Source organism: Solirubrobacter soli DSM 22325, from assembly GCF_000423665.1.
Lineage (GTDB): Bacteria > Actinomycetota > Thermoleophilia > Solirubrobacterales > Solirubrobacteraceae > Solirubrobacter > Solirubrobacter soli.
The window spans coordinates 171,067-227,832 of the sequence record NZ_AUIK01000021.1 but is presented as its reverse complement, the minus strand read 5'-3'; the positions used below and the strand labels follow the sequence as shown (position 1 = coordinate 227,832).

General features: G+C 72.2%; 49 protein-coding genes, 2 pseudogenes and 1 riboswitch (1 of these 52 only partly in view). Of the genes and pseudogenes, 27 read left to right on the top strand and 24 right to left on the bottom strand.

The window, feature by feature from the left end:
• Both G569_RS0116285 and G569_RS0116280 read left to right on the top strand, forming a co-directional pair.
• On the top strand, window positions 1-1,691 hold the 3' portion of the coding sequence (locus G569_RS0116285) for an ATP-binding protein (RefSeq protein ID WP_028064181.1). 958 nt of this gene lie to the left of the window's left edge; only the last 1,691 of its 2,649 coding nucleotides appear in the window; the start codon falls outside the window, past its left edge; it ends in the stop codon at window positions 1,689-1,691.
• 99 nt (window positions 1,692-1,790) lie between these two features.
• A complete protein-coding gene (locus tag G569_RS0116280) occupies window positions 1,791-5,243 on the top strand; it encodes a glycosyl hydrolase (RefSeq protein WP_157592087.1) in 3,453 nt (1,150 codons plus the stop codon).
• 46 nt (window positions 5,244-5,289) lie between these two features.
• On the opposite strand, the gene G569_RS0116275 is transcribed toward G569_RS0116280, so the two are convergent.
• Together G569_RS0116275 and G569_RS62660 are read right to left on the bottom strand one after the other, a co-directional pair.
• Window positions 5,290-5,505 (bottom strand): hypothetical protein, encoded by a 216-nt coding sequence (locus tag G569_RS0116275; protein ID WP_028064179.1) that lies wholly within the window; start codon window positions 5,503-5,505, stop codon window positions 5,290-5,292.
• Window positions 5,502-5,840 carry a hypothetical protein gene (locus G569_RS62660; RefSeq protein WP_157592086.1) on the bottom strand — a complete coding sequence of 113 codons (339 nt, stop codon included), beginning with the start codon at window positions 5,838-5,840 and terminating at the stop codon, window positions 5,502-5,504. The genes G569_RS0116275 and G569_RS62660 overlap by 4 nt, the downstream gene beginning before the upstream one ends.
• 35 nt (window positions 5,841-5,875) lie before the next feature.
• Between G569_RS62660 and G569_RS0116265 the strand changes: the two genes are divergently transcribed.
• The 4 genes from G569_RS0116265 (at window position 5,876) to G569_RS0116250 (ending at window position 10,256) form a co-directional block, all read left to right on the top strand.
• A complete protein-coding gene (locus tag G569_RS0116265) occupies window positions 5,876-7,216 on the top strand; it encodes a twin-arginine translocation signal domain-containing protein (RefSeq protein ID WP_157592085.1) in 1,341 nt (446 codons plus the stop codon).
• Complete coding sequence (locus tag G569_RS0116260; protein WP_028064176.1) at window positions 7,217-7,864, top strand: hypothetical protein; 648 nt, start codon at window positions 7,217-7,219, stop codon at window positions 7,862-7,864. It abuts the gene before it with no gap.
• Window positions 7,865-7,874: 10 nt separating this feature from the next.
• Window positions 7,875-9,128: a glycosyltransferase family 39 protein gene (locus tag G569_RS0116255; protein ID WP_028064175.1), complete on the top strand. Its 1,254-nt coding sequence runs from the start codon at window positions 7,875-7,877 to the stop codon at window positions 9,126-9,128.
• Window positions 9,129-9,260: 132 nt separating this feature from the next.
• Window positions 9,261-10,256 (top strand): TIGR03118 family protein, encoded by a 996-nt coding sequence (locus G569_RS0116250; RefSeq protein ID WP_211233007.1) that lies wholly within the window; start codon window positions 9,261-9,263, stop codon window positions 10,254-10,256.
• A gap of 29 nt (window positions 10,257-10,285) precedes the next feature.
• Here the strand turns inward: G569_RS0116250 and G569_RS66385 are convergent, their stop codons facing one another.
• The 3 genes and pseudogenes from G569_RS66385 to G569_RS63805 all read right to left on the bottom strand — a co-directional run bounded on the left by G569_RS66385 (window position 10,286) and on the right by G569_RS63805 (window position 12,944).
• On the bottom strand, window positions 10,286-10,648 hold the full coding sequence (locus G569_RS66385) for a VOC family protein (RefSeq protein WP_028064196.1): 363 nt from the start codon (window positions 10,646-10,648) through the stop codon (window positions 10,286-10,288).
• A gap of 54 nt (window positions 10,649-10,702) precedes the next feature.
• Window positions 10,703-11,119, bottom strand: a pseudogene (locus tag G569_RS66380) (VOC family protein); the annotation flags it as partial.
• Window positions 11,037-12,944, bottom strand: coding sequence for a hypothetical protein (locus G569_RS63805; RefSeq protein WP_169542158.1), 1,908 nt, complete (start codon window positions 12,942-12,944; stop codon window positions 11,037-11,039). The gene G569_RS63805 and the pseudogene G569_RS66380, both read right to left, overlap by 83 nt.
• Before the next feature lie 127 nt (window positions 12,945-13,071).
• On the opposite strand from G569_RS63805, the gene G569_RS0116230 reads away from it, so the two are divergent.
• Entirely contained in the window at window positions 13,072-14,070 is a 999-nt protein-coding gene (locus G569_RS0116230) for an ABC transporter substrate-binding protein (RefSeq protein WP_053226467.1), read from the top strand.
• Window positions 14,071-14,102: 32 nt separating this feature from the next.
• The gene (locus G569_RS0116225) at window positions 14,103-14,402 is read left to right on the top strand and encodes a hypothetical protein (protein ID WP_028064171.1); all 300 of its coding nucleotides are present in this window, start codon (window positions 14,103-14,105) and stop codon (window positions 14,400-14,402) included.
• A 6-nt stretch (window positions 14,403-14,408) separates the two neighbouring features.
• Here G569_RS0116225 and G569_RS0116220 read toward each other — a convergent pair whose 3' ends face one another.
• Window positions 14,409-15,488: a baeRF11 domain-containing protein gene (locus tag G569_RS0116220; protein WP_037496969.1), complete on the bottom strand. Its 1,080-nt coding sequence runs from the start codon at window positions 15,486-15,488 to the stop codon at window positions 14,409-14,411.
• 131 nt (window positions 15,489-15,619) lie between these two features.
• On the opposite strand from G569_RS0116220, the gene G569_RS0116215 reads away from it, so the two are divergent.
• Together G569_RS0116215 and G569_RS0116210 are read left to right on the top strand one after the other, a co-directional pair.
• The gene (locus G569_RS0116215) at window positions 15,620-16,390 is read left to right on the top strand and encodes an ABC transporter ATP-binding protein (RefSeq protein ID WP_028064169.1); all 771 of its coding nucleotides are present in this window, start codon (window positions 15,620-15,622) and stop codon (window positions 16,388-16,390) included.
• Complete coding sequence (locus G569_RS0116210; protein WP_028064168.1) at window positions 16,387-18,987, top strand: ABC transporter permease; 2,601 nt, start codon at window positions 16,387-16,389, stop codon at window positions 18,985-18,987. The genes G569_RS0116215 and G569_RS0116210 overlap by 4 nt, the downstream gene beginning before the upstream one ends.
• On the opposite strand, the gene G569_RS0116205 is transcribed toward G569_RS0116210, so the two are convergent.
• Genes G569_RS0116205 through G569_RS62655 form a run of 4 tightly spaced genes read right to left on the bottom strand, consistent with a single transcriptional unit; the run spans window position 18,978 to window position 23,598 of the window.
• Window positions 18,978-19,946 carry a zinc-dependent alcohol dehydrogenase family protein gene (locus G569_RS0116205; protein WP_028064167.1) on the bottom strand — a complete coding sequence of 323 codons (969 nt, stop codon included), beginning with the start codon at window positions 19,944-19,946 and terminating at the stop codon, window positions 18,978-18,980. The two genes, G569_RS0116210 and G569_RS0116205, sit on opposite strands and share 10 nt — an antisense overlap.
• Entirely contained in the window at window positions 19,946-22,318 is a 2,373-nt protein-coding gene (locus tag G569_RS0116200) for a phosphoketolase family protein (protein WP_028064166.1), read from the bottom strand. The genes G569_RS0116205 and G569_RS0116200 overlap by 1 nt, the downstream gene beginning before the upstream one ends.
• A gap of 9 nt (window positions 22,319-22,327) precedes the next feature.
• The gene (locus tag G569_RS0116195; protein WP_037496966.1) at window positions 22,328-23,272 is read right to left on the bottom strand and encodes a universal stress protein; all 945 of its coding nucleotides are present in this window, start codon (window positions 23,270-23,272) and stop codon (window positions 22,328-22,330) included.
• Window positions 23,269-23,598, bottom strand: a complete 330-nt coding sequence (locus G569_RS62655; RefSeq protein ID WP_028064164.1) for a response regulator transcription factor — start codon at window positions 23,596-23,598, stop codon at window positions 23,269-23,271. The genes G569_RS0116195 and G569_RS62655 overlap by 4 nt, the downstream gene beginning before the upstream one ends.
• A gap of 178 nt (window positions 23,599-23,776) precedes the next feature.
• On the opposite strand from G569_RS62655, the gene G569_RS49025 reads away from it, so the two are divergent.
• From G569_RS49025 to G569_RS0116180, 3 genes are all read left to right on the top strand, one after another.
• Window positions 23,777-25,537, top strand: coding sequence for a heavy metal translocating P-type ATPase (locus G569_RS49025; RefSeq protein ID WP_053226466.1), 1,761 nt, complete (start codon window positions 23,777-23,779; stop codon window positions 25,535-25,537).
• A gap of 66 nt (window positions 25,538-25,603) precedes the next feature.
• The gene (locus G569_RS49020) at window positions 25,604-26,971 is read left to right on the top strand and encodes an FAD-dependent oxidoreductase (protein ID WP_037496963.1); all 1,368 of its coding nucleotides are present in this window, start codon (window positions 25,604-25,606) and stop codon (window positions 26,969-26,971) included.
• Between the two features lie 67 nt (window positions 26,972-27,038).
• Complete coding sequence (locus G569_RS0116180; RefSeq protein ID WP_028064163.1) at window positions 27,039-28,682, top strand: GAF domain-containing sensor histidine kinase; 1,644 nt, start codon at window positions 27,039-27,041, stop codon at window positions 28,680-28,682.
• A 17-nt stretch (window positions 28,683-28,699) separates the two neighbouring features.
• Here G569_RS0116180 and G569_RS0116175 read toward each other — a convergent pair whose 3' ends face one another.
• The 3 genes from G569_RS0116175 to G569_RS0116165 are packed head-to-tail and all read right to left on the bottom strand — an operon-like array spanning window position 28,700 to window position 31,405.
• A complete protein-coding gene (locus G569_RS0116175; protein ID WP_028064162.1) occupies window positions 28,700-29,077 on the bottom strand; it encodes a VOC family protein in 378 nt (125 codons plus the stop codon).
• 25 nt (window positions 29,078-29,102) lie between these two features.
• The gene (locus G569_RS0116170) at window positions 29,103-30,281 is read right to left on the bottom strand and encodes an FAD-dependent oxidoreductase (protein ID WP_084285034.1); all 1,179 of its coding nucleotides are present in this window, start codon (window positions 30,279-30,281) and stop codon (window positions 29,103-29,105) included.
• A gap of 11 nt (window positions 30,282-30,292) precedes the next feature.
• Complete coding sequence (locus tag G569_RS0116165; protein WP_028064160.1) at window positions 30,293-31,405, bottom strand: NAD(P)/FAD-dependent oxidoreductase; 1,113 nt, start codon at window positions 31,403-31,405, stop codon at window positions 30,293-30,295.
• A gap of 357 nt (window positions 31,406-31,762) precedes the next feature.
• Here G569_RS0116165 and G569_RS0116160 point away from each other — a divergent pair, with 357 nt between their 5' ends.
• From G569_RS0116160 to G569_RS0116135, 6 genes and pseudogenes are all read left to right on the top strand, one after another.
• Window positions 31,763-32,488, top strand: coding sequence for a DUF2231 domain-containing protein (locus G569_RS0116160; protein WP_028064159.1), 726 nt, complete (start codon window positions 31,763-31,765; stop codon window positions 32,486-32,488).
• 230 nt (window positions 32,489-32,718) lie between these two features.
• Window positions 32,719-33,909: a CE1758 family FMN-dependent luciferase-like monooxygenase gene (locus G569_RS0116155; protein WP_028064158.1), complete on the top strand. Its 1,191-nt coding sequence runs from the start codon at window positions 32,719-32,721 to the stop codon at window positions 33,907-33,909.
• 3 nt (window positions 33,910-33,912) lie between these two features.
• A complete protein-coding gene (locus G569_RS0116150) occupies window positions 33,913-34,353 on the top strand; it encodes a MarR family winged helix-turn-helix transcriptional regulator (RefSeq protein ID WP_028064157.1) in 441 nt (146 codons plus the stop codon).
• On the top strand, window positions 34,350-35,012 hold the full coding sequence (locus G569_RS0116145; protein WP_028064156.1) for a CE1759 family FMN reductase: 663 nt from the start codon (window positions 34,350-34,352) through the stop codon (window positions 35,010-35,012). Before G569_RS0116150 ends, G569_RS0116145 begins: the two co-directional genes overlap by 4 nt.
• 8 nt (window positions 35,013-35,020) lie before the next feature.
• Window positions 35,021-35,199, top strand: a riboswitch (cobalamin riboswitch).
• Between the two features lie 65 nt (window positions 35,200-35,264).
• Window positions 35,265-37,258, top strand: a pseudogene (locus G569_RS66675) (5-methyltetrahydropteroyltriglutamate--homocysteine S-methyltransferase).
• On the top strand, window positions 37,255-38,082 hold the full coding sequence (locus G569_RS0116135; RefSeq protein ID WP_028064155.1) for a uroporphyrinogen decarboxylase/cobalamine-independent methonine synthase family protein: 828 nt from the start codon (window positions 37,255-37,257) through the stop codon (window positions 38,080-38,082). Before G569_RS66675 ends, G569_RS0116135 begins: the two are co-directional and overlap by 4 nt.
• On the opposite strand, the gene G569_RS0116130 is transcribed toward G569_RS0116135, so the two are convergent.
• From G569_RS0116130 to G569_RS0116120, 3 genes are all read right to left on the bottom strand, one after another.
• On the bottom strand, window positions 38,076-41,141 hold the full coding sequence (locus G569_RS0116130) for a ribonucleoside-diphosphate reductase subunit alpha (RefSeq protein WP_028064154.1): 3,066 nt from the start codon (window positions 41,139-41,141) through the stop codon (window positions 38,076-38,078). The two genes, G569_RS0116135 and G569_RS0116130, sit on opposite strands and share 7 nt — an antisense overlap.
• A 3-nt stretch (window positions 41,142-41,144) precedes the next feature.
• On the bottom strand, window positions 41,145-42,227 hold the full coding sequence (locus G569_RS0116125; protein WP_028064153.1) for a ribonucleotide-diphosphate reductase subunit beta: 1,083 nt from the start codon (window positions 42,225-42,227) through the stop codon (window positions 41,145-41,147).
• Window positions 42,228-42,564: 337 nt separating this feature from the next.
• Window positions 42,565-43,563 (bottom strand): hypothetical protein, encoded by a 999-nt coding sequence (locus G569_RS0116120; protein WP_028064152.1) that lies wholly within the window; start codon window positions 43,561-43,563, stop codon window positions 42,565-42,567.
• A gap of 35 nt (window positions 43,564-43,598) precedes the next feature.
• On the opposite strand from G569_RS0116120, the gene G569_RS0116115 reads away from it, so the two are divergent.
• Window positions 43,599-44,954, top strand: a complete 1,356-nt coding sequence (locus G569_RS0116115) for a hypothetical protein (protein ID WP_028064151.1) — start codon at window positions 43,599-43,601, stop codon at window positions 44,952-44,954.
• Window positions 44,955-45,115: 161 nt separating this feature from the next.
• On the opposite strand, the gene G569_RS58155 is transcribed toward G569_RS0116115, so the two are convergent.
• Both G569_RS58155 and G569_RS58150 read right to left on the bottom strand, forming a co-directional pair.
• Complete coding sequence (locus G569_RS58155; RefSeq protein WP_028064150.1) at window positions 45,116-45,967, bottom strand: M56 family metallopeptidase; 852 nt, start codon at window positions 45,965-45,967, stop codon at window positions 45,116-45,118.
• Window positions 45,960-46,340 (bottom strand): BlaI/MecI/CopY family transcriptional regulator, encoded by a 381-nt coding sequence (locus tag G569_RS58150; RefSeq protein WP_157592083.1) that lies wholly within the window; start codon window positions 46,338-46,340, stop codon window positions 45,960-45,962. The genes G569_RS58155 and G569_RS58150 overlap by 8 nt, the downstream gene beginning before the upstream one ends.
• A gap of 84 nt (window positions 46,341-46,424) precedes the next feature.
• Here G569_RS58150 and G569_RS0116100 point away from each other — a divergent pair, with 84 nt between their 5' ends.
• The 5 genes from G569_RS0116100 (at window position 46,425) to G569_RS0116080 (ending at window position 50,208) form a co-directional block, all read left to right on the top strand.
• Window positions 46,425-46,784: an ArsR/SmtB family transcription factor gene (locus tag G569_RS0116100; protein ID WP_028064149.1), complete on the top strand. Its 360-nt coding sequence runs from the start codon at window positions 46,425-46,427 to the stop codon at window positions 46,782-46,784.
• The gene (locus G569_RS0116095; RefSeq protein ID WP_053226464.1) at window positions 46,781-48,892 is read left to right on the top strand and encodes a heavy metal translocating P-type ATPase; all 2,112 of its coding nucleotides are present in this window, start codon (window positions 46,781-46,783) and stop codon (window positions 48,890-48,892) included. Before G569_RS0116100 ends, G569_RS0116095 begins: the two co-directional genes overlap by 4 nt.
• Window positions 48,893-48,901: 9 nt before the next feature.
• Complete coding sequence (locus tag G569_RS0116090; RefSeq protein WP_028064147.1) at window positions 48,902-49,309, top strand: DUF3224 domain-containing protein; 408 nt, start codon at window positions 48,902-48,904, stop codon at window positions 49,307-49,309.
• A 74-nt stretch (window positions 49,310-49,383) separates the two neighbouring features.
• The gene (locus G569_RS0116085) at window positions 49,384-49,686 is read left to right on the top strand and encodes a hypothetical protein (protein WP_028064146.1); all 303 of its coding nucleotides are present in this window, start codon (window positions 49,384-49,386) and stop codon (window positions 49,684-49,686) included.
• A 39-nt stretch (window positions 49,687-49,725) separates the two neighbouring features.
• Window positions 49,726-50,208: a hypothetical protein gene (locus G569_RS0116080; protein WP_028064145.1), complete on the top strand. Its 483-nt coding sequence runs from the start codon at window positions 49,726-49,728 to the stop codon at window positions 50,206-50,208.
• Here G569_RS0116080 and G569_RS0116075 read toward each other — a convergent pair.
• The 4 genes from G569_RS0116075 to G569_RS48995 form a co-directional block, all read right to left on the bottom strand.
• Window positions 50,205-50,792, bottom strand: a complete 588-nt coding sequence (locus tag G569_RS0116075; protein ID WP_028064144.1) for a hypothetical protein — start codon at window positions 50,790-50,792, stop codon at window positions 50,205-50,207. The two genes, G569_RS0116080 and G569_RS0116075, sit on opposite strands and share 4 nt — an antisense overlap.
• Before the next feature lie 54 nt (window positions 50,793-50,846).
• Window positions 50,847-51,695: a class I SAM-dependent DNA methyltransferase gene (locus tag G569_RS58145; RefSeq protein ID WP_053226463.1), complete on the bottom strand. Its 849-nt coding sequence runs from the start codon at window positions 51,693-51,695 to the stop codon at window positions 50,847-50,849.
• A 68-nt stretch (window positions 51,696-51,763) separates the two neighbouring features.
• Window positions 51,764-52,423, bottom strand: coding sequence for a hypothetical protein (locus G569_RS0116065; RefSeq protein WP_028064143.1), 660 nt, complete (start codon window positions 52,421-52,423; stop codon window positions 51,764-51,766).
• Window positions 52,420-53,025, bottom strand: coding sequence for an RNA polymerase sigma factor (locus G569_RS48995; protein ID WP_084285032.1), 606 nt, complete (start codon window positions 53,023-53,025; stop codon window positions 52,420-52,422). The genes G569_RS0116065 and G569_RS48995 overlap by 4 nt, the downstream gene beginning before the upstream one ends.
• 198 nt (window positions 53,026-53,223) lie before the next feature.
• Between G569_RS48995 and G569_RS0116055 the strand changes: the two genes are divergently transcribed.
• A complete protein-coding gene (locus G569_RS0116055; protein WP_157592082.1) occupies window positions 53,224-53,577 on the top strand; it encodes a hypothetical protein in 354 nt (117 codons plus the stop codon).
• Window positions 53,574-54,119 (top strand): hypothetical protein, encoded by a 546-nt coding sequence (locus tag G569_RS48990; RefSeq protein ID WP_037496959.1) that lies wholly within the window; start codon window positions 53,574-53,576, stop codon window positions 54,117-54,119. Before G569_RS0116055 ends, G569_RS48990 begins: the two co-directional genes overlap by 4 nt.
• A 49-nt stretch (window positions 54,120-54,168) precedes the next feature.
• On the opposite strand, the gene G569_RS48985 is transcribed toward G569_RS48990, so the two are convergent.
• Together G569_RS48985 and aroB are read right to left on the bottom strand one after the other, a co-directional pair.
• Window positions 54,169-55,470, bottom strand: a complete 1,302-nt coding sequence (locus tag G569_RS48985) for an aspartate aminotransferase family protein (RefSeq protein ID WP_037496956.1) — start codon at window positions 55,468-55,470, stop codon at window positions 54,169-54,171.
• A 39-nt stretch (window positions 55,471-55,509) separates the two neighbouring features.
• Window positions 55,510-56,673, bottom strand: coding sequence for a 3-dehydroquinate synthase (gene aroB, locus G569_RS0116040; protein WP_053226461.1), 1,164 nt, complete (start codon window positions 56,671-56,673; stop codon window positions 55,510-55,512).
• Between the last annotated feature and the right edge of the window lie 93 nt (window positions 56,674-56,766).

The window sequence follows — 56,766 nt, the reverse complement described above, 5'->3', positions numbered from 1 at the left end:
CCGCACTGCACCTGCGCGCCGCCGCCCTCACGGAGGACACCGCCACGGCGCTCAACCACCGGTTCGCCGCCGCCGCGGTCCCGGACGCCGACCTCGCACGCGAGCTGGCGGCCTTCGCGGCGCACAGCAGCGAGCGCCAGCGGTGGTCGACGGCGGCGTGGGCGTTCGAGCTCGCCGGCGAGGTCAGCCCCGACCGTGCAGGGCGCGAGGAGCGGCACCTCGCCGCCACCGAGGCGGCGATGTTCGCCGGCGACAGCCCCCGCGCGCGGCGGCTCGCGAGTGTCGCCCGCGCGTTCGAGCCCAGCCCGCGCTTGGACGCCGTGCTCGCGTACGTGGCGATCGGCACCGGCCAACGCGCGGAGGCCGAGGAGCGGCTGCGGCGGGCGTGGGTGGCCGGCGGTGAGGACGCGCGCGTGGCCGAGCGGCTCGCGTTCCTCGGCGTGCTCCGGCTGCGCGCGGACGAGGCCGTCGAGTGGGCGCTCGAAGCTCGCTCGCTGACCACGCTCGACGACCCCGTGATCGCGCCCACGGCGGCCTGGCTGGCGACCGGCCTGCACTGGCTCGGCCGCTCCGAGGAGGCGTACGCGGTCCTCGACGAGCAGCGAACGCGGTTCGGCCGGGGGAGCGGCGCGATCCGCGGGACGCTCCTGCTCGCGGACGGCCGCGCGGGCGAGGCCGCGGCCGACCTGGCGCGTGAGGAGGCGAGCGTCCTGCCTTCCGGGTCGCTGATCGTGGCCGGGCGGTTGCTGGCCAAGCACGCGCAGGCGCGGTTCGCCCTGGGGGAGTGGGACGACGCGGTCACGTTGGCCCACCGCGCACAGGCGTACGCGCTCGAGTCCGACGACGTCTCGGCGCAGGCGATCGCGGGGGCGGCGGCGGCGCTCGTCCCCGCCGCGCGCGGCGACCACGAGACCTGCGAACGACTGCGGCTGGAGCTCGAGGCCCTGCCCGCGGTCTTCGAGGCGCACGTCGCCGAGCGCGATGTCGGCCTCGCGACGCTCGCCGCCGCCCGCGGCGATCACGCCGCCGTGCTGCGGATACTGGCGCCGCTCGCCGCGCTCGACGCCCCATTCCACTACCCCTGGGCGCACCTCTATGGGGAGGCGCTCGTCCGCCTCGGGCGGCCGGAGGCGGACGAGTTCCTGGACGACCAACAGGCGCGAGGGCGCGACGATGCCACACGCGCCCGCCTCGCCCGCGTGCGCGGCGAGCTCGAGCTCCTGCGCGACGACCACGACGCGGCGCTCACCGCCTTCGCCCGCGCCGGCGACCTCGTCGCCGCCGATGCCCCCTACGAGCGGGCGCTGATCGACTTCGGGCACGGTCGCGCCCTGCGCCGGGCGCGGCGGCGGCGCGTGGCGGCGGATCGGCTCGCCCGAGCCCGTGACACCTTCGCCGCCCTCGGCGCGCTCAGGGAGCTGGGACCGTGCGAGCGCGAGCTCAGCGCCTGCGGCCTGACGCCGGCCAAGCGCGGGCCCGACGTCGACCGCTCGCGGCTGACACCGCAGGAGCGGTCCGTCGCGCAGATCGCCGCGACGGGGAAGAGCAACCGGGAGATCGCGGCCGAGCTCTTGATCAGCGTCAAGTCGGTCGAGCGCTACCTGACGCAGGTCTACCGCAAGCTCGGGGTCACGTCGCGCGCCGGGTTGACCCACGTACGAAGCGGCGAGGACCCACATGCGAGCGAGTGAAAGTCGAGGGTCGGCTCCGTAGCGAACGCCGCGCTCCGAATGGTCTTGTGTGGTCGCTTGTGGTCGAGAAGACCTACATCACCGTCGGAGGAGAGAACCTTGCACCATTGGAAACGAGGAGTCGCCCTGTGCGTCCTCGCGGCAGGGGCGGCCACGCCGGCCCTCGCGGCGCCCGGCGGGGTGCCCCCGTCGACCGCCACGTTCGCGGCCCTGAACCCGGTCACGCCGCTCAACGCGGCCACGTTCGCCGATCCCCCGCAGAACGACATGCCGTGGGCGCGCTGGAACTTCCCGCCCGCGAGCGCGACGATCGCCGGGCTCCAGGACGACATCCAGGACGCGTATGACCACAACGTCGCCGGGCTCGAGATCGGCCAGGGCGGCGTGCCGACGACCGACCAGCTGGTCGCGATCTACAACAAGGCGACCCCGCTCGGGATCACCATCAGCCTGAAGGTCGCCGGCGCGCTTCCCGGCACGACGTACGCGAGCACCGACCCGTACGCCCGCCGGACGCTCGAGGCGTCCAAGACCACGGTGGACGGCGGCGCCTCGTTCAGCGGCCCGGTCACCGGCACGGCGACCGGGACGATCGTCGCCGTTCAGGCCTTCCGGTGCACGGCCACGCCGTGCCCGGCGACCGGTGTCACCGACCTCGACCGCGCGTCGGGCATCGACCTGACATCGACGCTCACAGGGACGAACACGAGCGGCTACCAGGGCGCCTCGACCGCGGGCACGCTGAACTGGACCGCGCCCGCCGGCGGCCAGTGGGTCGTGATCGCGAGCCGCGCGATCGGGTTCGGCACGACACCCGAGCCGCTCAGCCCGCAGGGCACCAAGGAGCTCACCGACGCGTACGACGCGTACTTCTCCGGCCCGCTCGGACCGTTGGTGAAGGCCAACAAGGGCGACTTCTTCGTCGACTCCCACGCGAGCGACCCGTGGGGCGCGCCCGAGGAGCTGTGGAGCTCGAACATGCGCGCGGAGTTCCAGGCGCGCGCGGGCTACGACATCCTGCCGCTCCTCCCGGCGCTGTACGCGTCGACGATGAAGACCGGCACCGGGCCGTTCTTCAGCTTCGGCGATGGCAGCGCGGACCGCATCCGCTCGGACTTCAACCGCGTCCGCTCAGACCTCTACACCGAGAACCGCCTCGTGCCGTTCCAGAACTGGGCGCGGACCTACAACATGAAGCTGCGCCTGCAGCAGGAGGACGGTCCCGCGACCTCGATCGGCGACCAGCTGCAGACCTCCGCGGTGCTCGACCGCTCGGAGTACGAGTCGCTGACCGGCTCCGACCAGACTGACATCTACCGGCCGATGGGCTCGGCCAACCACATGACGGGCAACACCTGGTACTCGACCGAGTGCTGCGCGGACCTCAACGAGAGCTACGTGCAGACCGTGCAGGACGCGATCATCCGGATGAACCACGAGTTCGCCGGCGGTGTCAACCGGCCCGTCTACCACGTGCGTCCCTACATCGACTCGCCCGCGTCCTCGTGGCCGGGCCTCGGGTTCAACGTCAACAAGGTGTCGTTCTCGAACGCGTGGAACCGGTCGGAGCCGTATTGGGGCGACCAGGTCGCCACCAACGACTACTTCGCCCGCAACCACATGGTGCTCACGCAGGGCGCGGCCAAGACCGACGTCGCCGTCTACCAGCGCAACTACTCCGCGCCCGCCGCCTTCCAGATCGCCGACCCGAACACCCGCCACTGGAACGACCCCGGCCTGCAGCGCGCCGGGTACTCGTCGGACTACCTCGACGAGCCCCTGTTCAACCTGCCCAACGCGGTGGTGACCAACAAGCGCCTGGCGGAGGACGGGCCGGCGTTCAAGGCGTTGATCTTCGACCAGTTCCTGTACCCGTCGACCAACACCGCCCGCGGGGGCCTGACGCTGGCCGCCGCGCGCAAGATCCTCGGCTACGCGCAGGCCGGGCTCCCGGTGATCTTCGTCGGCTCGCCCACGGGCACGGCCGGGATGCCGGCCTCCGACGACACCACGCTGAGCGCGCTGGTCGCGCAGATCCTCGCGCTGCCGTCGGTGTCACAGGTGGCGAGCGAGGCCGACGTGCCGGCGAAGCTGGCGTCGCTCGGCATCGAGCCGGCGGCCAAGCCGGCCGCGCCGACATCGCTTCTCAACCAGCGCCGTTACGACCCCGTGACGAACACGAACTACTACTGGCTGTGGAACGTGGGCGTCGACGCCTACCCCGGCAACAACGGCGCCAACGGCTTCGGCAACAACCCGTCCAACGTCTACGAGGAGCCGTCGGCGTGCCGCTTCACCGGCACGGTCGGCATCAACCCCTGCATGGCGACCGGCGCCGCCGTCGACACGCAGGTGACGCTCGAGGGCGACGGCACCCCGTACACGCTCGACACGTTCACGGGCAGGGTCACGCCGATCGCCCAGTACACGCGCACCGGCGACAAGGTCACGGTCCGCGTCAAGCTCGGTCGCGATGCCACAACGGTCATCGCGCTCAGCGACGCCCCGCAGCGCTTCGGGTTCGATCGCCCGAACCGCTATGTGAAGAGCACGACCGCCGACGGCGCCACGCAGTCCGGGGCGACGATCGCGGTGCGCGACAGCGACGCCGGCACCTACACCACGACCCTCGACAACGACCAGACCGTCACGTCGACGCTCCCGGCGGCGCCGGCCGCACTCGACCTGACGGCCGCGACGTGGCACATCGACGCCGAGGACTGGCAGCCGCAGAACCCGTACGGCACGCTCGGCTCGGCGGGCACGGCCACCACCAAGGTGCCGGTCTCGCTCGACATCACCGGCCTGAAGGCGTGGCCGGACATCCCGCAGCTCGCCAACGCCTCCGGCATCGGCACCTACACCACCACCGTCACCCTCCCGGCGGCGTGGGACTCGAGCCACGGCGCGACGCTGAGCCTCGGCCAGGTCACCGACACGTTCACGTTGACCGTCAACGGGAAGGCGGTGGGCGTCGACGGGATCGACCCGGTCGTCGACCTCGGGCCGTACCTGCACGCCGGCGCGAACACGATCGCCGTCCGCGTGGCGACGACGTTCAACAACCGCCTGTTCGCGCTCGACACCGCGGTCCGCAACCGCGGCGTCACCCAGAACTACGGGCTCGTCGGACCGGTCGTGCTCACGCCCTACCGGCAGGCGGCCGTGTACAGCTCGGCCGGCGCCGGTGGCACCGTCGGCGGGAACGTGCCGGCGACGCTCGCGCTGACGCTCGGCGGGGTGGGCGGGCCGGTTTTCTTCGGGGCGTTCACGCCCGGCGTGGACCGCACGTATGACGCGTCGACGACCGCGAACGTCACCTCGACCGCGGGCGACGCGAGCCTCACGGTCGACGGCGGGCGGTTGACCAACGGCGCGTTCACCCTGAGCGAGCCGGTGCAGGTCGCCTTCTCCAAGGCGGCCTGGACCGCCCCCGTCTCCAACGACCTGGTGACGGTGGGCTTCAAGCAGCACATCGGCGCGTCCGAGCCGCTCCGGACCGGCGCCTACAGCAAGACGCTCACGTTCACGCTGTCGACCACGACGCCGTAGGACCTCGCTCGGCCGGCCGGGTTCGCCCGGCCGGCCGCAGCCGGGGTCAGCCGATGGCCGTGGCCGTGGTGCAGATCGCGATGACGGTGAAGTTGGTGCCACCGCCGGAGCCGGTCGCGATGTGCGCCGTCCACGCGGTGCCGCCGGCTTCGGGGTAGCTGTCATCGACGACCGCCACGGCGGGATTGTCGATGCGGACGCCACCGCCGATGACGTGCTGGCTCGCGTCGCACACGGCGGTCGCGGCGGTGCTGTCGCTCATGGCGGGCGCCGTCGCCGACGCGCTGCGGTAGTTGATCTTGTCCAGCGCGGCGGCGGAACCGGCGTGCGTCGCGTTGTCACAGTCACCGAGAGCGGGACCTTCTCGAGCGAGGACTCCTTGATGTCCTCGCCCGTCAGCGAGTTGTCGAGCACCTTCGAAGCATCGACGGCGTTGTCCTTGATCTTCGCGCGCTCGACGGCGCTCTTCTTGATCGCCGCGGTCCGACGCTGGCGCCCCAGGCACCCGATATTCGGTGCCTGTCTCACCCGGTTGACTGATTTTTGACCGCGACCGAGCAGAGCAGTACGCTCGCCGCGGCCGAAGGGTTCTGACATCTGAAGGGTTCGGCCGGAGAGGGCGAGGAGGAGGAATGAGCGGGAAACTGACCCGGCGCCAATTCATCGGTGCCAGCGCCGGCATGGCCGCGGCGGCTTCGCTGGGTGGTGCCAGTGCCACCTGGGGCGTGCCCGGCAACGGGGGCAGGCCGACGATTCCGCCGGGTCTGCTCGGGCTTCAGCAGTTCTCGGTGCGCGATGCCACCGCACGGCTGAGCATCGCCTCGAGCAACCGCCTCGGCATCCCCCCGGCGATGGGCTACCTCGGGGGCAAGAACTACCCGCGCGACCCGACCGACCTGGGGCCGCTCGTGCCGCTCCCGGGCGGGTACGCGGAGGTGTTCGAGTTCCTCGCCTCGACCGGCATCAGGGGCTTCGAGTTCTTCCAGTCCACGCAGGACGTGCGCGAGCTGGGACGCCAACCGACGGCCGACGAGATCCGGTCCTACCTCGACGCGGCGGGCTTGAAGGCGCTCGGGACGCATCAGTTCGGGCTCGGCAACTTCGACCCGGCGACGGGGAACCTGACGGCGGCCGGCGAGACGCTCTACACGTTCCTGGCCACGCTCGGGATGGACACGATGGGCTTCTCCGGCAACCTGTCGCAGATCCCGAACAACAGCCCGGATCCGGCGGATCCGACCAAGACGCTCCCGGCGTCGTCCGGTTGGGTCGAGGACTACGTCAACCCGGTCACCGGCGTCCGCACGTTCGGCTTCAAGAGCCGGTCCGACCACGCCAACCAGCTCGGCGAGATCCTGCAGGGGCGGGGCGTGAAGTACTTCTTCCACCCGGAGCAGGACAACTACCGCTACCTCAACGATCCCGCGCACCCGGACCTCGACGGCACGCACCGCATCCAATACGTGATGCAGAACACCGCGCCGCAGCTGTTCGGCTGGGAGATCGACATCCTGCACAACTGGTCGGGGCGCGTGCGCTTCCTGAACGCGACGACGCACCAGCCTGACATCAGCGTGTGGGGGCTCGCGCAGACCGAGGCCCGCCGCGTGCTCGGCTGGCACATCAAGGACGGGTTCCGCAACACCGCCCAACGCGGAACGTGGGTGGGCGGCCCGCCGGAGAGCGGTGGCGCGCCGTACAACCAGACGTTCAACCGCACGGCGTCGTTCGTCGACGCGATCATCTCGGGCGAGGGCGACCTGGGGGCGGGCCCCGGGCAGGCGCACCCGAACGCCGACCCGGACTGCCCCGGGTTCAAGACCATGTTCGAGGACCTGGGCGGCCACCAGCGGCTGTACATCATCGAGTCCGACAGCGGGCCCGGCCCGGCCACCGGCCCGGTCGCCGATCCCGGCCGCTCGCTCCGTCACGCCAAGGCGTCCGCCGCGGCGCTGCTCGCGTTGAGGCGGTAAATGCTCCGACGGCTGCTCGCCGTGGCGCTCGCGGGCTTGCTCGCGGCGCCGGCGAGCGCCGTCGCCCACGGCGACCCGACGGCGCACTACCTCGAGACGGACGCGCTGCTGACGTCGTACGCGGCGCCGCCCGACATACCGGTCGAGCTCCAGCTGCGCGGCGTGCTCGACGCGGCCGCGGCCCGCGGCTATCCGATCAAGGTCGCGCTCTTCGCCAACGAGAACGACACGGGCGGCGAGCCCGAGCCGTTCGAGGACCCGCAGACCTACGTCCAGACGATCGTCAAGCAGCTGAGCGAGACGCGTCCGCTGCGCGCGCCGGTGCTGATCGTGACCCCGGAGCGCTACGGCATCGGCGGACGGCAGCCGCAGGTCACGGACCTCGCCTTGCCGCAGGAAGCGAACGGCAACGCGCTGGCCCGCGCGGCGATGGCCGCCGTCCGGCGCCTCTCGTCCGCCGCCGGGCACCCGCTGCCGGAGGACATCCCACCGGCCAAGAACGACCTCAACGGCATCCTCGCCGACCAGAGCGCCCACGACAACGGCGGTCCGGTGCTGATCGCGGCGGTCGTCGCGGCGAGCGCGCTGCTCGTCGCTCTTCTCATCGTCCTGTACCGGCGCACGCTGCGCGAGCCCACCAGCACCTAGCCTTGTCGGCGTGCGCGGCTCCTGGTACGGCGTGGCTGTCGTCGCCGTCCTGCTGGCGGCGCTCGGCTGTCGGGTGGCCTACGTGGCGGCCACGCCGGGCTACACGATCGTCGACGACGCGCGCGACTACGACATGCACGCGAGCTCGATCGCGAGCGGCGACGGGTTCTCGAAGCGGCTGACCGGCAAGCCGACCGCATTCCGCCCGCCCGGGTACCCGTACCTGCTGGGTGGCGTCTACCGCGTCTTCGGCGTCGAGCAGGCGGCCGATGCCGAGCGGATCCGCGTGGCGCGCGCACTCGGCGTGGTGCTCGGGGTGATCGGGGTGGCACTGATCGGGGTGCTCGCCACCCAGCTGCTGACGCGCACGGCGGGGCTGGTGGCGATGGCGCTCGCCGCGCTCTACGTGCCGTCGATCCTCGTGGCGGCGGCGATCATGTCCGAGCAGCTGTTCGTCGTGCTGATGCTCGCCGCGCTGGTCACCGCGATCCACCAGCGCCGCTCGGAGCATCGCTACGCGTTCGCGGCCCTCGCGGGGCTGCTCGCCGGCCTCGCGGTGCTGACGCGCGCGAACGGGCTGATCCTGCTGGTGCCACTGGTCATCGCCGTGTGGAGGACGCCGCGGGCGGTCGGTCCCGCCGTCCTGTTGGTGGCCGTGGCGCTGGCGACCGTCGCGCCGTGGACGATCCGCAACGCGGTCGAGCTGCACGCCTTCGTCCCCGTCACCACGCAGCTCGGCTGGGCGCTGGCCGGCACCTACAACAGCGAGGCGCGCGACGACCATGTCAATCCGGGGTCGTGGCGCTCACTGCGGCGGGTGGACGAGTACAAGCCGCTGGTGGCGAACTTCCCGACGACGCCGGAGATCGTGATGGAGCGCCGGCTCAGCCACGCCGGGCGCGAGTTCATCCGCCGCCACCCCGGCTACCTCGTCACCGTCGCGTACTGGAACACCCGCCGGCTGCTCGATCTCGCATCGCTGCGGTGGTCGCGCCACACCGCCTCGACGATCAGCGTCGGCCCCGGATGGGCGGTCGCGGGCGTCGTCTGCTTCTGGGTCTTCGCGGCGCTCGCGCTGTTCGGCGCGACCCGCCGCGCGGCTCGGCAGGTGCCGTGGTTCGTCTGGGTCCTGCCACTGGCGATGTACCTCAGCGTCGTCTTCCTCGCCGCCGAGACGCCGCGCTACCGCGCGCCTTTGGACCCCTTCGTCATCCTGCTGGCGGCGATCGCCGTGACGTCCGTGCGGATGAGACGCCACTCATGAACGGCCGAACCGCACGGCGGTGCGGTTCGTATGCCGGTCCAACACCGGCTGTAGACCGGTTCCGATCGGCCGAAGGAGGAGCCGATGCACCTACGTGCCCGTTTGTTGCTCACCACGGCAACCCTATTCCTGGTGGCCGCCGCACCTGCTGCGGCGTCGCCGTCGAAGGGCGGCTATGACCAGCACAACCTCGTGTCCAACCAACCGGGGGTCGCCGACAACACCGACGCGCACCTCGTCAACGCCTGGGGCCTCTCCGCCGGTCCCACGAGCCCGTGGTGGGTGTCCGACAACGGCGCCGACGTCTCGACGCTGTACAACGCGGTGGGAACGCCGCTGCCGCTCGTGGTCAGCGTCCCCGGCGCGCCGACGGGCACCGTGTTCAACGGCACGGCCGGAGCCTTCCCCGTCGCCGGCAAGGCGTCGACGTTCCTGTTCGACACCGAGGGCGGGACGATCCTCGGCTGGAACGGCGGGACCGCCGCGACCGTCGAGGTCGACCGGTCGCCGCAGGGCGCGGTCTACAAGGGACTCGCGATCGCGTCCACGCCGTCGGGACCGAGGATCTACGCGACCGACTTCCACAACGGCGCGGTCGACGTGTTCGACTCGGCGTGGCAGCAGGTGCGACACCCGGGGTTCGTGGATCGGTTCCTGCCGCGACACTTCGCGCCCTTCGGGATCCAGGCGATCGGCGACCGGATCTACGTGACCTACGCCAAGCAAGAGGCGGGCAGCGACGACGAGGCACACGGCCAGGGCCTCGGCATCGTCGACGCCTTCGACACGTCCGGGCACCTCGTCGCGCGCGTGGCGCAGCACGGACGGCTGAACGCTCCGTGGGGGCTGGCCTGGGCGCCTTCGAACTTCGGCCGCTTCTCCGGCGACCTGCTCGTGGGCAACTTCGGCGACGGCCGCATCACCGCGTACCACCAGTTCCACCGCCTGTTCCTGCCCGCTGGGCAGTTGCGCATGGCGGACGGCCGCCCGCTGGCGATCGACGGCCTGTGGGCGCTCGAGTTCGGCATGGGCGCCGCCAACAACGGCCCGACCGACTCGCTGTTCTTCACCGCGGGGCCGGACGACGAGTCCAACGGCCTCTTCGGGACGATCCGCGCGCACGGTTGAGTGATCGGGGCGCCTTCGGGCGCCCCGATTCAACCCTTGTTGTGGTTGACGACCTCGATGTTGTGCCCGTCGGGGTCGAGCACGAAGGCGCCGTAGTAGCCGGGGTGGTAGTGCGCGCGTTCGCCCGGTGCGCCGTGGTCGGTGTAGCCGGCGGCGAGCGCGGCTCCGTGGAACGCGCGCACGGTCTCGTCCTCGTGGGTGGAGAAGGCGAGGTGCACGTGCTCGGTGAGCGGTCGCCCGTCGCGGACGAGCGAGAAGCTGTAGTCGTCGCCGGCCAGTGTCACGCGGCCGGCGTCGTCGTGCGTCACGCGCAGGCCGGCGTGCGGGGCGATCGTGGTGTAGAAGCGCTTCGAGGCCTGCGGGTCGCGGACACGGATCCACAGGTGGTCGATGCGGCCGACGGGCGTCGCGTATGCGTGGTCGCGATGGACCGCCTCGACGCTGTTGCCGTCGGGGTCGAGCAGGAAGCCGCCGTAGTACGTGTCGCTGTACTGCGTGCGCGGCCCGGGCGCGCCGTCGTCCTGGTAGCCCGCGTCGATACCCGCTTGCCAGAACGCGTCGACCTGGGCGCGGTCGCGGGCGCGGAAGCCGACGTGGAGCCCGCGGGTGACCGGGTGCTCGCCGTCGGTGAGAAGCGTGTCCCAGTCGCCCCATTCGACGATCTGGTCGCCCGCGTGGATGGGCTCGACGCCGAGGGCGCTCAGGACGGTGCGGTAGAAGCGCTCGGAGGCTTTGAGGTCCGAGACGGCGATGAGGACGTGGTCGAACACCCGGCCGAGGCTACACGCGGACCGTGACCGTGCGCCTGCGCTCGCCGATGAGCGCCAGGACCTCGACGTGGACCCAGCGCTTGTCGGCGGCATCCTCGAGCACCAGGCGGTAGTTGCGGCGGCGCTCGCCCCACAGGGCATCGACTTTGGGGTCGTCGTCCCGGCTCTCGGCGCGGTTGCGCGTGCCGGTCACGGCGACGAGCGTGTCGCGGGCGTCGGAGCTCATGCGCCAGCGGACCTCGACCCGGCCGCCGGCGAGGCGACGCGCGTGGACCGCCTCGATGCGCGGGAACGGGAGCGCGGGCAGCCGCCGCAGGCGCGGGGTGGCGATCGTGCGGGTGACCGTCCGCGCGCCCGGGGCGCTCGAGCGGATCGCGACCCGCACCGGGCCGGGGCGGACCGGGGCGATGGCGCGGTCCGGCGGTGGGAGTTCGACGTCGACGGTTCCGGCGCGGGTTCGCGAGCCCTGGATCGCCTGCCCGTGATAGCCCGCGAGGGAGACGTTGAGATCGCACGCGGCGCTGCAATGGATCGGAAGCGTGAGCGTCTGGGCCGGGCGTAGGGCACTCTGCCGCGGCCGTCGGACCGTCACCTGCGGCGCGTTGAGCTCGGGTGCGGCCGGGGCGCCCTCCAGGGCGAGGTGCACGCGAGCGGGCGCGTGCTCGTCGAAGCGGTCCCGGTTGGTCCACGCGAGCGCTCTCCGGCCGTCGGGCAGGGCGAGCAGCGAGAGGCCTTCGGGGTCGCGCAGCCGGCTGCCGAGCCGGAGGCGTTCGACCACCGCGTTCCCGGACAGCGTCGCGATGCGGGCGTCGCCGTCCGTCCATGCCACCGTGACGCGGCCGTCCGGCGCGACCGCGCTCTGCAGCGGCGCCAGTGGGCGGACGACGGGCGGGCCGGAGCCGAAGCTCCCACCGGTCAGCTGCTTCGGCACGGGAACGATCTCGACACGCGGGCTGAAGCCTGTGGCGCCGGCCTCGCGGATCGCCGCGCCCGTCGTTCCTTGGTCGTCGTCATGCCACGCGATGACGGTGCGCCCGTCGGCGCCGAACGCGAGCGCCATCTGGTCCGGGTTGACCGTTTCCAGCGGGTCCGTGAGCCGCTGCGGCGCGCTCAAGGTGCCGCCGCGCGGGCGCTCGAGCGCGTACACGGAGCCGCCGGACGCCGCCGCCACGACCACGCGTCCATCCGGGGCGACGCCGAGCGCAAGACCGTAGAGATCCGGCGCGAGGAGGGCCGGCGGGCCGAGCGGCGCTCCGCGGGCGCCGCTGCGCACCGCGTCCGTGCTCCCCGACCGCTGCGCGGTGCCCGTGGGCGTGCGGACCAGCACGACCGTCTCGCCGTCCGCCGACATCCCCGCCAGCACCCCGGCCGCGCCGGTGGCCCGCCGCCAGGGCACGAGCTCGACGGGTGCGCCGAACGCGCCGCCGGCGTCGCGCCGCGCCACACGAATCCGGACCCGCTGAGCGTCGTACTCGGCCCAGAGCACGACGGCGTCCCCGTTTGGGGAGACGGCGACGCTGAGCTCGTAGACGTTCTTGGCCGCGGCGAGCGTCAGCGGCGCGCCGAAGGTGGCGGCACCCGGTTCGCGCAGCGCGACGCGCAGGGCGCCCGCCGTCGCTCCTGCCACGATCGCGGCGCCGCTCGGCTGCGCCGCCGCCCGCGGGCAGCCCGTGAGCTTGCCGAGCGGGACGAGCGCCGGCCGTCCGAGCCCGTCCGGGGTCGCGCCGAGCACCTCCGCGCCGCGCTCGGCCCAGCGTGACATCTCACCCGGGGCGCCCGTCGGCGCCATGCACGTGGCGCCGTCCGCGACGCGCTGGAACGGCAGCTCTGCGAGCGGCGCGGCACCCGCGGACGCCGGCAGCGCGAGCGCGATCAACAGGGTCAGCACGCGAAGTCGCCGGTTCACATGGCTGAGCACTACCCGATCGTCGCCCACTTGGATCGGACGATTCGGCGGGCTCACCGGCGCGAGATGACCGGATCTTGGCGCAGGTCGGCGGTCAGGCCGCTGGTCGATCGACGCGGCCCGAGCGACGATCCGCGGCATGGACTCCATCGCGATCGGCGCCCTCGTCCCGCTGACCGAGCCCGGCTGGGTCCAGGCAGGACGGCACCTGCTGGCCGGGCTCGAGCTCGGCGTCCGCGAAGTCAACGCCGCGGGCGGACGGCCGCTCGAGCTGGTGGTCCGGGACACCGCGGCCGATCCGGAGCGGGCCGCGGCTGCGGTCGACGAGCTGGCGCGGCTGGGCGTGGCCGCCGTGGCGGGGGAGTACCACAGCGTCGTCGCGCGCTCCGCTGCCGCCCGGGCCCACGCTCTCGGGCTGCCGTTCCTCTGCTCGTCGGCCGTGCTCGACGCGCTCACCGGGGAACCGACGGACTGGGTCGCGCGGCTGGCGCCGCCACAGTCCCGCGGCTGGCGCGTCTTCGCGGACTTCCTCTCCCAGGCGGGGCATCGCCGGATCGCCGTGGTGGCCGCGCCGGGCGTCTACTGGGCGTCCGGCATCCGCATCCTGCGCGAGCGGTTCCCCGACCTGCAGGTGCTGGCGGGGGCGACCGTGTGCGACGAGCTGGCGGCGAGCCGCGCCACGGCACTGCTGCTCCTGGTCGGCCATCCGGAGCCGGCGGTATCGATCGTCGAGTCGGTTCGGGCCGATCCGCGCCTCGCCGACGTGTTGATCGGCGCTCCGGCGGGGCAGCCGGAGTTCGCCGAGTGGGCGACGCCGCTGGGCGCCGCGATCCCGTTCCTGCGCTACCTCCCGGACCGTCTCGGCGTGGCGGGCGCCCGCATCGACGCGGCGCTTCGTGAGCTGCTCGGCGAACCGCCCTCGTTCGTCGCGTTGGAGGGCTATGACGCCATCGCCGTCCTCGCCGGCGTGCTGCGTTCGGGCGGCACCGACTGGGCGGGCGTCTCCGTCGAGGGCACCCGCGGGCGGATCGAGTTCTCCCGCACCCCAGGTGTCTGGCAGTGGGCGGCGGCGCCGATCCAGGTCGTCGACCGGGACCCGGCGGCGCCCGATCGCTTCCGGATCCGGCTAAGTGTGTAAACACGATCGGGTTTATCGAGTATGCTGATGCGATGCCCGCCGAGTTCGTCGCCCTGCCCGCGTCGGTCGTGTCCACCGGTCCCGATGCCACCGAGCTGATCGTGGCCTTCCGCGTCAGCGACCGCATGAGCGGCGTCGCGATCGGCGTCCAGGAGTCGGCGGACGAGGTGCTGGTCCGGGTCGAGGCGGCCTGGAACGTGCCCCACGACGCCTCCTGCGGATGGTTTCCGTACCTGACCCACACGAGCGCGGTCGTCGAGCTCGAGCTCCCCGTCGGCGAGCGGCGCGTACGGGCCGTCCCGGACCGCCGCCACTCACCGAGCATCTGCTAGCCCCTGTCAGACCGGGTAGCGCAGGATCGCCGCCACCGTCGATTCCGACGGAATGTCATCACGACGGAGCGCGAGCACACGGCCGCCGGAGGACAGCACGCGACGGGCGATCTCGTCGACGACGCCGTAGTTCACCGCGTCATCCGCGTCGTCGAGGGTGACCACGCCGCTGTCGGCGTCGACGAAGCCGGGGATGACGTCGTCGATGTCTGTCATCAGGGTGTCGACGGCGCCGAAGGTGGCGGCGCGGGCGACGTCGGTCAGATCGAGCGCGCCGCGGCCCTGGGTCGCGCGGCGCTCGAAGCGCCGGCGCACCTCCACGAGCTCGGACGCGTACAGCGCGTCGAGGATCGGACGTGCCGCGGCCGCCAGCTCCGCCGCCGACGCGGTCTCCGGATTGCCGGGGATGCCGTCGGCGAGCAGATGCGGAGCGCTGCTCACGGAGCGGTAGATCGAGTTCAGCGGCTCGGCGGCGGCGAGGATCAGCGGCAGCTCGCCGAGTACCGGCCGCAGCGCCCGATCGACGGCGCGGGCGTACGCGCGCTGGCGGACGTGCTCGGGGTCACTGCCCTGGAACCGCCGAGCGACCGTGCGCTCGGGCAGCGTGCCCGCGAGGTCGACCGGCATGTCGGCCACGGCCAGCTCCTCGGCGGGAACGTCGCCCGCGACCTCGATCACTCGCACCGACCCGCTGGCGAGCGCGAGCACGAGCGCCGCCTGCGGGAACGTCACCGAGCGCAACAGCGGCTTGACGTGGAAGCGATCGGACACCTCGACGAGGCTCACGAGCCGGTTCGGGAGCCGGAACGTGCGCAACGAGTCCGCGGTCGCGAAGACCGCGAGGCTGGTCGCGAGGTACGACCAGAACCCGTCGTCCTCCCCGAGGTCCTCCAGCTGCTCGCGCACGCCGTCACCGCGCTCACCGAGCTGGCGGAGCGCCTCGCCGCCGAGGTTGCGGTACTCGATCCGCGCCGCCTCGGCGTCCTGCGGCAGCGGGCTCGTTGACAGATAGATGGAGACGCACGCGTCCGCGCGCTCGTCCAGCAGCGCACCGAGCTGCGCCGGGCTCGGGATGTCGATATGCATGGCCACACCACCAGACTGCGCGCACCACGGGTGACGGCGCATCCCCCACGCCGGGTGACGTGGGAACTACGGAGCGCGTCGCGGGGTCGCACCCGATGCGGGCGGACACGCGGCGGTCGTAGCGTCGCGGTATGTCCGTTCATCCCACATCCGCGGCCCTCGAGGCCCACGAGCTGGTGAAGGTGTTCGGCGATGGCGCGGCCGCCGTGCGCGCGCTGCGTGGCGTCGACCTCGAGGTGGCCGACGGCGAGTTCGTGGCGATCATGGGGCCCTCCGGCTCCGGTAAGAGCACGCTGCTGCACATCCTCGGTGCCCTCGACCGTCCCACGGGAGGGCGCGTCGAGACCCACGGCCGCCGCTACGACGATCTCGACGACCGGGCGGTGACCCGGTTGCGCGGCGAGGTCTTCGGCTTCGTCTTCCAGTTCTTCAACCTGCTTCCGACGCTGACCGCGGCGGAGAACGTCCTGCTCCCCGCGCTCGTGGCCGGCGAGCATCCGCGCGAGTACTCCGACCGCGTCGAGGAGTTGCTGGCGCTCGTCGGCCTGAGCGAGCGCGCGGCCCACCGGCCGTCCGAGATGTCGGGCGGCGAGCAGCAGCGCGTCGCGATCGCGCGGGCGCTGCTCCGACGCCCGCAGGTGCTGCTCGCGGACGAGCCGACGGGCAACCTGGACTCGGCGGGCGGGGCGGTCGTGCTGCGATTGCTGCGGCGCCTCGTCGACGAGGGCCAAACCGTCGTCATGGTCACGCATGACGCGGCGGCCGCGGCGCTCGCCGATCGCGTGGTGATCGTGCGCGACGGGCAGATCGCCCAAGAGGTCGCAGGGGGTGACCATGACCGCGTCGCAGAGGCCCTGCGCACCGTTCAGCAGGTCGGATACGCCGGCCAGGTGACGTCATGAGCCGCGGCCGCCTCCCCGCCGGCGTGCGCGTCTCGTCGCTCACCGGCATCAGCCTGCGCTCGCTCCGTGCCCGGCCGCTGCGCTCGGTGCTCACCGCGGGCGCGATCATGCTCGGCGTCGGGATGGTCTTCGGGGTGCTGTTGCTGGTCGGCACGATCCACTCCACGTTCGACCGGCTCTATGACTCGATCTACGGCAAGACCGACATCGTCGTGTCCGGCGACCAGTCGATCGGCTCGCTCCAGGGCGGGGTGATCGACCGCATCCGCGCGGTGCGCGGCGTCGACGCCGCGTCGGGCACGGTGTTCAGCGTGTTCCGCACCGTGGACGCGGGCGGCGATGTCAGGCGCGGCCAGATGGACCAGGTGTTCGTCTCGGGCGTGGACTACGCCCAGCCCGACATGACGAGCGCCGAACACGTCGCCGGCCGCGACCCGATCCCGGGACGGATGGAGATCCAGCTGCCGGAGGACTGGGCGCACAAGCACGGAGTCGGCGTCGGCGACCGCCTGGCGCTCTCGACCCCCACCGGCGTGGTCGATCTGCGCGTGTCAGGCCTGTTCAGCTTCAAGGGCGGCCTGGACTTCGGCGGCTATGGCCTGGCTTCGATGGCGCTGGCCGACGCGCGGAAGGTGATGGACAAGCCACAGGTCTGGGACGAGATCGATGTCACCGTCCAGCCCGGCACCTCGGTCGACGCCGTCCGGGGCCGGATCGACGCCACGCTCGGCCGCGGCATCGAGGTCGTCACACCCGCGACCAAGGGCGAGGAGGCGCAGAAGCAGATCGCCGCGCTCGACGTCGTCCTCTACTTCTTCTCCGGCATCGCGCTGTTCGTCGGCGCCTTCCTGATCCTGAACTCGTTCAACATGACCGTCCTGCAGCGGATCCGCGAGATCGGCACGCTGCGGGCGCTCGGCGCCACCGACGCGCGCGTCGTGCGCGCGGTGCTGGTCGAGGCGACCGTGCTCGGTGTGGTCGGCTCGCTGCTGGGACTGGCGCTCGGCGCCGGCCTGGCGGTTCTGCTGATCGCGGCGATGCGCTCCTTCGGGATGCCGGTGTCGACGATCGACTTCTCCGCCGGCGCGGCCGTCGCGGCCGTCATCACCGGGCTCGTCGCGACCGTCGCCGGCGCCGCGTGGCCCGCCATGCGCGCCGGGCGGATCTCGCCCGTGCGGGCGCTGATCGGCGCCCCGGCGCCGCGCCGCGCGCTCACCCGCCGGCGTGCCCTGGTCGGGCTCGCCCTGTTCATCCCGGGCATGGTGATCGGCGGCCTGTTCTGGTTCGGAACGACGTCCGACAGCACCTGGGTCGGCATCGGCGCGGCCGTCGCGACGATGGTGATGATGCTGGGCATGGTGCGCCTGGCGCCGTTCGCCGTGCTGCCGCTGGTCCAACTGCTGGCGCGGCCGGTGCGGCGCGTGATGCCCGCCGAAGGCCGGCTCGCGGCCGACGCGGCGCAGGCGAATCCCAGCCGCACCGCGGCGACCGCGGCCACGCTGCTGGTCGCGCTCTCGGTCGTGGTGGTCAACGCGACGATCGCCTCGAGCTTCGTCGGCTCGGTCAAGAGCGAGCTCGCCGCGCGGCTCTCGCGCGACCTGACCGTCCAGCCGATCGGGTTCGTCGAATATGGCGGCGGCCCGCAGGCGGGCATCTCGACCGCGCTGCGCGAGACGATCGCCGCGCTGCCGGAGACCGGGGCCGTCGCGCGCCGGCGCGTCACCTTCGTCCCGAAGCTGCCAGGCGGTGACACACCCGGAACGGTCGTCGGCTACGACCCGCAGGAGTACCGCAAGGTCGACAAGATCGACTACACGGGCGCCCCGGTCAGCACGGTGTTGAGCGGGCTCGCGAGCGGCGGCATCGTCCCGGCGGAGTCCTACGCCGACGGGCAGGGGCTCCACGTCGGCGATCGCGTGCGGCTCGAAGGACCGGCCGGCACGCGTGTCGTGCCGGTGGTCGGCATCGCGAAGACGTTCGACGCCGGCGGGCAGACGGTCCAGATGTCACTCGGAACCCTCGCCGCGGTCTACGGCATCCAGACGGACTCCCAGCTGCTGGTCAAGGCCGCCGCGCCCGGACAGCGCGCCGCGCTCGCCCGCCGCGTGCAGGCCCTGCTCGCCAAGGACGATCCGGGTCTGGAAGCGCTGTCCAACGCCGAGATCAAGCGCAAGACGACGGACGCGATCAACCAGCAGTTCGGGTTCTTCAACGCGATCGTCGGCATCGCGGTGCTGGTCGGCATCCTCGGGATCGTCAACACCCTGACGATGTCGGTGATGGAGCGCACGCGCGAGATCGGTGTGCTGCGGGCGCTCGGCGCCTCCCGTTGGCGCGTCCGGCGCGCGATGGCCGACGAGAGCCTGCTCGTCTCGCTCGCGGGGACGATCTCCGGCATCCTCGCCGGGCTCGGGATCGGCATCGTGTGGGTGCTCGGCATGCGCGCGACGACCTTCCCCGGCATGTCGATGCACCTGCCGGTCGGCATGCTCGCGTCGCTCGCGGTGCTCGGCGTCGTCATCGGGGTCGTGGCGGCGATCCTGCCGGCCCGTCGCGCCGCCCGGCTGGACCCGCTGACCGCGCTGCGCTACGAGTGAGCTGACGGGACGACGACCGCCGCGCCGCTGAAGCGCCCGGCGCGGAGGTCGTCCAGCGCCCGCGGCGCGTCCTCGAGCGCGTACGGCGTGACCTCGGTGTGGACCGGGACACGCGGCGCCAGGTCGAGGAACTCGTGCCCGTCCGCGCGCGTCAGGTTGGCCACGGAGCGGATCGTCCGCTCATGCCACAACAGCTCGTACGGGAACGCCGGGATGTCGCTCATGTGGATCCCGCCGAGCACCAGCGTGCCGCCCGGTGCGAGCGCCGCGAGCGCGGTGGGGACGAGCGCGCCGTCCGGGGCGAAGATGATCGCGGCGTCGAGCGGCTCGGGCGGCGCGACGCCCGACTCGCCCGCCCACGACGCGCCCAGCCGCAGGGCGAACGCCTGGGCGGCGGCATCGCCGGGGCGAACGAACGCGAACACCCGCCGCCCCTGCGACCGGGCGACCTGGACGAGGATGTGCGCCGCCGCGCCGAACCCGTAGAGGCCGAGCCGCTCCGCGTCGCCGCACATCCGCAGCGCGCGGTAGCCGATCAGCCCCGCGCACAGCAGCGGCGCCGCCTGGGCGGCCGCGTACCCGTCGGGGATCGGGAAGCAGAAGCGCGCGTCCGCCACGGCGTACTCCGCGAAGCCGCCGTCGATGTCGCAGCCCGTGAAGCGGGCGCGCTCGCAGAGGTTCTCGCGCCCCGAGCGGCAGTAGGCGCACTCCCCGCACGTCCACCCGAGCCACGGCACGCCGAAGCGCCGCCCGCTCGCCACGTCGACGCCGACGATCTGATGCCCGAGCACGCGCGGCGGGGAGCGCACGACGACCTCGCCGTCGAGCAGGTGCAGGTCCGTCCGGCAGATGCCACACGCCTCGACGCGCAACAGGAGCTGCCCGGCCCCCGGCTCGGGGACCGGGCGTTCCTCGATCCTCAGCGGCTCGCCGGGACCGGCGAGCACGACCGCTTGCATCAGCCGCCCGGCCACACCCAATCGCGGAGCTCGGCGGGGTCGTCGCCGTGGGCGCGGGTATACGCCCGGATCCCGAGCCGCGCGTCGACCATCTCCTGCCGCAGCAACGCGGCCCGCTGACCGAGCCCCGGCACGCGGTCGATGACGTCGATCACCAGGTGGAAGCGGTCCATGTCGTTGAGCATGACCATGTCGAACGGCGTGGTGGTCGTGCCCTCTTCCTTGTAGCCGCGCACGTGGAGGTTGGCGTGGTTCGTGCGCCGGTAGGTGAGACGGTGGATCAGCCACGGATAGCCGTGATAGGCGAAGATCACCGGCTTGTCGGCGGTGAACAGCGCGTCGAAGAGCCCGCTCGAGAGGCCGTGCGGATGCTCGCTCTCGTCCTGCAGGCGCATCAGGTCGACGACGTTGACGACACGGACCTTCAGCGACGGCAGCCGCTCGCGCAGGATCGCCGCCGCGGCGACGGTCTCGAGCGTCGGGGTGTCACCCGCGCAGCCGAGCACCACGTCGGGCTCGCCGCCGGCGTCGGTGGATGCCCAGTCCCAGATGCCGATGCCACGCGTGCAGTGCGCGACCGCCTCGTCGATCGTCAGGTAGTTCAGCGCCGGCTGCTTGCCCGCCACGACGACGTTGACATAGTGCCGGCTGCGCAGGCAGTGGTCGGCGACCGAGAGCAGGCAGTTCGCGTCCGGCGGCAGGTAGACGCGGATGATCTCGGCCTTCTTGTTGACGACGTGGTCGATGAACCCGGGGTCCTGGTGGGAGAAGCCGTTGTGGTCCTGGCGCCAGACGTGCGAGCTGAGCAGGTAGTTCAGCGACGCGACAGGCCGCCGCCACGGGATGTGCCGCGTCGACTTCAGCCACTTCGCGTGCTGGTTGAACATCGAGTCGACGATGTGGATGAACGCCTCGTAGGAGTTGAACACCCCGTGCCGGCCGGTCAGCAGGTAACCCTCGAGCCAGCCTTGGCAGAGGTGCTCGGACAGCACCTCCATGACGCGGCCGTCGGGGGAGACGTGGTCGTCGGTGTCGAGCCGCCGTGCCATCCACGCGCGTCCGCTCTCCTCGATCACGGCGCCGAGCCGGTTCGAGGCCGTCTCGTCCGGCCCGAACACGCGGAACGTCTCCGGATTGGCGCGCGCGACGTCGCGCAGCCAGCCGCCGAGCACCCGCGTCGCCTCGCTGGTGGTCGTCGCCGGGGCCGGGACGTCGACGCCGTACTCGTGGAAGTCCGGCAGCCGCAGGTCGCGCAGCAGCAGGCCGCCGTTGGCGTGCGGGTTCGCGCCCATGCGCAGCTCGCCGCCGGCCGCGATGGCGACCGTCTGCGGGCGCGGCCGTCCTTCCTCGTCGAAGAGCTCCTCGGGCCGGTAGGACCGCATCCACGCCTCGAGCATCCGCACGTGCTCCGGGTTCTCCGCCAACTGCGCGAGCGGGACCTGGTGGGCGCGGAACGTCCCCTCGACGGGCACGCCGTCGACCTCGGCGGGCCCGGTCCAGCCCTTGGGCGTGCGCAGCACGATCATCGGCCAGCGCGGACGCTCGGTGGAGCCGCCTTGGCGGGCGTCGTCCTGGATCCGCCGGATCTCGGCGGTGATCTCGTCCAGCGTGGCGGCCATCGCCTCGTGCATCGCCTCGGGCTCGTGGCCCTCGACGAAGTACGCGCGGTGGCCGTAGCCGGTCATCAGCGCGTCGAGCTCGTCGTGCTCGATCCGGCTCAAGACCGTGGGGTTGGCGATCTTGTACCCGTTCAGGTGCAGGATCGGCAGGACCGCGCCGTCGCGCGCGGGGTTGAGGAACTTGTTCGAGTGCCAGCTCGCGGCCAGCGGCCCGGTCTCCGCCTCGCCGTCGCCGATGACGCACGCCACCAGCAGGTCCGGGTTGTCGAGCGCGGCGCCGTAGGCGTGGGCGAGCGCGTAGCCGAGCTCGCCGCCCTCGTGGATCGACCCCGGCGTCTCCGGTGCCACATGGCTCGGGATGCCGCCCGGGAACGAGAACTGCCGGAACAGCCGGCGCATGCCGTCCTCGTCGAGCGAGATGTCCGGGTAGTGCTCGCTGTAGGTCCCTTCGAGCCACGTGCTCGCCACCAGGCCTGGACCGCCGTGTCCTGGCCCCGCGACGTAGATCGCGCTGAGGCCCTCACGCGCGATCACCCGGTTCAGGTGCGCGTAGAGGAAGTTCAGTCCCGGGGTCGTCCCCCAGTGCCCGAGCAGTCGGGGCTTGATGTGCTCCAGCGTCAGCGGTTCTCTCAGCAGCGGGTTGTCGAGCAGGTAGATCTGCCCGACGGAGAGGTAGTTCGCGGCGCGCCAGAACGCGTCCAGGTGCGCCAGCTCGCCTGAGGTGAGCGTGCCCTCGTGATGCATCGTGGCCATGGTTGAACGCTACGCCTTTGTCTCGGACGACTTGTGATCGTCCGGGACGACGAGCACCGGCCGCGCGGCGGCGGTCACCAGGCCGGTGGCGACCGAGCCGAGGATCGTCGACGCGGCGGCGCCGCGGCCGCGCGAGCCGGCGAGGACGACGGCGGCGCCGAGTTCGCGCGCGGCGTCCAGCAGCGCGTGCGCGGCGCCGCGGCCGGATTCGGGCGTCATCGTGTCCGCATCGAGACCGAGCTCGCGGGCGAAGTCCGCCCCGGCGTCCGCGGCTTCGCCCGCGACGTCGGACCAGATCGAGTCGATCGCTGAGGCGTACTCCTCGAACATGCCGACGCGCGAGTGGACGAGCGCCTGCCCGCGCAGCGAGTGCTGGACCGGCGAGCGCCACGCCGTCGCGACGACGACCCGACGGCCGGCGAGGTGGGCGGCGGCGAACCGGAGCGCGCCCTGTGCGCCCTCGGACTCGTCGTACGCGGCGAGCATCGGTCCGTCGAACGCGGACGCGCCGGCCGGCACGACGAGCAGCGGGCGTTCGGCGTGGTGCAGCAGGCTGGCGGCCGTCGAGCCGAGCAGCACGCGGTCGACCGGCCCCTCGCCGCGGGTGCCGCAGACGATGACGTCGGCATCGAGCTCGCGGGCGAGCGCGCGCAGCCCGCGCCAAGGCGTGACCGCGTGCACGAGCCGCGTGGTCCAGTGCGCGGCGCCGTGCTCCGCGGCCTCGGCGAGGCGCTCGCGGCCCGCGCGCTCGTTGTCGTCGCGCAGGTTCTCGAGCCCTTCGCGGATCACCGCGTCGGGCAGCGCGATCCGGGCCATCGCGCCCGCCTCGAGCGACGGCAGTGGCGGCTGGACGGTGGCGATCACCCCCTCGGCTTCACCGAACAGCGCAGCAGCCGCGGCGAGCGCGCTCTTGGCGGCCTCCGAGCCGTCGTAGGCGAGGAGCAAGCGGGTCATCGTGCCTCCAGGAGCGCAGGGAGTTGGTCGTCGGCGAGATCCTTCGCCATCCATGCCTCGGCACCGAGGCGGTGGGCGCGTGCCGCGAACGCGGGGTCGTCGTCGACGCCCATCACGATCACGCGCACCGGGCTCATCACGGTGGGAACCTCGTCGACCAGCCGATCGTCGACGACGACCACATCGGGCCGCGCTGTGCGCAGCGCCAGCGCGATCTCCGCGCGGCTGCCGGCCTCGCCCGCGAGCTCTACGCCCGGAGTATTCCGGAGTAGGAACGAGAGCGCGAGGCGGGCCGCGCCTTCCCGGTCGATGAGCAGTACACGCACCTGAGCAGCATCGGTGCGCCGAGCCCGCCCCGCATCCGGGGTTCGTTGCCGAACCGTTGCGGACAACTACGGATCCGCTCGCGCACCAAGGGCGCGAGAGCCCGTGGTGCGGGGAACTACGTGCCGCGGTCGTGGTGTCCGCGGATGTCGCGCCGCCGCGCCGTGCCATCTTCGATGGATGACCGGGTCTCGCCTCATCGCGGCGCTCGCCCTCGCCTCGATCGCGATCGGCGCCGCGCTGGCGCTGGCTGGAGCGGATGCCGCGGCGAACGCGGTGTGGTCCGTCGCGGTCGCGATCGCGTTGCTCGCGCTGGGCGCCTCGGTCGTCCGCGGGCTGGCGCGCGGGCACGTCGGCGTCGACGTGATCGCGCTGCTGGCGATGGCGGGCGCGCTCGCGCTCGGCGAGGCGCTGGCGGGCGCGGTGATCGCGCTGATGCTCGCCGGCGGAAACGCGCTCGAGGAGGAGGCGGGCAAGCGGGCGCGGCGCGACCTGACGGCGCTGCTGGACCACGCTCCCCGCGTCGCCCACCGGCGCGAGGGCGGGCAGCTCGTCGAGGTCTCCGTCGACACGCTGGCTCCGGGTGACATCGTGATCGTCCGGGCCGGGGAGGTCGTGCCGGTCGACGGTGCCGTCGTCGAGGGTGCGGCGCTGCTCGACGAGTCCGCGCTGACCGGCGAGGCGCTGCCGGTCTCCCGCACCACGGCCCGTGCCGGGACGGTGTGCGCGGGTCAGGCATTCACCCTGCGCTGCGAGCGCACGGCCGCGGATTCGGCCTACTCGGCGCTCGTCCGGCTGGTCGAGAACGCGCACGCCGCCCGCGCGCCGTTCGTCCGGCTCGCCGATCGCTACGCGGTCGCCTTCCTCCCGCTGACGCTGATCCTCGCGGCTGGCGCCTGGGCGGTCAGCGGCGACCCGGTGCGGGGGCTCGCGGTGCTCGTGGTCGCCACGCCCTGCCCGCTGATCCTGGCGGCGCCGATCGCGATCGTCTCGGGCATGTCGCGCACGGCCCGCGTGGGCGTGGTGGTCAAGGACGGCGGGGCGATCGAACGTCTCGCCCAGGCTCGGACCGTGCTGATCGACAAGACCGGGACGTTGACGCTCGGTGAGCCGGAGGTCGCGGAGGTCCTCGGCGGCGATGAGGTCCTGCGGCTCGCGGCGTCGGTCGAGCAGCTGTCCACGCACGGCGTCGCCGAAGCCGTCGTGCACGCCGCCGAGCGGCGCGGCCTGGTGCTCGAGCTGCCACAGGACGTCACGGAACGTCCCGGCCAGGGCGTCGAAGGACAGGTCGACGGCCACCGCGTCACGGTCGGCAGCGCGGCGTGGCTGGCAGAACGTGGCATCGCGGTCGATGCCACACAGGCCGTCCACGTCGGGGTCGACGGCCGTCCGGTGGGCGCGGTGCTGGTGGCCGACCGCCTGCGCGACGACGCCCGCGCGGCGGTCGAGGCGCTCCGCGCGAGCGGCGTCCGACGCGTGATCATGGCGACCGGCGACCGGCGCGACATCGCCGAGGCGGTCGGCCGGCAGGCCGGGGTCGACGAGGTGCACGCCGAGCTCGGGCCCGAGGACAAGCTCGCGCTCGTCCGCGACACCCGCGAACGGCCGGTGATCATGGTCGGCGACGGGATCAATGACGCGCCCGCGCTGGCACTCGCCGACGTCGGCGTCGCGATGGGCGTCGCCGGCGCCACCGCGGCGGCCGAGGCGGCGGACGCGGTGATCGTCGTCGACCGCCTGGACCGCCTCGCGGCCGCCGTCCGCATCAGCGGCCGCGCGCTACGGATCGCCCGTCAGAGCGTGCTCGGTGGCATGGCCCTGTCGCTCGTGGCGATGGGCTTCGCCGCCGCCGGCGCCCTCCCGCCGCTGGCCGGCGCGCTCCTGCAGGAGGTCATCGACGTGGCGGCGATCCTCAATGCCCTGCGGGCGCTGAAGGCGTAGAAACTCCGCCGCGGCCGTAGCGAACTACGGATGTCGGCGTCAGCGCGCGACCGTAGGTTGGAGGCCATGCCGCCCAAACACATCATCATCGCCGGCGGTGGCGTCGCGGCCGTGGAAGCGGTGGCGGCGCTGCGCGCGCTGGCGGGCCCGCTGCCCCGCATCACGCTGATCGCGCCGGAGGACGAGCTCCCTCAGCGAGCGGCCTCCGTGGCCGCGCCGTTCGGCTTCGGGGTACGGGAGCCGATCCCCTTCGACGTGATCCGCCGGCACGCGCGGTTCGACCTTCACCGGGGCGTGCTCGCGCGCGTCGAGCCCGACGCCCGCGTCGCCGTCGACGCGACCGGTGAGCCCCTGCACTACGACAAGCTGCTCATTGCCGTCGGTGCGGTTCCGAAGCCCGCGCTCGACGGGGCGATCACGTTCCGCGGGGCGCGCGACGCGGCCGCGGTCGAGCAGGCGATGGGCGACGCCACCTCGCTGGCGTTCGTGCTCACGAGCCCGTCCGACTGGGCGCTGCCGCTCTACGAGCTGGCGATCATGGCGGCCGTCGAGCTGCGCGACCGCGGCCGCGAGCCGGAGATCACCGTCGTCACCGCCGAGCCCGCGCCGCTGTGGGTGTTCGGCGAGCAGGCGAGCGCGGCGATCACCGAGCTGCTGGCCGAGCGTGGCATCACGGTGCGCGCCGGGGTGCGCCCGATCGGTGTTCGCGACGGGCATGTGGAGCTCGAGGGCGGCGCGCGGGTCCCCGCGGACGCGGCGATCGCGCTGCCGCGGCTCTTCGGGCCCGCGATCCCGGGGCTCCCGCACGCGCCGCACGGCTTCATCCCCGTCGACGGGCACGGCCGCGTGTCCGAGGTGCAGGACGTCTTCGCCGCCGGCGACGCCACGACGTTCCCGCTCAAGCAGGGCGGACTGGCCACCCAGCAGGCGGACGCGGCGGCGGAGGTGATCGCGGCCGAGCTCGGAGCCGCGGTCTCGCCGGTCCCGTTCCGCCCGATGCTGCGCGGCCTGCTCCTCACCGGCGGCGCGCCGCTCTACCTGCGCTCGTCGCTGACCCTTGCCGGGCAGCCGCAGCACGGTGAGGCCCACCGCACGCAGCGTCGCCCGGAGGCCTCCGTCTCCCGGCGCGCGCTCTGGTGGCCGCCGACCAAGATCGCCGGCCGCTACCTGGCGCCGCTGCTCGCGACGGCCCGCCCGCCCTTGCTGGCGACCGCGCAGCTGCAGGACCTCGTGTTGGCGGGCGTCGACCGCGACGATCGCGACGACGCCCAGGAGCTCGCGCTGCTCCTCGCCGAGGAGGAGGCCGCGATGGGCGATTACGGGCGCGCGCTGCAGGCGCTGGACGCCGCGGCGGCGCTCACCGGTGGCATCGTCGCCCCGGAGTGGGCCCGGCGACGGGAGGCGTGGACCGCCGCGCGCGCCGCCGTTCGATAGCCTCCGCGGCAACCGGCCGTGGAACGCCTGACCGTTGGATGAACACCGACTTAGACGCCTGGTCGAGGTGGGCCGCTCGCTCGTCACGGTCCTCGACCCCGAGGCCCTCTTCGAACGCCTGCTCGAGGTCGCTCGCGAGCTGACGGGGGCGCGCTACGCCGCGATCGGGGTGCTCGACGAGCGACGCGAGCGCCTCGAACGCTTCCTCACCGCCGGCATCGACGCCGAGACGCACCGGGCGATCGGCGACCTGCCGCGCGGGCGCGGGGTGCTCGGCGTCCTGATCCGCGACCCGCGCCCACTGCGGCTCGCCGACGTCGGCACGCACCCGCAGTCCTACGGGTTCCCGCTCTCGCACCCGCCGATGGAGTCGTTCCTGGGCGTGCCGATCGTCATCGAGGGCGAGGCGTGGGGCAACCTCTACCTGACCGACAAGGACGACGGCCACTTCACGGACGAGGATGAGGAGGCCGTCGTCGTGCTCGCCGACTGGGCGGCGATCGCGATCGCCAATGCCCGCCTGTACCGGGATGTGCGTGAGCGCCGCGACGAGCTCGAGCGGACGATCCGCGGCCTGGAGACGACGACCGAGGTCAGCAAGGCGCTCGGCGGCGTCACCGACCTCGACCGCGTGCTCGAGCTGGTGGTCAAGCGCTCGCGCGCGCTGATCGACGCCCGAGCGGCGGAGATCGCCCTGCTGGACGGCGACGAGTTCGTGATCGCCGCCGTCGCGGGGGAGGGCGTGGACGGCCTCAAGGGGGCGCGGATGCCGGTCGCCGACTCGCTGGCCGCGTCGGCGATGCGCACGGGCCGCCAGCACCGGTTCGACCGGGTGCCCGTGGACACCTTCGCCGCGAGAGAGCTCGGTGCCAGGTCGGGGATCGCGACGCCGATGATCTTCCGCGACCGCCCGATCGGGTTCCTCGTGGTCACCGATCGCCTCGAGGGCGACCGGCCGTTCAACGAGGAGGACGAGCGGCTGCTGCAGGCGTTCGCGGCGAGCGCCGCGACCGCCGTCGCGACCGCGCAGAACGCGAGCGACGAAGCGCTGCGGCGCGGCATCGAGGCGTCGGAGTCCGAACGCACCCGCTGGGCGCGCGAGCTGCACGACGAGACCCTCCAGCAGCTCGCCGGGCTGCGGGTGATCCTGTCCGGAGCGCGGCGCAGCGGCCAGGCGGAGCGGATGAGCGCGGCGATCGGCAGCGCCGTCGAGCAGATCAACACCGCGATCGGCGACCTGCGCTCGCTGATCACCGAGCTGCGTCCGGCGGCACTCGACGAGCTCGGGCCCAAGCCGGCGCTCGTGAGCCTGGTCGAACGCGTCAGCCGCCAGGCCGATCTCGACATCGCCCTCCAGGTCGACCTCGACGAAGCGATGCCACGCCACCTGCCCGAGATCGAGGCGACGATCTATCGCCTGGTGCAGGAGGCGCTGACCAACGCGGTCAAGCACGCCGGCGCGGCGCGTGTCCAGGTCGCCGTGGGCGACCGCGAGGGCGTGGTGGAGATCTCGGTCCGCGACGACGGCGCGGGCTTCGACACCGAGGAACGCTCATCCGGCTTCGGCCTGCTCGGCATGCGCGAACGCCTGGCCCTCGTGCACGGCTCGCTGACGATCCAGTCCGCGCCGGGCGCGGGCACGACCGTGAGCGCCTCGATCCCGGCGCGGCGCCGCCCGGAGCCGGCGACGCTGCGCCCGGACGCGGCCTGAGCTCGGACCGCCTTGGCTCAGCGGCCCTGGCGGACCTGCAGCAGGTTGCCGTCGGGGTCCTTGAACTGCGCGACGTAGCCCCACGGGAACTCGAGCACGTCCGAGACGAACTCGACCCCGCGCGACGTCAGCTCTTCGACCGTCTTGTGGCAGTCGCCGGTCTCGATCGTGATCGACGCCGGCGGGCGCCCCATCGCGGGCTGGGCCTGCCCGGGCGTCCCGGGCCAGAGCACCAGCATGAAGTCGTCGCCCTCGACGCCGACGGTCAGGAACCGCGGGCCGTCGGGCGTCGGGTTCTCGACCCGCTTCTCGAGGCCGAGCACGTTCGTGTAGAAGTCGAGCGCGACGTCCTGGTCGCTGACGAGCACGCTCGTGTAGAAGACCTTCTCGAGCACGTTGTCCCTCCAAGGGAGTCGTTGGTCACTGACTCCCTGACTCCTGGAGAACGGGAAACGTGACAAGCGCAGGGTCCGGGCGCCCGCCCTCGGCGACGAAGCCGGTCAGGTAGCGGCCCGCGACCTTGCCCTGCGGCCACCAGAGCTGGCTGCGGCCGACCCCGGGCGGGGTTCCGCGCAGCGGGCGGATGACCTCGTCGGCCTCGTCCAGGTCGCGGCGCAGGTACAGCGGCCGCCCGCCGGTCAGCACGACGCCGCGCAGGATCCGCCGGTACGGGCGCCCGATCAGGACCGCGCCGGCCTCGGCGGCGATCGTCTCGGCGGCGGCGTCGGCCTGCTGCGCCGCGAGCCCGCCCTGCTTGATCGGCTCCGTCGTGGCATCGCCGGCGGCGAAGACGTGCGGGACGTCGACGACACGCGCGTTGGCGTCGGTCGGGATGAAGCCGCGGTCGTCGCAGGGGAGACCTTCGATGAAGCGCCCCCGGATGCGCGGGAGCGAGATCGCCGCGTCGGCGGCGAGCAGCCCGCCGTCACCGGTCGCGAGGGCGCCGCCCACGTACTCGACGGCGCGGGTGCGGCCGATGAACTCGACCCCGGCGCTGTGCAGGAGCCGGGCGAGCGCGTCGGACGCGACCGGGCCGAAGATGTCGAGCGGACGCGGCTCGGGCGTCACGATCGCGACGTCCGGGCCGTCCGGGAACTCGTGCGCGGTCAGCAGCGCGAGCTCGTAGAGCGGCAGGATCCAGCCCGCCTCGACCGGCGCCACGAACACGATGCGCGATGTCGCGCCGCGGATCGCGCTCTCGACGGCTCCGGCGCTGATCGCGCCGCGGAACGTCACCGCACCGGGCACGCCGTCGATCGCGTGCGCGCCGGGAGCGACGATGAGGCGGTCATACGTCAGCCGGCCGCCGTCGGTCGTGCGCACCTCGCACCGATCTGGATCGACGGAGGCGAGCGCGCCCCGGTGGCGGATGACGCCGAGCGTCGGCAGCGCGTCGAGCGGCACACGCGGCGCGGGGGCGCCGCCAAAGGGCGACAGCACCGAGCACGGCCGCTCGACGTACTCCCCCGCCGGCGCCAGCATCTCGATCTTGACCCGGGAACCGGCGAGCGCGTGCAGCGCCAGCACGGCCTCGAGCGCCGCCACGCCGCCACCGGCGACGAGGACGCGAAGTGGGGGAGCGTGGAACGGACCGGACATGTGCGGCACCTTCAGGACGGGGTCTGGAGCCGGAGCTCGGGGTGGGCGGTGAGGTAGGGCGCGAGCTCGCGCCCGGAGATCTTGTGCGGCGGCCACCACGGGGCGTCGTCGGAGACCTGGCCGCGGTCGGTCGCGGCGTGCCGCAGGAAGCGCGGGCTGCCGCCGGTGAGGAGCATCGCCCGCAGCACGGGCCGGTAGCGCTCGGCCTCGACGTCCGCGCCGGCCGCGGCGGCGATCGCGGCGGCGGCGACGTCGGCCTGCTGCGTCGCGAGCCCGCCCTGCTTGAGCGGGCGGCTCGTCATGTCACCTGCCGCGTAGACGTCGTCGACTCCGCGCACCCGGCTGTGCTCGTCGACCTCGACGAACCCCGCCGCGTCGTGGGGGAGGCCGGGGATCGCGGGACCGGCGGGTCGCGGCAGGGCGACCGCCAGGTCGACCGGCAGACCGCCCTCGAGGCTGACCCACACGCGACCGTCCTCGACGCACTCGACGAAGGCGCCGGTCCAGAGCCGCACGCCGGCGTCGTCCAACAGCCTCGCGATCTCGGCCGCGGCCTGCTCGCCGAACACGCTGAGCGGCTGGTGCTCGTAGGTCACGACCCACGTCTCGAGCGTCAGTCCCTGCTCGAGGGCCCACCGCGAGGTCATCAGGGCGAGCTCGTACAAAGGCAGCGTCCAGCCGTTCTCCGGCCCGGCGAGGAACGCCACGCGCGCCGACGTGCTGCCGAGCCGCTCCAGCGCCTCGCGCAGCCGCGGGCCGTCGCGGAACGTGAGCGCGCCGGGGATCGCATCCCGCGACCGCGCACCGATCGCCAGCAGCAGCGTGTCGTACGGCACGCGCTCGCCGTCGGCGCACACGACATGATGGCCCTCGGTGTCGACCGCGCTCAGCGGGCCGAGCTTGAAGGCAAGCCCGCGCTCGGCGGCGATGCCACTCAGCGAGAAGCGCTCGGGGGGCGCGAGCCCGAACGGCTCGGCCACTGACACCGGGCGGTGGACGAAGTCGTCGCGATCGCTCAGCAAGGTGATGTGCACGCGCTCGCCGGCGAGGCGTTGGACCGCCAACGCGGCCTCGAGGGCCGCGGGTCCCCCGCCGACGATCAGGAGTTCGGAACGGTCCGCCATACGCTCAAGCTAGGCGCGGCGGAGGACCCTGGCATCCGTCACCACCTGCGCACACGCTGCGGGTTTCCCGCACACCTGGACCGCGCTTTGTCCCGGATCGCCTCCTCGCCGAGCGGGACGACCATCGCGCTCACGGGCGCGGCGGGAGGATGATCTCGAAGCGTGCCGGGCGGCAGTGGGTGAGGCGCAGGCGTCCGCCGCCGGCTTCGTTGCGTCCGTTGGTCCCGCTTCGCGCACCAGCAGCGCGAACACTCCGCGATGTCCCGGTCGTCCTCGACGAGCAGCACGCGGGTCACGATCTGATCCTAGGCCGCGACCTTTGCCGAACCATTACCTGCCGATCGGGACCCTGCGGCGATGCCGCATCTCTCCGAGTTGCACGGGGCGGCGACGCACCTCGCGGTCGTCGCCGTTCCGGTTTATCTGATCATCCTGTTGGTGCGCCGCAGTGGGCGGGGCGGTGCGCCGCTGAGAGCGGCCGAGCCGTGGGTCGTCGGCGCCGCGGTCGTCGGCGTGGCGTTGGCGGGTCTGACCGGCTTGCTCGTCTGGGGTCAGTCCAAGACGATGCTGCGGGGTCACAGCGGGCGGCTGGGCACGGTCCACTTCTGGCTTGGGATCGTGCTTGCGTTGATCGTCGTGGGCGTCGCTGCGTGGCGGTTCAAGCGCGCGACCGATGACCGGCACACGCACGGCCTGGAGCTGGTCGCGGGCGGGCTGCTCGCGCTCGTCGCCGTGTTGGCGCAGGGGTATATCGGCGGCCGCATGACCTACGAGCACGGCGTCGGCATCGACTCTGGCGGCCAGCTCGCGCAGACCGCACGCGGCACAGCGCAGCTGGAGGTCGCGCTGGCCACGGGCACGCCACCCGCCGTCGCGGGCAAGCAGGCGTTCTCGACCGACGGGCTCGGCTGCGCCTCCTGCCACGGCGACCAGGCCCAGGGCATGCGCGGTCCGAGACTCGCGGGCGGGGTCGAGCTCGAGGAGTTCCGTGGCGTCCACGGCCACGGCCTGTTCCCGCCCGACGTCGTCACCGACCGGGACTTCGCCGCCATCGAGGCGTACCTCCGCTCGCTGCCCCGCTGAGCCCCTCGATCCTGCACCGCGCCGGCCGGACGTGAGTCCCGGCTCGGCGGGCGCGCATCCGTTCAGCGCCACGGAAGTGGCGGGTGCTCGATTTGGTCGACTTCTGGCCGGGCCCGGCACTCATCGAAGGCGTTCGCACTGTTCGAGTTGGCGCGTCTCGAGCGCGGGAGAACTACATGATCAGTCATGTAATTGCTATCGTTGTCTGCGCAACCAACAAGGCGGACGACATGCAATTCGGAATCTTCTCGGTCAGCGACATCACTCGGAACCCGGTCACGGGGTACACGCCGAGCGAGGCTGAGCGCATCGACGCGAGCGTCCAGCTCGCCAAGAAGGCCGATGAGGTCGGGCTCGACGTGTTCGCGATCGGAGAGCATCACAACCCGCCGTTCTTCTCGTCGTCGCCCACGACGCTGCTGGCGAACATCGCCGCCCAGACGCAGAACATCGTGCTCAGCACGGCGATCACGCTGATCACCACCAACGACCCGGTGAAGGTCGCCGAGGACTACGCGATGCTGCAGCACCTGGCCAAGGGGCGGATGGACCTGATGCTCGGCCGCGGCAACACCGTCCCGGTGTATCCGTGGTTCGGCCAGGACATCCATAAGGGTCTTGAACTCGCGCTCGAGAACTACAACCTGCTGCACCGGCTGTGGCGCGAGGACGTCGTCGACTGGGAGGGGAGCTTCCGCGCGGCGCTGCAGGGGTTCACTTCGATCCCGCGCCCGCTCGATGACGTCCCGCCGTTCGTGTGGCATGGCGCGATCCGCACGCCCGAGATCGCCGAGCAGGCCGCGTACTACGGCAACGGCTACTTCGCCAACAACATCCTCGCGCCGAACTTCCACTTCAAGCCGCTGGTCGACCTCTACCGCCGGCGCTACGCCCACTACGGGCACGGCACGCCGGAGCAGGCGATCGTCGGGCTCGGCGGGCAGTCCTACATCGCGAAGCGCTCGCAGGACGCCGTCCGCAAGTTCCGGCCCTACTTCGAGGGCTCGCCGATCTATGGCTCGAGCTACCGGCTGGAGGACTTCATGCACGGGACGCCGCTGAGCGTCGGCAGCCCGCAGGAAGTGATCGAGAAGACGCTCACGTTCCAGGAGGGCTTCGGCGACTACCAGCGCCAGCTGTGGATCGTCGATCACGCCGGGCTGCCGTTGGAGGAGGCGCTGGAGCAGGTCGAGCTGCTCGGCACCGAGGTCGTGCCGACCCTGCGCAAGGAGCTGGAGTCGCGCCGGACGCCGGGCGTGCCGGACGCGCCGACCCACGCGAGCCGCGTCCGGGAGAAGTACGGCGACGCCGAGCCGCGTCAGCCGCGCCCGAACCCGAACCGCGGCGACAACGTCACCGGCACCTCGCCCTACCAGGACACGGACCCGGCGATCGTCGCCGACCTGCCACTGGTGGGCTGAGCCATGGTGAGCCGCACCCGCATGGCGAACGAGGCGTGGGAGGCGCTCTTCCGCGCGCAGGCGACCATGCACCGGGAGCTGATGGCCCACGACGTGTGGGATCGGCTCAGCCCCAGCGAGTACGGCGTGCTCTACGCGCTCTCGACCGCCCCGGACGGGCTGCGGATCACCGAGCTCTCCGGGGACGCGCTGCTGACGCAGGCCGGCATCTCGCGGCTCGTGGCGAGGCTCGAGACCTCCGGCCTGCTCGAGCGCGTGCCCGACCCCGATGACGGCCGCGCCTCGCGCGTCCGCCTGACCGAGGCCGGCGCGGCCGCCCAGCGCCACGTCGGCCTGCGCCACGGCCACCACGTCGCGCAGATCATGACCTCGACCTTCAGCGTCGAGCAGCTCAAGCAGCTGCGCGACCTCTGCCAGACCCTCACCGAAAGCGCCTCGACATGAACCCCAAGCGTCTCGTCGTCATCAGTGCCGGCACCGGCAACCCGTCATCGACGCGTCAGCTCACCGACCGCCTGGCCCAGAAGGCGCTCGACGCACTCTCCGGACCGGCGACCGTCAGCGTCGTCGAGCTCGGCCCACTGGCCGTCGACACCACCCGCGCGGCGGTCACCGGCTTCCCCGGCGCAACGGTCAAGGAGGCGATCGACAAGCTCGCCGCCGCCGATGGCATCATCGCCGCCACGCCGATCTACAAGGCCGGGATCAGCGGCCTGTTCAAGACGTTCGTCGACATCCTCGACAACGACCTGCTCGTCGCCAAGCCGGTGCTGCTCGCCGCGACGGGCGGCACCGCGCGGCACGCGCTCGTCATCGACGACCAGCTACGCCCGCTCTTCGCCTACATGCGCGCGCTCACGCTCCCGACCTCGGTCTACGCCGCGCCCGAGGACTGGGGGACGAGCGAGCTCGGCAAGCGCATCGAGCGCGCCGCGAGCGAGCTCGCGGTGCTGGTCCGCGCGGGCGTCGAGCAGGAGATCGCCGACCGCGGCTGGTCGGGCTACCAGCACCAGTTCGCGGGCAACGCCGCCCGCGCCGAGCGCACCGCCGACGACGTCGACTTCGACTCGCCGCTGATGCGGCTCGCGGCGGGCGGTCAGTAGCCCCGTGTATCGTTTCCCGCGGCGTCGTTCGCACCCGAAGCAACGGGTCAGGGAATCCGGTTCGAAATCCGGAGCTGGCGCGCAGCGGTAGGGACGCGCGAAACGGCCACTGCCACTGGGGAGACCTGGGAAGGCGGCCGTCCGATCGCGTCCGAGCCCGAAGACCTGACGACTCCGTCCCGGCGAAGCCCGAGACACCGATAACGCGGCCTCGCGACAAGGCCGCACGGCACATCAGGAGTACAACTGCAGATGGCACGCACTGCTGTTCTGGGCCTCCCGCGGGTGGGTCCGAACCGTGAGCTGAAGTTCGCCCTGGAGGCGTTCTGGGCGGGCAGGATCGGGCGAGCGGAGCTCGATGACGTCGCGCGGACGCTGCGACGCGGCGGGTTCAAACGCGCACGCGGCTCGGGGATCGATGTCATCCCGTCCGGCGACTTCAGCCTCTACGACCACGTGCTCGACACGGCCTGCGCGCTCGGCGTGCTCGACCGAGACGCGTACTTCGGCCACGCCCGCGGAACGGCTACGCGCCGTCCGCTCGAGATGACGAAGTGGTTCGACACGAACTACCACTACCTCGTCCCCGAGCTCGTTCGCGACCAGCGCTTCGAGCTCGACGCGACGCACTGGACGGAGCCGCTGCGCGAGGCGGCCGCGCTGGGCATCCGGACGCGCCCCGTGGTCGTCGGGCCGTTGACGTTCCTCGAGCTGGCCAAGGGCGAGAAGCCGCCGCTGCCGGCGCTCGTCGACGTCTATGTGCAACTGCTGACGGAGCTGGCCGCAGCCGGGGCGAGCGAGGTCCAGCTGGACGAGCCGTGTTTGGCCCTCGACCGGTCGGCGTATGAGCTGGACGCGTACGCTGACGCCTTCGCGGCTCTCGCGCAGGCGCCGGTCGAGATCTGCCTGGCGACCTACTTCGCGCCGGCCGACCCCCGCGTGCTCGCGTTGCCGGCGGCCGAGGTGCACATCGATCTCGTGCGTGCGCCCGGGCAGCTGAGCGCCGCATTGGAGCGCGTCCCGGGCCGGTTGTCGCTCGGCGTCGTCGACGGGCGCAACGTGTGGACGACCGACCTCGATCGTGCGCTCGAGCGCATCGACGACGCGGTCGCCGCGCTCGGCTCCGAGCGCGTGACGATCGCGAGCTCCTGCTCGCTGCTGCATGTCCCGTACGAGGCCGCGCGCGAGACGCGTATCGACCCCGAGATCCGGCCGTGGCTGGCGTTCGGCGCAGAGAAGCTTGATGAGCTGGCGCTACTCGCGGGCGGGAGGCCTGACCGGCCGCGACTACGACCGCAGCGTGTCGTTCGCCGACCGCCGCGACGCGCAGCGGGCGCGGGTCGCGCTCCCGGAGCTGCCGACGACGACGATCGGCTCGTTCCCGCAGACGCCGGACATCCGCGCGGCGCGCCACGACCTCCGGGCCGGAGCGCAACGACATGGTCGAGTACTTCGGCGAGCGGCTCGAGGGCTTCGCGTTCTCCGAGCTCGGGTGGGTGCAGTCCTATGGCAGCCGTTGCGTGGAGCCGCCGATCCCGTTCGGTGACGTCTCCCGCCCGCAACCGATGACCGTGCGTTGGTGGCGGTACGCGCAGTCGCTGACGGAGAAGCCGATGAAGGGCATGCTGACCGGACCGGTCACGATCCTGCAGTGGTCGTTCGTCCGCGACGACCAGCCGCGGCGCGAGACCTGCACCCAGATCGCGCTCGCGATCCAGGACGAGGTGGCCGACCTCGAGGCCGCGGGCTGCTTCGCGATCCAGGTCGACGAGGCCGCGCTCCGCGAAGGCCTGCCGCTGCGGCGCGCCGACCAGGACGAGTACGTCCGCTGGGCCGTCGACTGCTTCCGGCTGACCGTCGCGCCCGCTCGCGCGGACACCCAGATCCACACCCACATGTGCCACTCGGAGTTCAACGCGATGATGGAGCACATCGTGCGCTTGGATGCCGACGTGCTGTCGATCGAGGCCTCCCGCTCGGGCATGGAGGTGCTGGACGTGTTCGCGGGTGAGCTGGAGTACCCGAACGAGATCGGTCCGGGCATCTATGACATCCATTCGCCGCGCGTACCGGGCGTCGAGGAGCTGGAGCGGCTGCTCGAGCTCGCCGAGCGGCGCATCGGCCGCGACCGGCTCTGGGTCAACCCCGACTGCGGGCTCAAGACGCGCCGCTGGAACGAGGTCCGGCCCGCGCTGCGAAACCTGATCGCCGCCGCCCACCGGCGCCGCGCCGCGGTGCCCGCGTGAGCGCGCTCGACCGGCTGCCGCCGTGGGCGACGACGGGCGTCGGCAGCCTGCCGTTCACGGATGCCGAGGCCGCGGCGGCACACGCGGTCGCCGCTTACGATCTCCCGTTCTGCCCGCAACTGCCACGCCTGGAGGGGGACATGATCACCGAGTGGCTCGGGGCCGACCCGGCCCGCTGCGGGTGGTCGCCGGCGCGCGACCGCGAACGCCCGCGTGCCTGGGACGCGTTCCTGCGGCGGCTCAAGCTCCAACCGCCGGAGCATCGCGTGGTCAAGCTGCAGGCGACCGGTCCGGTGACGCTCGCGTGTGCGCTGGAGCGGCGCGACGCCCTCGACCTGGCATCGGAGCTGGCGGTCTGGCTGGCGGCGAACGTCGCCGACCAGGTGCGAACGCTCGCCGAGCTCGATCTCGACGTGCTGCTGATGGTCGACGAGCCGTCGCTGCACGAGTTCGCGGCCGACGGCGTCGAGCGCGTGTGGGACCCGCTGCGTGCGTGCGCGCCATGCTGGGGGCTGCACCTGTGCGGGCCGGTGCCGTGGGAGACCGTCCGGCGCGCCGCGCCGGAGGTGCTGTCGTTCGACGTCTCGCTGGGGGCGATCGACCCGCGTCTGCTCGCCGGCGGAACGCGGGTCGCGTGGGGCATCGTGCAGCCGCATCGCGCCGAGCACGCCGCGGACGCCCGCGAGCGCCTGAAGGAGGCACTCGCGGACATCGATCTCAGCGGCTATCGGTCGCTGCTGACGCCCAGTTGTGGCAGCGGGCGCGTGTCATGTGAGCGCGAGCTCGAGCTGGTGGCCGCGTTGCGCGACGCCGTGCCTCACTGACAGGCCTCGCACTCCTCGCCGCTGCGCATGGCCTCGATCGAGCAGGCGGCCACGGTCGCCTTCTCGATCGCCGAGGCGCCGAGCGTGCGCAGGTAGTAGGTGGTCTTCAGCCCCGCGCGCCACGCGCGCCGGTACATGTGGCTCATCGTCTTCATGTCCGGCGCCGCGAGGAAGAGGTTCAGCGACTGCGATTGGTCGATCCACTTCTGGCGGCGCGCGGCGGCGTCGATCAGCGCCTCGGCGGGGAGCTGGAACGCGGTGCGGTAGCGCTCGCGCAGCTCGGCCGGGATGCCGGGCAGCGCTTCGAGGTCGCCTTCGACGGCCTTCAGGCGCTCGGCGAGGGCTGGGTTCCAGAGGCCCGCGGCCTTGAGGTCGGCGACCAGGTAGGGGTTGAGGACGATGAAGTCGCCCGAGAGGTTGGACTTCGCGAACAGGTTCTTGTAGATCGGCTCGATGCACGCCGACGTGCCCATGATGTTCGCGATCGTCGCGGTGGGGGCGATCGCCAGCACGTTGGAGTTGCGCATGCCCTGCGCGGCGATCTTCGCGCGCAGCGGCGCCCAGTCCAGCCGGCCGCCGCGCTTGACCTCGACCGGCTCGCCGCGCTCGGCCTCGAGCAGCTCGACGGTGTCCTGGGGGAGCAGCCCGCGATCCCACTTCGAGCCGGCATAGGAGCTGTAGGTCCCGCGTTCGGCCGCCAGGTCGGATGACGCCTCGTAGGCGTAGTACGCCACGGCCTCCATGACCTCGTCGGAGAACGCGATCGCGGTCTCTGAGTCGAACGCCTCGCCGCGCCGGTAGAGCGCGTACTGCAGGCCCATCACGCCGAGCCCGATCGGGCGGTGGCGCGCGTTGGCGGTGCGCGTGGGCTCGGTCGGGTAGAAGGTGGCATCGATCACGTCGTCGAGTGCGCGGACGGCGATCCGGATCGTCTCGCGCAGCTTGTCGTGGTCGAGCTCGCCCGACGCGGTCAGGTGCTGGTCGAGCACGATCGAGCCGAGGTTGCAGACCGCCGTCTCGTCGGAGCCGGTATTGAGCGTGATCTCGGTGCAGAGGTTGCTGGAGTGGATGACGCCCGCGTGGTCCTGGGGCGAGCGGACGTTGCACGGGTCCTTGAACGTCAGCCAGGGATGCCCGGTCTCGAAGAGCATCTTGAGCATCTGCTTCCACAGCTCGAGCGCAGGCAGCGTCTCGCCGTGCAGCTCGCCCGCGGCGACGCGCTGCTCGTAGGCCTCGTAGCGCGCCCTGAAGTCCGCGCCGTAGGTCTCGTGCAGGTCGGAGACGTCGTTGGAGCGCAGCAGCGTCCAGTTCCCCCGCGCCTCGACGCGCTGCATGAACAGGTCCGGTATCCACACGGCGGTGCTCATGTCATGCGTGCGGCGTCGCTCGTCGCCGGTGTTGCGGCGCAGCTCGAGGAACTCGCGGATGTCGTTGTGCCAGACCTCCAGATAGGCGCAGCCCGCGCCGGCGCGCTTGCCGCCCTGGTTGACCGCGACGAGCTGGTCGTTGTGCATCTTCAGGAACGGGACGACGCCCTGGCTGGAGCCGTTCGTGGACTCGATGTGCGAGCCGGTCCCGCGGACCGCGGTCCACGAGCCGCCGAGCCCGCCCGCCCACTTCGAGCACATCGCGTTCTCGGCGATGCCACGGCCGACGATCGACGCCAGCGTGTCCTCGATCCTGTAGACGAAGCACGAGGAGAGCTGCGGGTGGTTGGTGCCGGAGTTGAACAGGGTCGGCGTCGAGGAGCAGAACCGCCGCTGCTTGTAGATCGTGTAGAGGTCGATCGCGTCGCCCGTGACGCCCATCGCGACACGCATCCAGAACAGCTGGGGCGCCTCGATCCGGCGCGGCTCGTCGCCGGTCTTGTCGACCAGCAGGTAGCGGTCATACAGCGTCTGGATGCCGAGGAAGTCGAAGTCGAGGTCCGCGGTGGGATCGAGCGCGGCGGCGAGCCGGTCGAGGTCGTGGCCGAGCAGCCGCGGGTCGATCCGCCCGATCGCGACACCATGCTCGAGCGCGCGGTGGAAGGCGCGCTCGTGGAAGGCCTTCAGCGCGCCGATGCCGTCGCGCATGATGTCCCAGCCGAGCGCCTCCTCGTAGATGTAGCTGAGCAGGATGCGGCCCGCGAAGCGCGAGTACTCGCTGTCGCGCTCCATCAGCGCCTTCGCGTTGAGGACGACCAGGCGCCGCAGGTCGGCGCGGGCGATGCCCGGCCGCACCGCGCGGCGCAGCTCGCGCTCGAGCGCGTCCGGGTCGAGATCGAGGTCGAGGCCGATCGACGCGAACGCGATCCGCTCGCGCAGGTCCGCGCCGCTCCACTCGGTGCCGTCGTCGAGCGGGATCGCCGGCGGCGCGGACGGCTTGGCCTCCTGTGCCCGCAGCAGCGCCCGCTCCGCGCGGTACACGATGTAGCGCTCGGCGACCCGCATGTGTCCGGCGAGCACGAGCTCTTCCTGGACGATGTCCTGCACCGTCTCGATCGGCACGTACGCGGTCCCGAGGGCGTGCGCACGCTCACCGACCCGTTCGGCCAGCGCGACCGCGGGGGAGGAGTCCAGTCCGGCGGAGAGGAAGGCCTTGCGGATCGCGACCTCGATCTTGACCGTGCTCCACGCGGCGAGCTCGCCCGAGCGGCGGATCAGCCGCACGCTCTCGCGGGAGGCGACGGTCGGGAGCGCGCGACGCAGGACGAGCGCCTTGGCGACGTCGAAGTAGCCGGCGTCGATCAGCGCCGCCTCGACGACCGTGGAGACGTCGGCGACGGTCACGCTGGCCGCGCCGTCCAGACGCGCGAGCACGTCGCCCGTGACCGCGCGGACGATCGCCCGCGCCGCGACCGTGTCCGCTTCCTCGCCGAGCGCCGCGGCGAGGACGGCGAGCGCGTCGGCGACCATCGCCGCGGGCAGCTCGGCGGTGAGCGTGGCATCGTGGCCGTCACTGACGTCGACGGGCGGGGCCGGCGGGAGCTCGGGCAGCGTGACCGGGGCGAGCGCGTCGACCGCGGCCGCGCGCTTGAGGTCGAGGTCGAGCAGCAGCTCGGAGAAGTCGATGACCATGACCTAGAGCTCCTCGTCCGCGACGAGCGCCAGCGACGAGGCCTTCTGGTACTCGGTGACCCGCCCTTCGAAGAAGTTCTGCTCCTTGCGCACGTCCATCAGCTCGGCCAGCCACGGCAGCGGGTTCGCGACCGCGACGTCGCGCAGCGGCTCCAAGCCCACGCCGGCCAGACGCCGGTCGGCGATGTAGTCGATGTAAGTCGAGAAGTCCTCGCTCGAGAGACCGACGCCCTCGACCGGCAGGCAGTCGGCGATGAAGCGCTGCTCGAGCGTGACCGCTTCGCGCATCAGCTCGCGCAGCTCGTCCTTGAACTCCGTGGTCCAGACGTGCGGGTTCTCGGCCGCGAGCTCGAGCAGCAGGCGGCGGAAGAGCTCGATGTGGTTGGACTCGTCGCGCAGCGTGTACCGGAACATCGTCCCGATGCCCGGCAGCTTGCCCTGTCGGTACAGCGACAGGATCATGCCGAACAGTCCGTAGAACTGCGTGCCCTCCATGCACTGGCCGAACACGAAGATGTTGCGGGCCAGCAGCCGGATGTTGTCCGGGTCGTTCATGTCGAGGTCGCGGCGTAGCGCGCGGCTGGTCTCGGTGACGAAGTGGTTCTTGTCCGCGATCGATTCGACGTCCTCGAACATCGCCTCGCACTCGTGCGGATCGATCCCCAGCGACGCGATCATGTACAGCAGCGAGTCCGCGTGGACGTTCTCCTCGTGCGCGTGGCGGCCGAGCACGAGCTTGAGCTCGGACGCGGTCACGAGCTCGCGCACGACGCCGATCACGTTGTCGCCGACGATGCCCTCGGCCGCCGAGAAGTAGCCGATCCCCATCCGCACGATCCAGCGGTCGATGTCGCTCAGCGCCCGCGAGTCCCGCCACTGCTCGATGTCCTTGGCCATCTGGACGTCCTCGGGCTCCCAGTGGTTGGCCTTCATCGTCCGGTACAGCTCGTACGCCCAGCCGTAGCGCAGCGGGAGCAGGTTGAAGTTCGGAGTCTCTCGCCCACCGACGACGCGCTTGGCCGCCAGTGCGGCCTCCGCCTTCGCGGTGTCCAGGACGAACGTGCGTGATCCGAGTGTGTACTGCAATCCGGGCCTCCTGACGGTCGGTGGAGGAGGCCTCGAGGCGCGGGGTGGCGCTCGTGTCGGCTGTCCTTATCACCGAGGACGTTCCAACGGGCGTCGAGCAGTCGACCGGGCTGGGCCAAGCATGGCCATTACCGTTGCGGGACAGCGCCGGGATCACACCGGACTTCGCTGGCATCCACGCCGTTCTGTACGGGCGAGGAAGCTACGCGCGCGCTCGGACGGAACCGTCGCCCCGCGCCCGCGTCGGGCGTCGGACCGTCGATCAGCCGTCACCCGCCGGGCGGTGAGGGGCACCGCCCGGCGGGCTCGTGACGGGACATGAGGATCCCGGCACGGCTCACAAACCCGTCTTGATGGCGGTCTCGAACGCGTCGAGGCCGAACGAGCCCTCGAGCCTCGCGGTGACCTTCCCGCGCCGGTCGACGACGAACAGCCACGGCTCGGTCTGCAGGTTGAACGCCTTCAGCGGCTCGCGCAGGCCCCGGTTGACCTGGTTGCCGGTGTAGACCTCCTGGTGGATGAACGTCATCTGCTTGCCGTACTTGGCCTGCAACTGCAACGCGACGTCGGTGACCGGTCCGCACACGCGCGACTCGCAGAGCTGTGGCGTCGAGAACAGCAGGGCGACGGGCTTCTTGCCGACGACCGTCGCGAAGTCGGTGTGCATGTCACTCGGCGGCTTGCGGGTGTCGAGGAGCGCCTTGTCGCCCTTGACGGTGTCGAGCGTGTCGGTCGCCACCTGCGGCGCCGTCTCGCCGACGTCGGGCACCTTGTCCTGGGCCTTGGTCTTGACCTGGATCTGCGTGGGCGCGCCGACGAGGCGGCCGCCGCTGCGGGTCATCACCAGCACCGCCCACTGGCCCGCTTCATCGAACTTCACCGGCGCGGCGTAGATCGCCGCGAACGGGTCGGTCTCGCGCGCGGCCTGTTCGGAGCGATATCGCGGGGCGGTGAGCAGCACGTCGGCCGGTGCGACGAACGGGCCCTGCGCGGGCTCGTTCGGGGTCGGCGCGACGTAGATCGCGGTCGGGCCGTAGATCGGCTTGCCGTCCTGTCCGATCACGCCGAACGCGAAGCGGCTGTCGCCGACGGTGAAGTTCGAGCTCGCCATCGCGGCCTGCGGGCCCGCGGTCACGAGGTCGGCGACCTGCTGCAGCGTCTTGCCCTTCGGGTCCGGGAACGAGGCCGGGTCCGGTGTCTGCGCCTCACGTACGGCCTCGCGCAGGCCTGGGATGTCGGGCACCTGCTCGACGGGATCGGCGGACGGCGGCGTGTCGCTGCCTCCACAGCCGGTCAGGAGGACGAGAACCGCGATGAAGGCGAGTGCGAGACGCATGAGGTGTGACAGGGTACCGACTACACTCGTAGTGGATGATGCTCGCGCACGGCCTGGCGGGACGCGCCGACCTGCCGATCCCGACCTGGCTGTTCAGCTGGGCCGCCGCAGCTGTGCTCGTGGTCTCGTTCGCCGCGCTGGGCACGCTTTGGGCCAAGCCGCGGCTCGAGGGCGATGACTTCCGGCCGGTCCTCCCGCGTCTCGGCCGGCTCCTGACCGGTCGAACGCTCGATGTCACCTGCGGGACGATCGGCGTCCTGCTGCTCGTGCTGGTGATCGCGGCGGGCATCACGGGCGCCCAGGTCACACCCCACAACATCGCGCCCACGTTCGTCTACGTGGTCTTCTGGCTCGGGTTCGTGCCCGTCAGCGTCGTGTTCGGCGATGTGTTCCACGCGTTCAACCCCTGGCGCGCGGTCGGCCGGCTCACGGGGTGGCTGTTGCGCGGCATCGACGCCGAGCCGCTCGAATATCCACGCCGGCTCGGCCGCTGGCCGGCCGCGCTCGGCCTGCTCGCCTTCGCCGCGCTCGAGCTCGTCTCGGCCTACGGCGACCGGCCGTCCACCGTCGCCTACGCCGCGATCGTCTACTCCTCGCTGACGTGGGTCGGCATGGCGCTCTTCGGCGTCGAGCCCTGGACTCGCCGCGCCGAGGCCTTCGGCGTCTACTTCAACCTCTTCTCGCGCCTCTCCGTCGTCGAGGTCCGCGACCGCGTGCTCGGTCGGCGCCCGTTCCTCAGCGGCCTCGCGCGGCTCGAACTGATGCCGGGCACCGTCGCGGTCGTCATGACGATGATCGGCTCGGTCACCTTCGACGGCCTCAGCGCCGGCCCGACGTGGCTGCGCGAGACCAAGCCCTACATCAACGACCTGGCCGACGCCGGGCTCGGGCCGCGGTTCGCCGTCGAGCTCTTCTACGGCCTCGGGCTGATCGTCGTCGTCGCGCTCATCACCGGTCTGTACCTGCTGGCGATCGCCGGCGTGCGCTCGGTCGACGGCACACGCTCCCTGACCGACCTCGCCCGCCGTTTCGCGCCCACACTGGTGCCGATCGCGCTCGCGTACGCCGCCGCCCACTACGTCAGCCTCCTGCTTTTCACCGGCCAATCGATCCTGCCACTGGCATCGGACCCGTTCGGCAAGGGCTGGGACCTCTTCGGCACCGAGAGCTATGACATCAGCTTCTTCGTCAGCGCCGAGGTCTTCTGGTACCTGCAACTCGCGTTCGTCGTCGGCGGCCACGTCGCGGCGCTGGTCCTCGCCCACGACCGCGCGCTCACGCTCTACGAGGACAAGCGCAGAGCCGCCCGCTCCCAGTATTGGATGCTGACGATCATGGTCTTCTTCACCGTGCTCGCGCTCTGGCTCCTCTCAGAGGCCTCGAAGGGCTAGCGTCCTAATTCAGAAGTTCGCGGGCACCTACCGGTGCGCCTCGCCGCGCCTGGCGGCCGCCGGCGATCCCGCACGTACCACCGGTATGCACCGGATCACCGCCGGCCCCCAGCCACGACGATGCGGACCGCTATGCGCGCGCGAACTTCCGACTCAGGACACTAGGTGAGCTCGGTCGCCGCGCGGCGACCGAGGACGCCCGCCGGAACACATGCGAGGCCCAAGGCGAACACCGCGAGCGGTGCGCCGAGCTCGGTGGAGAGCGGGAGGCAGAGCTCGGTCGGGACCGGGCGCAGCAGATAGACCAGTCCGGCGGCCAGCGCCAGGAGGACGAGCCCCGCGATCCCCATGCTGAGCGTGGTCGCCGAGCGCCGCGCGGAGACACCGAGAAGGTGGCTGACCCGCTCGGCGCTGGCGCCCTGCTGGTCCCCGCCGTGTTCCTCGAAGCGCACGAGGGCGGAGGCCAGCGAGCCGGCCCCGGCCTTGCGGATGGCGACGGCGTCGGCGGCGAGCTCGGAGATCGTGGCGTAGGTCTTCCCCGTGGAGCGCATCCCGGGAACGAACCAGAACCCGTCGCAGGTCGCCTTGACCAGCGCGCGACGCAGCGGGTCACGACGGCGCGCGTGGTGCGCCTCGTGCGCGATGACACACAGCAGCTCGTTCTCGGAGAGCAGGTCGAGCAGGCCGTCGGAGACCACGATCCGCGGACGCAGGAACCCGACGCAGAACGCATGCGGGCGGCGACTCGCGATCATCAACACCGGCACCCCGAGGAGTGTCCGGGACACGGTGGGCAGACGCGAGACGAAGGTCCGCTGGCGCAAGCTCTGACGGACGAACGAGGCGCCGATCAGCACCACCGTCAGCAGCTCGAAGCCGAGCGTGACCGCCAGCGGCACGCCACGGTGGAAGCGCAGCGCATCGATCCCGATGACCAGCGTCGTCAGCAGCACGGTCACCCCGAGCGCGCAGACGGCGAGCTCGAGGCGCAGAAGATGGCGGCGGTCAGTCACCCTTCGCACGCCGGCGCAGCGCCCGCTGCCGCGCCGGGTCGAGCTTGGCGAACTTGCGGGCGAACGAGGCCAGGGCGAGATCGCCGTAGGCCTCGACGAGCGCGTCGACCTCGATCTCCGACCGGGCGCGCATGTACACGTCGCGGTCGACGGCGGCGACGTAGATGTCGCGCTTGCCTTCACGGCGGCGGTTGAGGAAGCCCTTGGTGTCCAGCCGCGTCATCACCGTGAGGATCGTCGTGTAGGACCGCGGGCCGTCGGTGACTTTCTCGGCGACCGCGTCGGTCACCGAACGCACCGTCGCCTCGCCTTGGTCCCAGACCGCGGCCATCACCAACGACTCCAGCTCATGCAGGGCGGGGGGAAGCGACATCGCGTTCAAGCGTAGTGACTACGACACGAGTAGTCGGTGTAGTCATTCGCATGTTCGTGCGAATGATGGTCTAATCTCCACGTCATGCCCGAACGCGACACGTGCGACCTGCTGTGCCTCGACCTTCCACTGGCTGAGGCCAAGCGCGCGGCGCTGCCGGCAGCCGAGGACCTCGAGGCCTCGGCCGTGCCGTTCAAGGCGCTCACCGACCCGACGCGGGTCGCGGTTCTGCTGTCGCTGGCCGACGGCGACCGCTGCTGTGTCTGCGATTTGTCGTGGATCGTCGGCCGCGACGAGAAGCTGGTCTCGCATCACGTCCGGCTGCTCAAGACGCTCGGGGCGGTGCGGTCGCGGCGCGACGGGCGCATGGTCATGTACGAGCTCACCGAGCTCGGCGCGCAGCTGATCGCGGCGTACCGGGGACTGCAGCCGGTGGTGGCGTGAACCCGGTCGAGTTGCCGATGGCGCCCGTCGGGCCGCCGCCGTCCGCGCCGGTGGTCGGGCGGCGCTTCCGCGTCGAAGGCATGGACTGCGGCGCGTGCGCGAAGACGGTCGAGCAGGCCGTCGCGGCGTTGCCGGGCGTGACGACCGCGCAGGTCTCGTTCGGCAACGGGACCATGTCGGTCGCCGGTGACGCGCCGGATGAGGTCATCGCCACCGCCGTGGCACGCGCCGGCTACCGCGCGCTCCCCGCCGTCCGCAGGACCGTCGACGACGGAGCGCCCTTCTGGCGCCGTGACGCGCGAGCGCTCTCGACCAGCGTCTCGGTGGTGCTGCTGATCGCAGGGGTGATCGCCTCGCTGGCATCGGCGCCTCGTGTCATCGCGGAACCGCTCTACCTGTTGTCGATGGCGGTCGGCGGCTGGCCGATCGCCCGCGCCGCGTGGGTGGCGCTCGGCCGGCGGCGCCTGGACATGAACGTGCTCATGGGCCTCGCGGCGGTCGGCGCCGTCGGCATCGGCGCGTACGCCGAAGGGGCCTGGGTGCTCGTCCTGTTCGCCGTCGGCACCGGGCTCGAGGCGATGGCGTTGGAGCGCAGCCGCCGGACGGTCGCCTCGCTGATGGACCTCGCGCCCGCCCGCGCCCGCGTCGGCGAGCACCTCGTGGACGTCGAGGCCGTCCCGATCGGCGCCGAGATCTCGATCCGCCCCGGCGAGCGCGTCCCGCTCGACGCCGTCGTCGTGTCCGGGACGTCCAGCGTCGACCAATCCCCGATCACCGGCGAGTCGGTCCCGGTCGACAAACAGCACGGCGACGAGCTGTTCGCCGGCACGCTCAACACCACCGGCGCCCTGAACGCGCGCACGACGCGGGCGGCGGCCGACTCGACGCTGTCGCGCGTCGCGGCGCTCGTCGAGGAGGCGCAGGGCGCCCGCGCGCCCTCCGAGCGTTTCGTCGACCGCTTCGCGGCGATCTACACCCCGCTCGTCTTCATCGCCGCCCTCGTCGTCGCCGTCCTGCCCACCCTGCTCGGCGGCGACGGCGGAACGTGGCTCTACCGCGCGCTCGCGCTCCTCATCGTCGCGTGCCCCTGCTCGCTCGTCATCTCCGTCCCGGTCGCCGTCGTGTCCGCCGTCGGCGGTGCCGCCCGCCACGGAATCCTCATCAAAGGCGGCCAGGCGCTCGAGGACCTCGGCCGCGTGCGAGCGGTCGCGCTGGACAAGACCGGCACGCTCACGCTCGGCCTGCCACAGCTGCAGCGCGTGGTCGGCGACGACGAGGCCCTCGCACTGGTCGCGGCCGTCGAGACCGGCTCCGAGCACCCGCTGGCGGCGGCGCTCCGTCGCGCCGCCCGCGACCGCGGTCTCACGATCCCCAAGGCCGAAGGCTTCTTCGCTTTGCCCGGCCGCGGTGCCACGGCACACGTCGACGGGCGCCACCTGTGGGCGGGCGGGCCGCGATTGATGCAGGAGCGCCTCGGCGAGGTCCCGGCGGGCGTGCGGGAACTGCACGGCGCGGGGCAGATCGCGATCGCGCTCGGGGAGGACGACCGGCTGATCGCGCTGTTCGGCCTTGCCGACCAGCCACGCCCGGAGTCCCGCGACCTGGCCGCCCGGCTGCGCGAGACCGGCGTGACCCGCGTGGTGATGTTGACCGGTGACACCGAACCTGTCGCCCGCGCGGTGGCGGGCGGCGCCGGCATCGACGACGTCCGGTCCGGGCTGCTTCCGGAGGACAAGCTCGAGGCCGTGCGGGCGATCGAGCGCGACTCGGGCGTGACCGCGATGGTCGGCGACGGCGTCAACGACGCGCCGGCCCTCGCCGCGGCGAGCGTCGGCGTCGCGATGGGCGCCGCCGGCTCCGACGTCGCGCTGCAGAACGCCGACGTCGCGCTCATGTCCGACCGGCTGGACCGGCTTCCCGAAGCGATCACCCAGGCGCGCCGCGCGTTGGCGATCATGCGCGCGAACATCATCGCCTCACTCGCCATCAAGGCCGTGTTCGTCGTGCTCGCGCCGTTCGGCCTCGTCACGCTCGTCCTCGCGGTCGCGGCCGACATGGGCATGTCACTGCTGGTCACGCTCAACGCGATGCGACTCCTGCGCGGGTAGCCTCGGCCGATGCGAGCCACCGGGCAGTTCCGCGTCGAGTCGTTCACCCCCGTCGGGCTCGAGCCCGCCACCGCCATCGCCACCGCTCTCCCGGTCGGCGTCGCGACCATGCTCAAGCGCTACGAAGGTGAGGTCACGGGCACCTCGGCGACCATCTTCACCGCCGCGTTCGACCAGCCGACCGGCGTCGGCACCTACGTCGCGATGGAGTCATTCGAGGGCGCCCTGAACGGCGTGGCGGGCACGTTCAACTTCGTCCACAGCGCGAGCACGTCCGGGTCCGATCGTGCACACGAGTACTTCCTGATCGTCCCGTCGAGTGGCACCGGCGCCCTCGCGACGATCCGCGGCGCGGGCGGCCTGGCGATCGACGCCGACGGCACCCACCGCACGTGGTTCGACTACGAGCTCGAGTGAGTGCGGGAATCTACGGATCCGGTTCCGTGCTCAACGCCGATCACGAACGGCGCCGCCCGACGAATCATTAGGGCATGACGACTGAACCGCAGACTTCCTACGAGCCCGCCGGTGGTGACGGGCTCATGTTCCTGATCGCGATGGCCGTGGTGGTCGTCGTGGCGTTCGAAGGCCTCTTCATCGCCTTCGCCGGTTGGTGGCTGATGGCCGCCGCGCTGCTGCTGGTGATCTGCGCCGCGATCGGCGTGACCGCCGCGCTGGCCCGGCTGATCGAGGAGGACACGCCGATTCCCGCCCCGCGGCGCGCGCCCGCCGAGCAGCGCGCTCCCGAGCGCCGCTCCGCGCCCGCCACGCTCCCGCGCCCGATCACGCACTGAGCCTGGAGGCGGTGCGACTAGCATTGCGCGCCGCTGCCTGTGCCCGACGTCCACCCGCTCGTCCAGGAATACCTCGACGCCGTCGAACGGCGCGCCACCCACTTGCCGCCTGAGCAGCGCGAGACGCTCGTGCGCTCGGCGGCCGCCCAGGTGCAGGTCGCGCCGGACGCGAGCGAGTCCGACGCGCTGACCGCGCTGATGCGCGCGCCCGCGCCCGCCGAGCTCGTCCCACGCCCGCCGCAGGATTGGCTGACGGTCGGGCTGGTGTTGCTCGGCGGGTTCCTGTTCCTCGCGGGATGGTTCTGGGGCGTCTACCGGTTGTGGAAGTCGCGCGGGTGGACGCGACGCGACAAGCTGATCGGAACGCTCGTCTGGCCCTACGGCCTCTTCGGCGGCCTCGCGCCGTCGTTCTGGTTCGCGGCGACCGGCTCACCCGCGCTCGACGTGCTGCTCTTCGGCGTCCCGCTGATCGTCCCGTTCATCACCGCCGGCTACCTGGTCCGGCGTCACTACGCGCCCTAGGGGCGCGCCGCGTGCTCGCGCGCGTCGACGACCTTGAAGTCCTTGCTGACGAGGACCTCGAGCTCCTTGCCGTCCTTGGTCGTGACGTGCGACTCGTAGGGAGCGGCGGAGTCGCCGTTGGTCTCGGTCCGCTCGATGGTCGCGCCCGGGTACTTGTCCAGCACGGCGGCTTCGACCTTGGTCTTGGTGTCACCCGTGAGCGCGGTCTCGCCGTGGCCGCCACCCGGTCCGCCGTGCCCGCGCCCACCGCCGCCGCGGCCCTGATCGGCCTGGACGGCCGTGGCCGTGAACGACGCGTCGACGAGGACGACCTGGAGCTTGCCGTCGGACGTCTTGATGTGGGCGTGGTAGGGCGTCCCGTACGGGCCGCCGGCCTCGGTGCGCAGGACGGTCGCGCCGGGGACCTTGGCCAGGGCCGCGGCCTTGACCTTCGCGGCGATGTCACTCGCGAGCTGCTCACGCTGCGGGCGCTGCTGGGGTGCGGTGGTGGTGTTGCCGGCGGCGCCGGCGATCGCGGCGCCACCGAGCCCGAAGGCGCCGACGGCCGCGACGGTGATCGCGGTCTTGCGGACGGTGCTGACCATGGAACGTTCCTCCTGAACGGGGGTGGTTGTGCGGCAACCGTGACCGCCCGTCGGTCAACTCTGCGTCAAGCCCACCTTGGAGGTTCCTGAGCGGCGGGCGACGAACAGCGCCTTCGCGTGGCGTTGCTCGTCGAGGCTCGGTTCGAGCTGCGCGTCGCGGCGCCGCCCCAGCACCTGCACGATCTCGAGGCCCGCCTCCCGCGCGACCCGCGTGACCTCGGCCGGCGGCCAGTGCCGCTGCCGATGGCGGCTGGTCGACCGCGACCAGACCGCGCCGCGATGCCGGAATGCGTCGATCCGCGCCTCGACGACCGCACCGGGGCCGACGTCGGGCGACCCGGTGCCGTGCCACGCCAGCACCCACTCGCCGCGGTCGGCGATCCAGTCGCGCGAGAAGCTCGAGCGGACCGTCGCCAGCGTGTTGACGTCCCAGACCGCGATCCCGTCCGCGGCGAGGTGGCCGGCCACGCCGGCGAGCGCCCGCGCCAGCTCGTCGCGGTTGATCAGTTCGTTGAACGCGTCGTCCAGGCACGTGACGAGGTCGAACGTGCCGAGCGCCGGCAGGGCGCGCATGTCGGCGACGAGCACCGTCGCCGCCGGTGCCTTCGCCGTGGCGCGCTGCGCCATCTCGGGCGACAGGTCGCAGGCCGTCACGGCGTAGCCGCGCTCGAGCAGGCCGAGGAAGCTCTTGCCGGTCCCGCACGCGAGGTCCAGCGCCCGCCGGCCACGCACGCCGCGTTCGGTCGCGATGCGGTCGATCTGTCCAAGCCAGAGGTCATGCCGCGAGTCGGCGGTGAACGCGTCGTAGGCGGGCGCGAGTGCGTCGTAGGCGAGCCGGACCGGGTCGGCCTCCGGGCGTGCCGCCGGCCCCCGCGGGCCAGGGAAGGTGAGGATCGTCGGCATGGTGAGTCTCGACCACGCGTAAGAGCCTCGGGGCGCCGGTCTTGTGACGCCCGGTCAGTGTGCGAACTTCAGCGCTGGATCCGCTTGCCGAGGCGCGGGTACGCCTCGTTCGGCTGCAGGTGTCCGTCGAAGACGAAGATGAACGCGCCGCCTCTCGCCGGCGGGGCGGAGTGCGTCTTGCCCTTGAAGTCGACCGCCACTTCCCGGTCGGGACGGCTGGAGCGCCCGTAGATGATCGTGCGCGGGTGCTCGCCGGCGGTCTGCAGCCGGTCGCTGAGGATCGGGAACCGGGAGAGGTCGCCGCAGGAGCCCGAGCTTCCGGTCGCGAAGGCGTGGAACTTCCCGTCGCGGATCAGACCCAGCTGAACCCCGCGGACCTGCCCGGCGATGGAGCAGTCCAGGCCCTTCTGGGAGGTGTAGACCCCGACGCCCCATGACGCCGCCCCGGTGGAGTCCTTCGCCTTGGCCGCGAGGTCGTAGAACCCGTTGGGGTCGTAGCGGGCGCCACGCACCGTGTGGTCCGGTACCGGCTCGCCGGTCGAGATCAGGTCGGCGGCACCCGCGGCGGCCGCGCCGCCGAGCACGACGGCGGCCAGCAGCGCGATCCCGCGCCGGCGGCGGCGGCGCGCACGCCGCGGCGTGGCCGCCGCCTCGTCGCGTCGCGCGGCCTCCATCAGCTGGTCGAGCAGCTGCTCGCTCGCGGCGCGGTGGGGTTCCGGGGCGCTCACGCGGTGTCTCCCACCATGTCCTGCAGGGGCTCATCCGACAGCTCTCGAGCGAGCGCGCGCAGGCCGCGCGAGACGCGGGCCCTCGCCGTCTGCTCGGAGATCGCGAGCGCGGCGGCCACCTCGGCGTAGGAGTGCTCCCGCACGACCCGCAGCTCGACGGCCGCGCGCTGGTCCGCGGGCAGCGCGTCGAGCGCCCCGGCGACGCTCTCGGCGAGCGTGTCGAGCCCGGCCAGCGCCTCGACGCGGTCGGCCTCCTCGTCGCTGAGCGCGGGGACCGAGATCGAGAAGCGCTGGATCGCCGCCCGCTCGGTCTTGCCCGACCGCCAGTAGTGCAACAGCTCCGTCCGCGCGATCGCGAACAGCCACGCCTGTTCCTCCTGCGTGGTCTGCCCACGGAACTGCCGGCGCCGCTCGAGCGCCTTCGCAAACGTCTCCGACATGAGGTCGAACGCCACCTCGGGATCCAGGACCCGCCGCGCGAGGAAGGCCAGGATGGACTCGTAGTAAGCACGATAGAAGTCCGCGAAAACCTCGATGTCATCGAGCGACTGCACGAGCAGGCTCGACGGCCGGGGACCCAGAAGGCGGAAGCGGCGACGCACTGGAAAGCGAGCCTAGCCCACCCGCGTCCGCACGCACAGGTTTTCGCAACGTGCGGGGAGGTTTCGCCCGACCTGTCACAGCGTCGTCACGACATGGCTCCTAGGCCACGCCGGAGCGCGCACCGGTCCTCCAACCGAAAGGACCGAGAAATGAACCGACGCACTCGGCGCGCATCTGTGCGCGCGATGCTCTGCGCCATGGCGCTGTCGTCCGGCGTGTTGCCGGCCACAGCCCACGCGCAGGTGACCAGTGACCTCATCGACTGGAACCTCACCGAGTCGACGAGCACCTGGAACACGCAGTACCACATCAGCACCAGCGGGGACGGCTGGGCGGCCTTCCGCTGGCTCGACAGCCCGAACAAGACCACGGTCATCTCAGGCAACTCCTGCGCGGACCTGACGCTGTACGGCAGCGACACGATCGGCGTCAACGACACGAACTACCACAACCTGTTCTGGGGTGGCGCCGGGACGTGCTTCGTCCTGCGCGGGCGGACCGCCAGCGGCTCGGGCTCGATGGTCAACCACGACGGGAGGGTCCGGCGATGACGCGCGTCCGCATCCTCGGCGTGGCGGCGGTCGCCGCCGTCCTCGCCGTCACCGGGTCGAGCGTGGCCCAGCAGGGCTCCGGCGACCCCGCACTCGAGCGCTCCGCTCAGCTCGCCGTCGCGCCGGCCCCGGCGGCCGGCTCCCCGATCGGCGCCGAGGCCGCGCGTTCGGCCGCGGCCGGGATCGCGCGCACGATCCCGCTGCCTCCGGGCGGCACGTTCGACGGCATCCGCTGGGAAGAGGCGGGTGGCGTCTTCACCGCGGACGAGATCGCGCTCGTCCTGCAGTACAACGCCACCTGCCAGTGGCTTCGCGCCTGGCGGGACGGCCGGAACACGCCGGCGACCGCGCGCGTGCTCGCCGACGTCCCCTCGTGGCCGCTCTGGCGCGGGGGCGACGGCGCGGCGGCGATCGCCGGGGTCGTGGGCGACGTCCGTGCGGGCGGTGGGGCTGACGCCCGCGCGATGCTGGCGGACTGCGACGCCGCGCACCAGCGCGAGGTCGCCTACGCCACCGCGAAGGGACTGACACCGACACGATGAGCGGTGCGGGGCGGGGGTGGGGGGAACCACCCCCGCCCCGCACGGCCTCTCAAAGGCGCGCGAGCGCGTCCACCGCGGCGCGCAGCGCGTCCTCCGCCGCTTCGAGCGAGCGGTCGACGTCAGCGGCCGTGTGTGAGGCGCCGATGTGGCTGCGGCCCAGGCTCTCCGGCATCTCGAACACGCCGCGCTCGATCAGCTCCCGGCGGTAGCGCCCGAACAGCGCGTCGTCGTTGCGCAGCACGTCCTCATAGGTCTCCAGCGGGCCATCCATGAAGCACAGGACGAACAGCGACCCGAACCCGCCGACGGTCGCCGGCACGCCCACCCGGGCGGCGACCTCGGTGAGACCGTCGCGCATCCGCTCGCCGAGCGCGAAGACATGCTCGTGGACGCGGCCGTCCTCGAGCTGCTCGATCGTCGCCAGCCCCGCCTCGACCGCCGCCGCGTTGCCGTTGTAGGTGCCGCCGAAGTGGACGTCGCCGTCGGCGGTGGTGTTCAAGCGCTCCATGTGCTCCCGCCGGCCGCCGATCGCCGCCAGCGGGAAGCCGTTGGCGATCGCCTTCCCGAGCGTCGTCAGGTCCGGATGCACGCCGCAGATGGCCTGGTAGCCGCCGATGTGGTGGCGGAAGCCCGTGATCACCTCGTCGAAGATGAGAAGCGCGCCGGTGGCGTCGCAGAGCTCGCGCAGGCCTTCGAGGAAGCCGGGGCGGGGGAGGAGCCCGGGCGAGTTGTGGGCGACCGGCTCGACGATGATCGCCGCGACGTCCTCGCCGTGGCGCTCGAGCGTCTGGCGGACGTCGTCGAGGTCGTTGTAGCGGCAGACGAGCGTGGCATCGATCGCCGCCTCGAGCATGCCCGCCGAATGCGGGTCGCGCCGGCCGACGCGGTCGGGGCGGCTCAACACATTCCGGAGCACATAGTCGTGAAACCCGTCGTAGCAGCCTTGGAACTTGATCAGCTGCTGCCGACCGGTCACGCCGCGCGCGAGCCGGATCGCGTGGTAGGTCGCCTCTGATCCGCTGTTGCAGACGACGGTCTGCTCGATCGACGGCACGTGCTCGACGATCTTGCTCGCGAGCGCGACCTCCGCCTCGGTGACACCGACGCCGAACAGCACCGTCTCCTTGATGGCATTCGCGACCCGCTCGGTGACCGCGGGGTGCGAGTGGCCGAGGAAGATCGCACCGTACGCGGCGTGGTAGTCGACGAAGCGGTTGCCGTCGAGGTCCTCGAGGTACGCGCCCGCTCCGCGGCGGAAGCACAGTCGCGGCTCACTGCGCCGGCGACACGTGTTCACGCCGCCCGGGATCACCTCGGCGGCGGTCTCGAGCAGGGCTTCGGACGCGTTCATCGGAGACCTCCAAAGAGAGTAAGTGATTCAATCACTCTACTACGTGACGTCGCATTCGGCCAATGCGCCGCGGATCTCGCCCTCGGTGACGTCGTCGGCGATGACGGTCTCGCCGAGTGCCACCGGCAGGACCCAGCGCAGGCTGCCCGCGCGGATCAGGCGCACCTTCTCCATCGCGGCGAGCAGCGCGTCGGCGGTGACATCGGCTCCGAGCGCGGCCGCGCGGGACGGCAGCCCACAGCGCTCGATCACGGCCAGCAACCGGTCACGTGTGCCGGTGGAGAGCCAACCGCGCCGCGCGGCGATCCGCGCTTCCACCGCCATCCCGAACGCGACCGCCTCGCCGTGCAGCAGCGGGGCGTACCCGGTCACGGTCTCCAGCGGGTGGCCGACCGTGTGTCCGAAGTTGAGCGGGCGGCGCAGGTCGTCCTCGTACGGGTCGCGCTCGATCAGCGCCGTCTTGATCGTCGCGGCCGAGCGGACCAGCGGTTCGAGCGCGGCGGGGTCGCCGGCGACGAGCGCGTCGGCCTCGTCCTCGATGAACGCGAAGTACTCCGGCGAGGCGATCACGCCCTTCTTGATGCACTCCGCGACCCCGGCGGCGAGCTGTCGCGCGTCGAGCGAGCGCAGATAGCGCAGGTCGGAGATCACGCCCGCCGGCTGCTGGAACGCGCCGAGCAGGTTCTTCGCCACCGGGTGGTTGACCGCGACCTTGCCGCCGAGGGCGCCGTCGACCATCGCCAGCAACGTCGTCGGCACGTTCACATACGGCACGCCGCGCATGTACACGCTCGCCACCCAGCCGCCGAGGTCGGCGATGACACCGCCGCCGAAGCTCACGACCACGTCCCGGCGCCCCAGCCCGCTGCCGGCGAGCCAGTTCCAGAGCGCGACCGCCGACTCGAGCGACTTGCTCGCCTCGCCGGCCGGCACCGTGTGCATGAGGACCTCGTGGCCGAGCGCTCGCAGCTCGTCGCGGAGCTCGTTGCCGTAGAGGGCATCGACGGTCTCGTCGGAGATCACGGCGACCGTGTGCGCCTGCTCGAGCAGCTCGGCCAGGCAGCGCCTGGAGCCGGCCGCGTCGCGGGTGACGTGGATCGAGTGGCGCTCGGTGCGGGTCGCGTGGGCGACGACCGGGCGGTCGTCGTGTGACATGGCGATCGCGTCGCGGACGCGGAAACCGGTGATGACGGCGCTGTGCATGCCGCCACCGTGCGTCGCCCGACCGCCCGCCGGTATCCCGTTCCGGTGGGATCGAGTGCGACGCCCGCATCCCGTCGCCGATCCTGCGATCAG

Bases quoted from the DNA above. Each gene is read 5' to 3' on its own strand.
- G569_RS0116275 (WP_028064179.1), bottom strand. From the start codon at position 5,505: ATGAGCGACAGCACCGCCGCGACCGCCGTGTGCGACGCGAGCCAGCAC.
- G569_RS62660 (WP_157592086.1), bottom strand. From the start codon at position 5,840: ATGTCAGAACCCTTCGGCCGCGGCGAGCGTACTGCTCTGCTCGGTCGC.
- G569_RS0116265 (WP_157592085.1), top strand. From the start codon at position 5,876: ATGAGCGGGAAACTGACCCGGCGCCAATTCATCGGTGCCAGCGCCGGC.
- G569_RS0116260 (WP_028064176.1), top strand. From the start codon at position 7,217: ATGCTCCGACGGCTGCTCGCCGTGGCGCTCGCGGGCTTGCTCGCGGCG.
- G569_RS0116230 (WP_053226467.1), top strand. From the start codon at position 13,072: ATGGACTCCATCGCGATCGGCGCCCTCGTCCCGCTGACCGAGCCCGGC.
- G569_RS0116225 (WP_028064171.1), top strand. From the start codon at position 14,103: ATGCCCGCCGAGTTCGTCGCCCTGCCCGCGTCGGTCGTGTCCACCGGT.
- G569_RS0116220 (WP_037496969.1), bottom strand. From the start codon at position 15,488: ATGCATATCGACATCCCGAGCCCGGCGCAGCTCGGTGCGCTGCTGGAC.
- G569_RS0116215 (WP_028064169.1), top strand. From the start codon at position 15,620: ATGTCCGTTCATCCCACATCCGCGGCCCTCGAGGCCCACGAGCTGGTG.
- G569_RS0116210 (WP_028064168.1), top strand. From the start codon at position 16,387: ATGAGCCGCGGCCGCCTCCCCGCCGGCGTGCGCGTCTCGTCGCTCACC.
- G569_RS0116205 (WP_028064167.1), bottom strand. From the start codon at position 19,946: ATGCAAGCGGTCGTGCTCGCCGGTCCCGGCGAGCCGCTGAGGATCGAG.
- G569_RS0116200 (WP_028064166.1), bottom strand. From the start codon at position 22,318: ATGGCCACGATGCATCACGAGGGCACGCTCACCTCAGGCGAGCTGGCG.
- G569_RS0116195 (WP_037496966.1), bottom strand. From the start codon at position 23,272: ATGACCCGCTTGCTCCTCGCCTACGACGGCTCGGAGGCCGCCAAGAGC.
- G569_RS49025 (WP_053226466.1), top strand. From the start codon at position 23,777: ATGACCGGGTCTCGCCTCATCGCGGCGCTCGCCCTCGCCTCGATCGCG.
- G569_RS49020 (WP_037496963.1), top strand. From the start codon at position 25,604: ATGCCGCCCAAACACATCATCATCGCCGGCGGTGGCGTCGCGGCCGTG.
- G569_RS0116170 (WP_084285034.1), bottom strand. From the start codon at position 30,281: ATGTCCGGTCCGTTCCACGCTCCCCCACTTCGCGTCCTCGTCGCCGGT.
- G569_RS0116165 (WP_028064160.1), bottom strand. From the start codon at position 31,405: ATGGCGGACCGTTCCGAACTCCTGATCGTCGGCGGGGGACCCGCGGCC.
- G569_RS0116160 (WP_028064159.1), top strand. From the start codon at position 31,763: ATGCCGCATCTCTCCGAGTTGCACGGGGCGGCGACGCACCTCGCGGTC.
- G569_RS0116155 (WP_028064158.1), top strand. From the start codon at position 32,719: ATGCAATTCGGAATCTTCTCGGTCAGCGACATCACTCGGAACCCGGTC.
- G569_RS0116150 (WP_028064157.1), top strand. From the start codon at position 33,913: ATGGTGAGCCGCACCCGCATGGCGAACGAGGCGTGGGAGGCGCTCTTC.
- G569_RS0116145 (WP_028064156.1), top strand. From the start codon at position 34,350: ATGAACCCCAAGCGTCTCGTCGTCATCAGTGCCGGCACCGGCAACCCG.
- G569_RS0116130 (WP_028064154.1), bottom strand. From the start codon at position 41,141: ATGGTCATCGACTTCTCCGAGCTGCTGCTCGACCTCGACCTCAAGCGC.
- G569_RS0116120 (WP_028064152.1), bottom strand. From the start codon at position 43,563: ATGCGTCTCGCACTCGCCTTCATCGCGGTTCTCGTCCTCCTGACCGGC.
- G569_RS0116115 (WP_028064151.1), top strand. From the start codon at position 43,599: ATGATGCTCGCGCACGGCCTGGCGGGACGCGCCGACCTGCCGATCCCG.
- G569_RS58150 (WP_157592083.1), bottom strand. From the start codon at position 46,340: ATGTCGCTTCCCCCCGCCCTGCATGAGCTGGAGTCGTTGGTGATGGCC.
- G569_RS0116100 (WP_028064149.1), top strand. From the start codon at position 46,425: ATGCCCGAACGCGACACGTGCGACCTGCTGTGCCTCGACCTTCCACTG.
- G569_RS0116090 (WP_028064147.1), top strand. From the start codon at position 48,902: ATGCGAGCCACCGGGCAGTTCCGCGTCGAGTCGTTCACCCCCGTCGGG.
- G569_RS0116085 (WP_028064146.1), top strand. From the start codon at position 49,384: ATGACGACTGAACCGCAGACTTCCTACGAGCCCGCCGGTGGTGACGGG.
- G569_RS0116075 (WP_028064144.1), bottom strand. From the start codon at position 50,792: ATGGTCAGCACCGTCCGCAAGACCGCGATCACCGTCGCGGCCGTCGGC.
- G569_RS58145 (WP_053226463.1), bottom strand. From the start codon at position 51,695: ATGCCGACGATCCTCACCTTCCCTGGCCCGCGGGGGCCGGCGGCACGC.
- G569_RS0116055 (WP_157592082.1), top strand. From the start codon at position 53,224: ATGGCGCTGTCGTCCGGCGTGTTGCCGGCCACAGCCCACGCGCAGGTG.
- G569_RS48990 (WP_037496959.1), top strand. From the start codon at position 53,574: ATGACGCGCGTCCGCATCCTCGGCGTGGCGGCGGTCGCCGCCGTCCTC.
- G569_RS48985 (WP_037496956.1), bottom strand. From the start codon at position 55,470: ATGAACGCGTCCGAAGCCCTGCTCGAGACCGCCGCCGAGGTGATCCCG.
- aroB (WP_053226461.1), bottom strand. From the start codon at position 56,673: ATGCACAGCGCCGTCATCACCGGTTTCCGCGTCCGCGACGCGATCGCC.